Origin of the sequence: Sporosarcina sp. P7, from assembly GCF_002743425.1 — a bacterium.
Classification (GTDB): Bacteria; Bacillota; Bacilli; order Bacillales_A; family Planococcaceae; genus Sporosarcina.
On the sequence record NZ_PDZF01000018.1, the window covers coordinates 1 to 49,914 of the forward strand.

Consider the following 49,914-nt stretch of genomic DNA (forward strand, 5'->3'; position numbering starts at 1 on the left):
AGCGCTCTATGGCCCGCGCTATCCGCTCAATCCAAGTCCGCAAGCGCTCTATGGCCCGCGCTATCCGCTCAATCCAAGTCCGCAAGCGCTCTATGGCCCGCGCTATCCGCTCAATCCAAGTCCGCAAGCGCTCTATGGCCCGCGCTATCCGCTCAATCCATATCCGCAAGCGCTCTATGGCCCACGCCACCCGCTCAATCCACCCCAACACCCGCCCTATCTAACCCAATATTCGCTCAATAAACCACGCCCGAAGCCAAAATTACTTCCCTATTGACACTAAAAAACTCCGTCTGTTATCATTATGTGTAACCGGTACCACATAGAACAGAATGTAGGTGGAATAGTTGGCAAATATACGGGATGTAGCTAAAGCCGCTGGGGTTTCGGTAGCGACTGTTTCACGCTATTTAAATAATAAAGGATACATAAGTGAAGAGGCGAAACGCGTGATTGCTCAGGCGGTTGAAGAGTTGAACTATCAGCCGAGTATGATTGCGCGTTCGCTGAGTACAAAACAATCTACGTTTATTGGCTTGATTGTTCCGGATATCGTCAATCCGTTTTTCCCGGAATTGGCGCGTGCGATTGAAGATGTTGCGTTGGCGTACGGATACACGGTGATTTTGTGTAACTCGGATGAAGATTTGGAGAAGGAAATAAATTATGTCAAGACGTTGCAACAGAAATATGTGGCGGGTTTCATTGTCGCGACGAGTCATGCGGAAGCGGAACACTATATGGGGCTGGATATCCCCATTGTCGCAATTGACCGGAGAATTCATTCATCGATACCGTATATTGCGACGGATAACCGCGAAGGTGCTCGGATAGGAACGGCGCATTTATTGGATAGCGGCTGTACAAACATTCTTTGTATGCGAGGACCTTTAGGATTAGGCCCTGCAGATGATCGATTTGCTGGGTTCAATGATGCCGTGAAGGGGAAGAATATACATACACATATTATTGAATGTCCATTTCAATTTGACGTAGCGGAAACCATGGTGAAAAAGGTATTGGCAGAAGTATCGATTGACGGAATTTTTGCGAGCAGTGATGTGACGGCAGCAGGCGCAATGAAAGCTGCGTATTCAGCAGGTATTCATGTACCAAGTCAGCTTCAAATCGTTGGATATGACGGAACGATGCTTGCGAGCCAATTAACACCTGGCTTGACGACGGTAGCGCAGGACTTATATAGAATTGGTGCGATGGCAGCGAGGATGTTGATTAAATTAATTGAAGGGCAAGAGTTGACGGAGCGTGAAGTACTGATTCCGGCAGAGTTGCTCATTCGCCAAACAACGAGGAGTGAAGCATGATGATCACGGTAATTGGTAGTGCCAATATGGATTTGGTAGTGGGTACGCAGAATTTCCCGGACCAGGGCGAGACGGTTCTTGGAAATGTGTTCGATACAGTGCCGGGCGGGAAAGGTGCGAATCAGGCAATTGCTGCGGCGCGACTTGGCAGTGAAATGCATATGGTAGCTTGCGTGGGAAATGATGTATTTGGAACGAGCATTGTGAATAATCTTCAGGAGAATAAAGTCGGCGTCACCGGTGTAGGTACTGTAGACGGCGCTTCGGGCATTGCGAATATATTGCTGTCGGAAGGAGATAATCGGATTATCGTCGTACCGGGCGCCAATTCTTTGTTGATGCCAACTCATATTGACGAGGTAGAAGATCTTATCAAACGCAGTAAATTGGTCATACTTCAACTTGAAATTCCGATACCTACTGTCATTTATACATTAGCGAAGTGCCAAGCGATAGGAGTTCCAGTTATATTAAATCCTGCACCGGCAGGCGGGTTCGAACTTGACATGATGCCTTCCATTACCTATTTGACGCCGAATGAAACAGAATGTGAACAGATCTTCGGTATAGATATGGTCAGTGCATTAGAAAAGTATCCGAACCGTTTAATTATCACGCTGGGTAGTGACGGCGCACGATTCTTCGATGGAGAAGAGCACGTCATCGTAGAAAGCTTTAAGACCCATGCCGTGGATACGACAGGCGCTGGCGATACGTTTAACGGAGCTCTTGCACATGGCATTGTAGCTGGAATGAATTTGGAACGAGCAGTTCGTTTCGCGAATGCGGCAGCTTCACTTTCCGTAGAGAAGTTCGGCGCACAAGGTGGCATGCCTTCATTTGAAGAAGTAGAAGCGCGTTTGGAGGAGAGTCGATGAAAAAGCACGGCATGATCAATCGCGATATTGCGGCAATGCTTGCTAAAATGGGTCACACCGATCAATTGACGATTGCAGATTGCGGTCTGCCGATTCCTGAAGGTGTGCCGTGCATCGATCTTTCCTACGCATTAGGAAAACCAGGATTCACAGAGGTTTTATTGGAACTCATGAAAGATTTTCAAGCGGAAAAAGTATATATTGCAAGTGAAATAAAAGTGGAGAACCCTGCAGTGTTTAGTGAAATAAAACGACTAGAATGCCCGATAGATGAGCTAACACATGATCAATTAAAAGAACAATCAAGACAATCGAAAGTTATTATTCGTACAGGAGAGGCGACACCTTATGCCAATATTATCGTACAGTCAGGCGTCATATTCTGAAAGTGGGTGTGCAGAGATGATTGCGATGAGCGGGATATCGAAAAGTTTCAATGGAAATAAAGTACTCGACAATGTGGAGTTTAATGTAGTCAAAGGAGAAATCCATGCGCTCATGGGAGAGAACGGTGCAGGGAAATCGACGATGATGAAGATTTTGACTGGAATTTATACGCGTGACTCAGGAGAAATCACGGTCAAAGGGAAAAAAGTAGAGTTCAAGAACGCCAAGGAAGCTGAAGCAGAGGGGATTGCGGTCATTCACCAAGAGCTTAATATTTTACCGGACTTGACAGTTGCTGAAAACTTTTATTTAGGTAAAGAAAAGACGTTCGGCAAAAGTGGGATTTTGAAGACGAAAGAAATGAATCGTCAAGCGGAAGAAATTTTATCGAAGCTAGGTCTGGATGTCGATGCGCGCACGATCACCCGTGAATTATCCGTTGGGAAACAGCAGATTATTGAGATTGCGAAGGCGGTTTCTTCTAATGCTGAATTGATTATTATGGATGAGCCGACTGCAGCATTGACGGACCGTGAAATTGAAACGTTATTTAAAACCGTTCGAGCATTGCAAGCTGAAGGTGTTTCATTCGTTTATATTTCACACCGAATGGAAGAGATTTTCGCAATGTGCGACCGCATTACGATTTTACGAGACGGTCAATACGTCGGTGTGCGGAATATAAAAGACACGACGTTTGAAGAAATCGTACAGATGATGGTCGGACGTGAGCTGGGTGAACGATTCCCAGCTCGTGCATGTGAAATCGGTGATGTGAAGCTGAAAGTAGAAGGTCTCGCGCGTGGTGACCATTTTGAAGACATATCGTTTGAAGTGCGAAAAGGTGAAATTGTCGGTATTGCTGGATTGATGGGTGCCGGTCGTACGGAAGTGATTCAATCGATTTTCGGCTTTAAGAAACCGACTGCGGGTAAGATTTTCATTGATGGCAAGCAAGTGGTTATTTCGAATCCGTTGCAAGCGAAAAAGCTTGGTATCGGATATGTCACGGAGGATCGGAAATCGGAAGGGTTGATTCTTGACTTTTCGGTTCGGGAAAATATGTGCTTGACCAACTTCAATCGGATTTCGAATTCAGGAGTCATTCAACGAACGAAAGAAACCCAGTTGTATGACACGATGTCTAAACGTCTAGGCGTTCGTACATCTGGACCTGAACAAATTGTCAAGTCGTTGAGTGGCGGTAACCAACAAAAAGTAGTCATCGCAAAATGGCTTGGTATTGAGCCCGATATTCTATTTTTGGATGAACCTACAAGAGGTGTCGACGTTGGGGCGAAGAAAGAAATTTACAGCATCATCAATGAATTGGCTGAGCGTGGAGTCGCAATTGTGATGATTTCGTCCGAATTACCGGAAGTAATCGGTATGGCAGACCGCGTGCTCGTCATGCACGAAGGCCGGTTGATGGCAGATATACCGAAAGAAGAAATGACACAAGAACGAATTATGCATTTTGCAACAGGAGGTGACAAAGTTGTCCAAGACTAATATGAAATCGTCATTACAGAAATTAGGACCGGTTATCGGCTTATTATTGATCGTGGTCATTATTTCCATCATGAGTCCGAGTTTTTTAACTATGAACAACTTGTTCAACGTATTGCGTCAAGTTTCCATTAACGCATTGATTGCGTTCGGGATGACGTTTGTTATTTTGACCGGTGGGATTGATTTATCAGTTGGATCGATTCTCGCGTTAACCGGTGCCGTGACAGCAGGTATGATGTCAGGCGGCATGGATCCAATTCTAGCCATGCTACTCGGCGTATTACTTGGTGTGCTACTCGGTGCAATCAACGGTTTAATTATTGCGAAAGGGAAGGTCGCACCATTTATCGCGACACTCGCAACGATGACAATTTTCCGCGGATTGACTTTAGTTTATACTGAAGGCCGTCCGATTTCCGGACTTGGCGATTCATTTACATTTCAAATGCTCGGAAAAGGATATATTTTCGGTATCCCAGTTCCGGTCATCACGATGGCAATCTCCTTTGCAGTGCTGTACTTTATATTGAAGAAAACGACATTCGGACGCCGTGTGTATGCGGTCGGTGGCAATGAAGAAGCGTCACGTCTTTCCGGAATTAATGTGGATCGAGTGAAGATTTATGTCTATTCATTGGCAGGTGGTCTGACGGCCATTGCGGCATTAATTTTGACGTCGCGCTTAAACTCCGCACAGCCTACAGCGGGTAATATGTTTGAACTCGATGCGATTGCGGCCGTTGTGCTTGGCGGGACAAGCTTGACTGGCGGTCGCGGATGGATTGTTGGTACATTAATTGGTGCTTTAATTATTGGTGTCTTGAATAATGGTTTAAATTTGATCGGCGTTTCCTCTTTCTTCCAACAGGTTGTAAAGGGTGCAGTAATATTAATCGCAGTGCTCTTAGATCGTAAAAAAACAGCATAAGGAGATGTGAATTTTTATGAAAAATATCAAATGGTTACTACTTATGGCAGTCGTGCTCGTATTGGCTGCTTGTTCATTGGATCAACCCGGCTCGAAATCTTCATCAGATGAAAAAGGCAAGGCTGGAAAAGAAAGCGACAAGGCATATAAAATCGGTCTTTCCATATCGACACTAAACAATCCATTCTTCGTGACATTGAGTGAAGGTGTGAAGGAACAGGCGAAGGAATCTGGATCAGAAGTAATCGTTGTCGATGCACAAGATGATGCGTCTAAACAAGCAAGTGACGTAGAAGATTTAATTCAACAAGGTGTAGATTTGCTCATTATCAATCCAACAGATTCTGAAGCAGTGGTCTCTGCAGTGCAATCGGCAAACAGTTCCAACGTTCCGGTTATCACGGTAGACCGTCGAGCAGAAGGTGGCGAAGTAGTTTCCCACATCGCTTCAGATAATAAAGCAGGCGGTGTGTTAGCTGGGGAATACATGATGGAGTTACTAGGCGAGGATCACCCGAAAGTGGCAGAGCTTGAAGGGATCTCAGGTTCATCCGCGGCACGTGATCGTGGAGCGGGCTTTAACGAAGCGGTGGACGGCAAGGTAAATATCGTGACGAAACAAACAGCAAACTTTAACCGTGCTGAAGGTTTGACGGTAATGGAAAATATTTTACAATCGAATCCAGACATCCAAGGCGTATTTGCGCATAACGATGAGATGGCGTTGGGTGCATTAGAAGCTATTCAGGCAGCTGGTAAAGACATCGCAATCATTGGATTCGACGCAACAGACGACGCAGTCAAATCTGTCAAAGATGGTAAATTGTCCGCCACGGTTGCACAGAAGCCCGAGGAAATTGGGACAAAGGCAATGGATGCAGCGGTAGCCGTACTAAACGGTGAAGAGGTAGATGCGGATATTCCAGTTGATTTGGAATTAATTAAAGAGTAAGTGTGTGTGTTGTTTGAGGGAAGCTCTCTGGCCAAGTTTTTTGGCTGGGGAGTTTTTTTTGTTTTTTGGCGGGGGATAGAGCGTTTGCCTCCTCATATAGAGCGGATGTCCCGTTTGATAGAGCGTTCGCGTCCCCGTATAGAGCGGATATCCTGTTTGATAGAGCGCTCGCGGTTATGTAATGAGCGGGTAGCGTGGGCAATAGAGCGAATCCCCCTTGATATAGAGTCACGACTCGCTATTGAGCGGATGGCGCGGGCATTAGAGCGCTTCTGTCCCCGTATAGAGCGCCCACGTGCCCGTATAGAGCAGATATCCCGTTTGATAGAGCGTTTACGGGCTGCAATAGAGCGCTTAAGTAGATTAGTGAGCGTTTAAGAAAAAAATATCATTACAAGAAACACTTTTCACGCATATCCTCGCGTTAAAAGCGTCAACTAATCCGTCACTCCACGCAACTTGAAACTATGCGACTACTTTTCCAATTTTCATTTAAAATCTAGCAATAACCTGTATAATTGACACTAAAAGGAGGTTGCTAGATTTGAAATTCGTGACGAAATGTATCACAACTACTCTGTTCACCGTTCTGCTAATCCTCGCAATGACGCTGTCAACCGAAGCGGCTACTTGGCCGGACCATTCACCTGATCAAAATCCTGACAAGCAGTGGACTATCACGTTCAATAAACCAGTAAAAAAGTCTACAGTCGAAAATTCGATTTATATCACGGATTCTACAGGAGGAAAGCAGAACAATGCAATAACATACTCAGACTCCGACAAGAAAGTACATATCGCGCCGCCAGCAGGAAACTATCGTAGTGGCGAAACTTACACATTACATATCACGCAAGCTGTGCATAATACAGATAACCAACCATTAAAAGCACCGGTTACTAAAACGTTTTCCATTAAAACGGGAATTACATATGACTTGGCGAATGTACAAGCCAATGGCACGACTACCATAGTGGAAAGGTTTCCAAGTTTTGAAGCAGCGGCCAGCCGTATGAATAGCAATCAAGTCGTGCTGTTCCAAAACCACATCATCCACATGCCGAAAGGGCTTATTTCAACCGTGGCATACGGCGGTAGCTCATTGACAATTTTGTATGCTGATCAAGGCTTGAAAACTCAAGAAACATATGTGCCAGCAGACACGGAACTTGTGTATGTTGACTCGACAGCCACTTCTGTAAAAGTCGAGCTGGCGGGAAGAAACTTTTACATCAAGCCACAAAATGCAATGATGCTACCGAGTCAGACCGTAACGGATCGCACCTACTATAAAGTATCGAATCGTTCACTCTATCATTCGATTTACTCACATAGGACAAAGACGTTCGCTTCGTATGAAATGGGTGCTGCTCCAAACTTCATGCAAGAAGGGGTAAAGTATTACAGCACAGACGGCAGTCATTTTCATAATGAAGCAGGAGCTTTGGTTGGCACGGCTCATCAATACTTCCAGTACGTGCCGATGCGTAGCATGACACGCTATACAGCTGAAGAGTTGGATGCGTATATTATGAAGCAGTTAAGGAGCCTGGAGCAGTCTTATCCGAACTCTTCCATTTATAAAAATGCGGCAACGAGAAGTAAATTAATCGGGTTGGGCTCGGAATTGAAGCGAATTGAAAGAGAGAGTCATGTCAATGCGATGCATATACTGGCGCTCGCACAGCATGAAAGCCAGTATGGACTCAGTAAGCACGCGCAGGAATCCAATAATTTATTCGGAATGTACGTAACAGATGATAATCCGTTGAATAAAAACTTTGATTCAGTAAGCGCAAATATTCAAGAACTGGTCGATGCCTTTTTGAATAGAAATTACTTACCGCCTCAAGCCAAATATGCGAATGGAACGAATTTCGGTAATAAAGCAATTGGCATGAATGTTAAATATGCATCCGATCCATACTGGGGTTCTAAAATTGCAGGGCATTTGTACCGAATGGACCGTTCTATGGGCGGGAAGGAAATGGCTAACCAGCTGAAGATTGGATTGACGAATCCGTCCAGTTTGAATGTACGTCCTATACCTTCATCAGCTCCAGGCACGCCGATCATATATAAATATCAAAAGATGGGCATGCCACTCATTATTTTGGATGATCAAATACCTGAAGCGCCATGGATTAAAATCCGTTCAGATAAGGCTCCATATGACACAGTATACGTGCATGGAGATTTAGTAGATCCGTTAGAATGGCAATGAATACTGAAACAACCCCTTACCTCAATTGTAGGTAAGGGGTTGTTCTCAGTCTATTCAATTGAACAATTCATTCGTTAAGTCACCATTGATCCCTATAGCTGCAGCGCTCCCGGTCCCCGCTGCGACTAGTAGCTGCGAAGGGACGATATGTGAAACATCACCCGCTGCATAGACATTCCAAACTGTTGTCCGTCCGTATTCATCGGTTAAAATCCCGCCGTATTTATTGCGCTCACACCCTAAGTCTTGAGCGAAATGATTGGGATGACTCCAGCGAGGAGTGGCAAATCCGCCTGCGCGATCTATCAATGTACCGTCCTCAAGCCGCACACTGTGCAGTTGCCCGTCTACTCCTTCAAGACCTGAAATGATATCATCGACAATCTGTATTCCTTTTGCACTCAACTTCATTTGTTCTTCCGTCGTCAGCTGACCTTCTCCACCGGTGAAAACAATCAGATCCCGACTCCATGTATACACTTCAGTTGCTAATTTAAACACATTTTTATCCGCAAATACAGCCAAAGAACGATCGCGCATTTCCCAGCCGTCGCAATAGGGACAACTGAAGATGGATGTGCCATAAAAGCGCTCAATACCAGGCACATTAGGCAATTCATCACGCAAACCGACAGCAAGAAGTACTTTCTGTGTGCGGAACGGCCTGCCGTCTGCTGTCATCAACTCATAATGTGATTCATCCAAACGTTCGACTGCCACAATTTTTTGATGATGAAATGTCACAGACGGATACTGCGTCAGTTCCTCCCGCCCAATCTTCCGTAATTCTGAAGGTGGCATACCGTCACGTGTTAAAAATCCATGTGATGCACGGGAGACACGGTTCCTTGCATGATCATCATCAAAAACTATTACATGCCGCCTTGCCCGTCCGAGCACTAAAGCCGCACTTAATCCAGCAGGACCGCCACCAATAATTGCACATTCATAGATCATTGCTATTTTCATCCCTTTTCATTCCATTTTAGTTATAGGACTTCCCATGAAACGTCTGAAGTAAACTGTAGTGTGTGCAGTTTAACTTAATTAGCACAGAAAGTGTTGATCAACATTTTATTCGGACAGTATCACAGTTAAGTTAGTTCCGTGATACGATAGAAGGAAAACATCTTAGGAGGTCGAGTACATGAAGAATCGACAAGAAAAACACGTCCTAATATACGGAGACATTTTCGTAGACTACATCGCAACAGATGAAACGAACACCAAATTCTCTACATTCCTCGGCGGAGCAACAATCAATGTAGCGGCAGGTGTCTCCCGCCTAGGTGCAAAATCTTCATTAATCACCGTAATCGGAGAAGACGAGGACTCGGTATTTGCGGAAAATCAGCTACGTCAAGAAGGGGTCGATATAACGTTTGCTGTTCGTTCACCAGAGAAGAAAGTCAATCGTGTCTATGTACATTTGACTCCAGAATGCGATCGAGTATTTGTAAAGTACATAGACGACACGCCTGACCTTCAAGTCCAACCGAGTGATTTACAAGAACGAGCTTTCCAAAACGCTTCAATTTTACATATATGCTCCGGTACGATGTTCCAGCCAACAGCTTTGGCAACAACGAAGAGAGCTGTCGAATTAGCTAAAGAACACAATGTATATCTCTCGGTAGATCCTAATATTCGTCCGTTACGATGGGAAAGCGAGGAGAAATGTCGAGATACGATTCTTTCATTTTTAGACCAAACAGACTTACTCAAACTTACCGAAGAAGAACTCACATTTCTCATGCAAGAATCGAGTATAGAAAAAGCACTAGAACGACTGTCCGCCTATAATATTCCTGTCATCATGCTGACTATGGGCGAGGCGGGAACTCTTGCCGTTATTGAAGGAGCCCAACATCATGTAGCGGTTGAGCCTATCGATCCCGTAGATACAACAGGAGCAGGAGATGCATTCTTAGCGGGCGTACTTCGCGGTCTTCATCTAAATGGCAAGCCAGAATCACTCGAAGAAATGCTTGCACATATCGAATTTGGCAATCAAATGGGAGCGCTATGCGCAATGAAAGTCGGTGCGCTTTCCGCGATGCCGCACGCAGATGAACTGGAGTGATGTAGCGACTTGGATTTTGATTTAGTGCTCAATCATGGCTTCCGAGCGCTCTATGTGTCTGCTTATTCGCTCAATCACGGCCGCCGAGTGCTCTATGTGTCCGCTTATTCGCTCAATCACGGCCGCCGAGCGCTCTATGTGCCCGCTTATTCGCTCAATCACGACCACCAAGCGCTCTAAAACCCCATCCATCCGCTCTATCACATCCCCCGGGCGCTCTAAAAAGCTATATACAGAAAATAATAAACACACTAAAAAAGCATCGGACAAGAAACTCAGCCAAATAGAATAAAAAAATGTACACAGTACGCTGTGTACATTTTTTTATTCTTTTAGGAGCCATATCTAATAGTACAAATATCGTCTACATCAATCATCTGGACTTCTGAATCACCAAATGGCTGAAAGTGGACGGTACGAATTTTTCTGTCGAATTGTAAGTAGTATCCGTTATGTTGTACATCCTTTGAATCCTTCAGTGTAATTTCAACGGGTGCGCCCATTGTCAAATCAACAAGTATATGAATAATTTTCTTTTCATCATAACATCGTGCTTTTCTTCTCGGAATATACGGCACGTCATAATCATGGTGTGGTCTGAACCTTTTAGATGACATGTTTTTATACACCTCCTTCTCTCTTTAGCGTATGTAGAAATTGGTGAGAGAACTGTGCCGCTTCATTGGATATATGCAATAAGAATAGATTGGTGTATATATATTGAAAGAAAAATTACTGGAGGTCTAATTTGCAGTGTCGGTAGGGTTAGTTGAGCTAGTGTAAAATGAATTGAAGTATGTCTTTTGTATTAGTCCATATGATATAATTAAGAGAGAAAAGTCATTCGAATCCATTGGGGAATGGAAGAGGGGGAACCGTATGTACTGTCCGAAATGTGGTCATAAAAATACAGATGATGCGAACTTTTGTGGAGGTTGTGGCAAGGCCATGCAAGGGTCGCGCAATATGAAACCTATTTTCGCAATAATCTTAGCATTATGGATCGGTGGGATTAGCTATGGCTATGCGACAGATTGGAGTTTTCGCTGGCCGACAGAAACGGTAGCTTCCGTTAAAACAAAACTTGTTAGTAAAGATGAAGCCGAATTGAAGATTAAAAAGGCGCCTACCGTTGTCAATGAAACGAAGAAGCAAGTGAAAGATAAAACAGAACTCATTAAAGAATCGTTGCCGAGTGTTTTTACCATTAGTACGGGAGACGGTTCAGGTTCAGGTTTCCTGTATAAGGCTGGTGGCTATATCGTGACGAATGCACACGTAGTGGCAGGCTATACCGACGTGACGGTGAAGAATTCCGTGGGTGAAGATTTTAACGGTACTGTCATTGGAATTTCTGATCGCTATGATATCGCGCTGATCAAATCAGAAGCGAATAAACATGTGAAACCATTTGTGACCGAGATGAAAGAGACTCCTATCGGTACGGAAGTTATTGCGTTAGGGAGCCCAAAAGGTCTTGAGAACACCGCGTCTATTGGGTATTTGACGGGTTTGAATCGTGACATGGAAATGGATTTCATTTATGAAAAGATCTATCAGATTGATGCACAGATTGATCACGGTAGTAGTGGCGGTCCGTTGCTAGATGCCACTACGGGTAAAGTGATTGGCATTAATTCCTTACTCTATAAAGACAATACCGTATTTGGATTTTCTATTCCGATGCATAGTATGCGGAAACAGGTTGACGACTGGATTGACAAGCCAATGAGCAATAAAGCGGTGGCTGCGTTATTCAACGTCTATGATGATTACGTGCCGGAGTCGTATCAAGATTCGGAAGATACTTCGTTTGATTATGAGGACTACGGTGGCCATGACGACACAGAAGATGACTCTGTTTACGAAGAAGTGCCAGAAACAGGGGAGTATGGGGATGATACGGAAGTAGCGGATGAAGAGGTAGAGTATTTCATTCATGATTTCAGGAGCCAATATGAAGCAGCTATCGACCATAACGATTATGAGTATATTGCGCCTTATATTGCAACTGGAAGTTCGGCGGAGAGTGAGCTGCTAGAATTCCTACATGAGCTATCCGTGAAAAATGAGTTTTATGAATTTATTGATACGTCCGTGACTGATGTGATCTATACTAATCAATCGATTGAAGTGTATACGTATGAAACCTTGAATTTCACGAAGGAAGACGGAACGGTACAGTTTTTGGAAAAGAAGAAGTTGTATACAGTGGTGAATGATGAGTTTGGTGACTATCAAATTCAACAGATTTCCAATCAATAAAAAGATGTTGCAGTGTCCGAGATCTGGTACTGCAACGGCTTTTTTGTATCATAAGAAGTAAGATATTTCAGGAATTCTAAGGCTTGAATGGTAGTGAAATATGCTATAATTTTCCTAGAGCAGGAGGCGATCAGTCGTGGAGTATAAAAATTCAGAGCGTTTTCTCATTGCATTTAATCGAATCGATAAATCGTTGATGAAGATTACAGATTTGCCGAACCATTTTTCATTCTCAAAGAAAATTGATAGAGCAAAAACACAACATGCTTTGGTTGCTCATTATGAAGAGGATCTACGGGAGTTTGGCAGTTTACGTAATGCGATTGTGCATAATCGGACGGGGTTTGATTATGTTATAGCAGAACCCCATGATGAAATTGTAAAACTGATTGAGAGTATAGATGAAAAACTAGCCAATCCGTTAACGGTCAAAGATTTGTTTTCTGGCAAAGTACATATTGTGCAAGCGGATGAATCACTCGCCACCGGTCTGCGTTTAGTGAGAGAATGGAAGATTAATCAATTGCCTATTTACAAAAAGGGTCGATTTATCGGATTAATTACCGCAGATGGCATTATGAATTGGCTGGCGGATCAGGAAACGGATTGCATTTCCCGGGAAATACCGACATTATTAGACGTATATAATCACGAGAAAAGAAGAAAAACCTATCGTTTCGTCAAAAGTTCGATGTCGGTTTATGAAGCAGAAGGGTTTTTTAGAAAATCCATTATATCAGGGAAACGTCTCGAAGCATTGCTCATCACCGAACAAGGTGGTAAAGATGAGAAACTACTTGGCATCATTACGCCATTGGATTTACTCAAAATAGATGAATGAAGAGTTTAGAAAAGGTGAAATGAATGGATAGTGAACAAAATAAGTCATTGTATGAGCCTGCGATTCATTTTCACAATGTGTCGTTTGAAGTAGGGGACACGAAGATTCTCGATGCGATAACCGGATCATTCCCTACAAATCAAATCACCGTATTAGTCGGTCCTTCGGGTGCTGGGAAAACGACGTTATTGAAAATGTGTAACGGTCTGCTGAGTCCTACTACTGGAGAAATTACAGTACAAGGGCAGGCAATTCATGAAATGTCACCAATCAATCTACGTCGAAAAGCGGGTATGGTGTTACAAAATTCGCCAATGATCGCAGGAAGTGTCTATGAAAATTTGGCACTGCCTCTACGTTTACAAGGCAAGACGTTGAGTAAAGAAAAAGCGTTAGATATTTTAGATCAAGTCGGTCTTGAAGGGGAGTATCTCCAACGTGACAGCCAGTACTTGTCGGGGGGTCAGCAGCAGAAAGTATCGATTGCCAGAACATTATTGAATCAGTCGAAGATTTTATTGATGGATGAAATTACATCTGCGCTAGACCCGTCTTCATTGAATGAAGTGGAAGATTTGATTCGTAAACTACATGATGAACATGCCATCACGGTCATCTGGATCACGCATAATTTGGAACAGGCGAGGAGAATGGGGCAATATGCATGGATTATGGTGGATGGAAAGTTAGTGGATGCCAGCGAAATATCTGTACTTGATGATTCAGATATTCCATCGGTCAATCGCTTTTTGAAGGGGGACTTTTCATGAGTACCACTGCCTTATTCCTAACACTGATATTTGTGTTGATACCGTTAGTGCTATCCAAAACACTTGGATTGCAGTTGGAGAAAGATACTATTATCGCAACGATTCGTTCAACTGTGCAATTAGTGGCGGTCGGCTTCGTACTGAAGTTTGTCTTTGATTCGGAAAGTTATTTGTTCATTTTCTTGATGGTAGTCTTGATGATTGGAGCAGCCGTACAAAATGCACGGAAAAAAGGAGAAGGTATTAAAGGAATCACATGGAAGCTGATTGTGACTTTTGTGTTGCTGGAAGTGTTGACGCAAAGTATTTTACTAGGGTTCAAGATTGTTCCAGCTACTGCGCAATACATTATTTCATTAACCGGTATGGTGATCGGAAACTCGATGGTACTTGCGATTTTATTCCTCAATCGTTTCGTGGCGGAAGTTGAAGCGCATCGACCAGAAAGTGAACTAATCTTGTCACTTGGCGGCACACCAAAACAAGCGATACATAAGCAATTGATCCGCTCTATTCAGGCAAGTATGATTCCGACAATTGAAAGCCAAAAGACGATCGGACTGGTGCAATTGCCCGGTATGATGAGTGGTCAAATCATCGCAGGGGCCGATCCTTTAGAGGCTGTTCAATTTCAAATCTTAGTCATATTTTTATTATTAACAACTGCTGCATTAACGAGTGTTTGTTTAGGTTTACTCTCCTATCCAACATTGTTCAATGACCGCATGCAAATGCTACAACGACAAGAGCACTCGAAGTAACTACTTTTCGAGTGCTCTTGAAAGTAGATATAAGCCAAAAATTTGTACGACTAGTAACAATAATACTATGAAGAATCCACGGAACTAACTAAGGTATAAGACAAGCTTTGCTATTCGAAAATCGACATCGTTGCACGAAAGCCTATCCGACAAGGAGCGAGGCTTTTTTGCCGTTCAAAAAATTTAGAGGTTTCGATGGTGAGTGACTCATTATACGCAGAAGTAACCCTCATCTGTTTTAAATATCCTGCCACTAGTACAAAGTATTCATTCTCGTAAATCTATTTGACAATGATTCTCATTATCGGTTATGATAATACTTAATGAGAGACATTCTCATTGGATACAAGAAAAATGAAGCGGGATAAAAAAGTTAGCATGCGAGAAACATCATCTTCCTCGTAACGAGTGGCAGTTTACCCATAGTTGCAGCTGTCTTAAGCCTGATGATTGGCCCGGTGTCGTCCTACATACAGGAAATTTGAGATGGGATCTTCGCTTTCCACGTGTGTTGGTAGGAGTTAGTCTTGTAATCACTGGTGTGTTAGTACGAGGTAATTCATCACGGTGGCAGCACAAACTTGTCGCTGGCATTCCGATTGTGATCTATGCAGTGGAATAGGTCTCCACTGTATAGATGGCTTTCGGTAACACGTTAGCACGCACAGTATATCGCGTAAATACTTGAAAGCACACTGTACACGTCTATTTATTGGAAATTAGCGTACAAAAGCCCACCATTGCTTTGCCACGTTAATTCCCAAACGCAACCCTCCCTTTACTTGCGGACATTCACGACATTCCAGCAGGGTTGCTTTCAAGTTGTTTCATTTGGCTGCTTTCTTTATGAGGGCAGTTTTTTTGTGTTGAAATGTAATGGAGATGGACTGTGTTGTTGGGGTAGTGCTCAATCGCTCGAGTGCTCCGCTCAATGTCAGTCGGGAAGCGCTCTATCACTCGAGTGCTCCGCTCAATGCCAGTCGGGAAGTGCTCTATCATTCGAGTGATCCGCTCAATGTCAGTCGGGAAGTGCTCAATCAGTCGAGTAATCCGCTCAATGCCGGCCATAAATCGCTCAGTCCATCATGCAATCCACACTCTCCCAAACAAAAACCCGCCACTTCACGAAGAAGTAACGGGTTCTCACTCTACTTAAAATAACAAATGCGCAATACCTGCAATGATCGGCAAGGCAATGAGTGTACGCAACAGGAAAATGATCAGTAAGTCAAAAATATTCAGCGGAATCTTCGTACCTAAGATCAAGCCACCGACTTCGGACATGTAAATTAGCTGGATTACGGAAACTGCCGCAATCGTAAATAGTGTAATAGGCGATGTAATGACGCCTTCCGCTAAAATAACAGGCAAGAACATGTCCGCGAATCCGACGACCATCGTCTGTGCGGCTTCTGCAGCCTCGGGAATTTGCAAGAAATTCAAGATGTATTCGAAGGGCTTGCCTAGAATACGGAATATACTCGTATACTCAGCCATTACTAAAGCAACCGTCCCGAAAGCCATAACGACTGGCGCGACACCGAACCACATGTCGAGCACGTTCTGCATTCCTGCGCGAACTGTCTTCACAACAGAACGTTGTTTTGAAGCTGTATCCAGTGCGCTAGTGAGTCCTAGTTTGAAGACACTTGTTCCAGCTGGCAGTTTTTCGTTCTCTTCGGAATATTCACGATCGTCAATATACGTATTCTTAATAGAACGTAATGGATAAATTCTTGGCATAATTAAGGCAAGAATCACCCCTGTGAACAGAACCGTCGCATAAAATGGTAAGAAGTAGTTTCCAAGTCCAACTTTATCAATAATGACGAGAGTAAATGTAATCGACACGACAGAGAATGTAGTCGAAATAATCGCTGCTTCACGCTGTGTATAGTGGCCATCCTCGTATTGTTTACTTGTAAGTAAGACGCCAATTGTTCCGTCTCCAATCCAGGAAGCCAGTGCATCAATGGAAGAACGTCCAGGTAATTTAAATAAAGGTCGCATCACCTTTACCATTAACGTACCGAAGAATTCGAGCAATCCGAAGTTCAGTAATAAAGGAAGCAGTAGACCTGCGAAGAAGAAGATACTGAACAAGAAGGAAACGAGTCCATCACCTGCAAGTAGCAATCCGCCTGTGTTCTCGCTCCAAATCGCTTCAGGACCTAATTTATAGACGACCATGATGGCGAAGATGGCCCCTACAATGCGGGTAATCGTCCAAAATGGTGTAACTTTGAATAAGTTTGTAAAGAATGAAGGTCTGTTTGGATCTTTTTTAACAAATAGATAGAGTATGGATCCGAGTGCAGACACAATGATCAAACACATCATAAGTTGTGGAATAATCGGTTCCAATGAGCCTGACAATAAATCCGCCAATTTGGCAATCGGTACTTTCCAACCCGCTTTAAAAGGTAGTGGAATCATGAATAATATAACGCCGAGTATAGACGGGATTAAGAATATTAGCCAAGTGCTAGCTGTATATTTTTTCAAGGTATTTCTCTCCTTGCACATAATCTAGTTGATGTATATTTATTCATTATACTGTTTAACGAGTCGATGTAAATACTTTAGCACAAAGTGTAACTTTTCAGTCAGCAAGCAGTCTATATTGGAATGGGATATTTAACAGCATATGGTCGACAAAATAATATGTAGGATTACAGTAATCGGCAGCATAAATGTGGATTTGGTTGCACTCGCGGACAAGTTTCCTTTACAAGGCGGGCGGTTAGAGGAAAGAACTTCCAGACGGGACCTAGTGGCAAGGGGATGAATACAGCTATAGCCTGTGCAAGACTTGGCCATAAAGTTCAGCTGATCGGTACGACAGGCACAGGAGAAACATTTAACGGAGCGCTCGTCGGCCGACTGCTTAAAAATTAGTAAAAGAGGTAGAAAATCTTGCAGATAGAAATGAGTAGAAATCCTTTTATATCAAGCCTGATTGGCACTCATCTGTCACCATTGACAGGCATTACTAAAAATCTAACCGTTCTCCCTTTAAATTTCTGAACAAAAGGCGTATGCTATGGCAATAGAATGGATTACGAGGAAAAATGGAGGTAGATGTTGATGGTTTTTGGAGAGAATATAAAGGTCCGTAAACGCATCTTGCAGTTGATTGATGGCTTAACAGATGAGGAATTTAACGGAACACCATCGCATGGCGGCTGGTCACCCAAGCAGATTGTAGAACATTTAGCCTTAATGGAATGTCGAGTTGCTACAAACATCGCCCAAGAATTAAAAAATCCTGAGAGTTTACGTGTCTTCAAAAAACCGATTAGTGTATCGGCTAGTCCTTTAGTAAAGGCATATTTCATGGAATATACACAACCAACAGATATGCATCTTTCTATTCCAGAGGTTAAAGAGAAGTTGCATGCATCCAGAAATTATTTGCTGGATATCTATGAATCTGCCACTATTACAGAACTTCGCTGTAAATCACTTAAGCATCCGATTTTTGGAAATGTGCCGTTAATTCAATGGTTCCGATTCGTAGGATTCCACGAAAAACGTCATCTACGACAGTTGAAACGTACAGTAGAGCAAGTGAAGTCGGCTCGCGTGCCTCTAGTTTCAACGTCTAAATCATAAATAGAACTTGTTGCCTCCTAGGGCACAAGTTCTTTTCTTATTTTGCTTTAAATCAGCTATACTTTACTTAACCGTGAAGGAGGAGATGGAATGAATCGATACCGTTTTGGTACCCCCGAAAAGCTGCGTGCATTGCTTTGTGAACTAGTAAGTTGGGATAGTCGTACGTTAACGGAAGGAGAGCGTTTCTTTTCCTGGAAGCTACAAAATAAGTTGAGCGAACTTGAATATTTCACTGAGAATGCTGACAATATTACACTTCATGATGCGGGTCTCGGGCGGCAAGTTGTGCATGCTCTTTATGAACATCCTGATGCAACAGATACGATTGTGTTAATCAGTCATTTTGATACTGTACAAACGGATGAATACGGAGCACTTGAACCCCTTGCATTTCATCCGGAAGAGCTAACGAAGAAGTTGCTAGAAAATAAAGAGATGTTACCTGAAGCTGCGCGGCTTGACTTAGAATCAGGAAACTATCTATTCGGCCGAGGTACGATGGATATGAAGATGGGGTTGGCTTTACATATACAGTTGATCGAACGGGCAAGTATGGAGAAGTGGCCTATTAATTTATTATTGTGTACAGTACCGGACGAAGAAGTAAACTCAGCGGGGATGCGTGCTGCTGTAAAGGAACTTGTACGTTTGCAAGAGCAAGAAGGGCATCGCTTTAAATTATTCTTGAACGGAGAGCCTTCATTTTCACAAGGACCTGCGGATACGAAAGAATATATTTACTCCGGGACAATTGGAAAGATTATGCCTTCTGCTTTATTCTACGGGAAAGAAACGCATGTCGGCGAACCTTTAAAAGGGATGACTGCAGATTATATGGCATCGTTTTTGACACAAAAGATGGAATGGAATCCTTTATTCCGTGAAATAGAGCAGAACGAATCAACACCTCTTCCCGTTACATTGCACCAAAAAGATTTGAAAATCCAGTACTCTACACAAACGCCACAGCGGGCAGCTGCGTTATATAATGTCTTTCTATTCAAGCGGACAGCTGCCGAGATCATGAGTTTATTTGAACAAGTGGCGAATGAAGCGATGGCACAGTGTACTGAACATTATAAAGCAGTGTGTGAACGTGAATCGGCAGTGCCATTAGGAGATATTCGTGTGCTGCGTTTTGAAGAGTTATTAAAATACGCTGAAGATCAGTTAGGAAAAAATGAAGTGAACAGATTAAAACAGGAAGTGCTGTTGCAGGAAGAATGGGATGACCGTGAACAATGCATACGTATTGTCGATACGCTCATGATGGCGTGTCAGGAACTAGGTCCAGCGACCGTCTTATTCTATGCGCCCCCTTATTATCCGGCTGTTAACACGTCTGACGATCCCCTTGTAAAGGAATCGATTGAGTTTGTGCAAGAGCGTGCGCAAGTCTTTGATCTAACAATTGAACAAGTACATTATTTCAATGGAATTTGCGATTTGAGTTATGTGCATTATAAGGATGAAGAGGATCATTGGAAGGCGTTTGCAGAGAATACGCCAGTCTATGGTGCGACGTATTCGATTCCGTTTGAGGATATGCGCAAGCTAACTGCACCGGTGCTGAATGTGGGTCCTTTTGGTAAGGATGCGCATCAAAAGACCGAGCGGCTGCATATCGATAGTGCGTTCAAGGAGATGCCGGTGTTGTTGGAGCAGTTGGTGAAGAAACTCGCGGGCATGAATCAAACGAAGTCTAGATGAGGTTTCTAACAATTTGGGTCTAATGGGTAGAAGTGTTGGAACAGCGCTTGAACCTACCTGAAAGAAAATCAACGAATTGAAAGTACTGATAACGAATTTTAGGCAAAGCAATGGGCATAGACAGGCTAACATCCTGTCTGTAGCTTCTTGCGAAAGTCATCTACCTGACCCAAAGTGGGGCCAATGGATTCTTCACTTACAATGGCTCGCAAAACACCTCTCCATGTTACACTCCACTCACTTTCAGTAACCATCAACCACCACCATACATAGTACGCAAACGCGCATGTTTTCAACTTGCCTGTATTTCAGCTATACTAACATTAGAAGCCATTTAAGAATAGGATGTGCCAGGATGAGTCATTTAGTGGTAGAAAAATTAACTAAAACAGTTGGAGAAAAAACACTTTTTAAAGATGTAGCATTTAATTTAAAAAGTGGAGATAAGATTGGCTTGATCGGGATTAACGGCACGGGAAAATCTACGTTACTTTCCATAATTTCAGGGCAGGGAAGTGCGGATACGGTGACAATGGATCATCCAAATAAGTTCCGTGTGGCATACTTGCCTCAAGAACCGATTGTCAATCCGGACTTAACCGTGATGGAAGCGGTATTCGAAAGTGATGCACCTGTTATTCGTACAAATCTACATTACGAGCATGCATTGCAACTACTAACCGAAGATCCTTTAAATGAGGAATATCAGGAACGTTATTCATTTTATCAAAATGAAATGGATTCAACGGGCGGCTGGGATTTGAATGCCTTAGCACGTACTATATTAATGAAGCTAGGTATCGAGACATTCGATAAGAAGATGGGCGAACTATCAGGCGGTCAACTGAAGCGTGTGGCTCTCGCTAAAGTATTAATCGAACCAGCGGATTTATTGTTGTTGGACGAGCCGACGAACCATCTAGATGTCGCATCGATTCAGTGGTTGCAAGACTTCCTACAAAATGTTCAAGGAGCCATATTATTTGTTACACATGATCGGTACTTCTTGGATCAAGTCGCTACACATATTTACGAGTTAGCGGATAAAACACTTTATTCGCATACCGGAAATTACGCAGATTATTTGGAGTCAAAAGCACTACGTGAAGAGATGTCAGCTGCTTCGGATCAAAAAGACCGTAATCGTTACCGCAGTGAATTGAAATGGATTCGCCGCGGTGCTAAAGCACGTTCGACGAAACAGAAAGCGCGTATTGACCGTTTTGATGAACTTCAAGCGAAAGTGAAGCGGACTGATGAGTCATTGGACTTTGAAATGGATTTGCAAACGACACGTCTTGGGAAAAAAGTGTTGGAAATCAACAATATTACGAAAAGATTTGACGATAAGGTGATATTGAACGGTTTTTCTGCTATTCTACAGGCGAAAGAACGTATCGCGATTATCGGACCGAATGGTGTAGGGAAGACGACACTTCTTCAAATGTTGGATGGGACGACTATGCCGGACACTGGTGAAGTCGATATAGGCTCTACCGTAAAGATTGCTCATTTCCATCAACATTTGCCACCAATGAATGAAAACCAGCGGATCATTGAGTATATTCGTGAGACATCCAATGACATTGAATCAGGAGATGGTGAGCGATTGTCCGCGACACAAATGTTGGAGAGATTCTTATTTCCTTCCTCCGCACACGGTACGCCAATCGGAAAATTATCAGGTGGGGAACGTAAACGTCTATATCTATTGAAATTATTAATGGAACAGCCGAACGTTTTGCTGCTGGATGAGCCGACGAATGACTTGGATCTTGAAACGTTATCCGTTTTGGAGTCGTTCATTGATACGTTCGCTGGAGTAGTCGTGACGATTTCCCACGACCGTTTCTTCTTGGATCGAATCTCACGTAAGCTATGGATACTAGATGGTTCGGGCGAAATCGATGTACGTCTTGGTCTGTATTCAGATTATCTTGAAGAAAAGAATACAAAAGACGAGAAGCCACAAGCTAAAGTTGCGGTTGTTGCTCCGGCACCGGCTCCAGAAGTTAAAGAAGCTAAAAAGAAAATGACATACGCGGAAAAACGTCAGTGGGAAACTATTGAAACGGATATAGAAGGAATAGAAGAAAAAATAGCCGCGGTACAACAAAAAATGACGACTACGGGCTCAGACTATGATCAGCTCCGCCAACTAGATGAAGAACTCGTAACGCTGAATCAACAATACGAAGAACTGGTCGAGCGCTGGTCTTATTTACAGGAATTAGCCGATTAATTATATTGGAGGAGAGTTTTCTTGAAAATCAAATCGATTGAACCGACACCGAGTCCAAATTCTATGAAAATTATTTTAGATACCCCTTTGCCTGATGGAATAAGTCATAACTATAAGAAAAAAGACGAAGCACATGCACCTGAGCCGATTCGTTCCCTTTTGGCTATACAAGGAATTAAAGGAATCTATCACGTATTAGATTTTATGGCAGTAGAGAGAATTGGGAATGTTGCGTGGGAATCCATCCTTGCTGAAGTACGATCGGTTTTAAATGAAGACAGCGAGTCACTTGAGCAAACTGAAGAGCAGAAGATAGACGAGCATTTCGGTGAAGTCTACGTTCATGTACAGACCTATAAAGAGATTCCATTGCAAGTGAAAGTGTTCAACAGTGACGAGGAATCTCGGTTTGGCTTAAGTGAACGTTTCATCCAAGCAATGGAAACTGTTCACCATTCTGAAGTGGAAAATTACATTTTACTGCGGAAATGGGTAGATTACGGAATTCGTTATGGAGAATTGCAGGAAGTGGGCGAGCAAGTTGTACAAGAACTTGAAGCCGCGTATCCTGAAACACGCTTGCATGAACTTGTGGAAAAAGCGGAAAAGGCTGACGGAGATGCAAAAGTTCGTGGAAAGAAAGTGACATTGGCGGAATTTACTGTTCCAGAATGGGAAACACGCTTCCGCTTATTGGATCAAATGCCGGATCCAGACGTTTCGGATTATCCAGTACTTACGCTAGCACTTGAAGATGAGAAGATGTCCATCCGAAGATTGGCTACAGTGTACCTTGGAATGATCGAGGATGAAACCGTCATCCCGTTTATCGAAAAAGCACTTGAAGATAAAAGTTGGGCGGTTCGTCGTACAGCTGCAGACTGTATGAGTGACCTTGGCTATGTTGGTTTCGAATCAGCTGCTATCGCTTTACTCCAAGATAAAAACAAGTTGGTTCGTTGGCGTGCTGCTATGTTCCTCTATGAATCCGGAACAGAACGAGCATTACCCGCACTGCACGAAGCAGAAGACGATAATGAATTTGAAGTGAAACTGCAAGTCCGTATGGCGATCGCTAGAATTGAAGAAGGCGAAGAGGCAAAAGGCTCCATTTGGCGTCAAATGACCGAAAGAACTAACTAATTTATTAACGCCTATCGAAAGACGTTAACTATCTCGAATCCTAAACCTTGTCTACTCGACAAGGTTTTTTTCTATGACTTTCAGATGAAAATGTATACTTTTGATAAGGACTAAAGGTATAATGAAGATCTGATCAAAATTTACTAGGAGGGCATATGAAGTGAAGAAGTCTGCAAGTATTGCGATGAAACTCTCAAGACTAATTATCGTATTATTTTTATCACTATTTTTGGTATACTCAGTTGTTACTAGTTTCATGTTACATAAGCAAAGCATTAAAGATGCTGAGGAATTTGCGTTGGAAAGTGCAAATAAAAATTCACTTGTTCTTAGTGCGAAATTCAATGAAACGAATGAAATGTTACGCACAACAAGTCACATATTGGAAACATTACAAGCGACAGGTGATATGAAACCGGAGGAAATTATTCGGATCATTAAAAACAATTTGAAGAAAAATGAGGATGCTACTGGGATGGCAGCAGTCATCAATCAGTCCGCATTCGCGGAAGGAGAAGTCCTACCAAAGAACTTGCTAGATGAAAATCAACAATTTATTCCTTATGTCTTTAAGCAAGACAATACTACTGATGTAGAACCATTAAGTGGTATGGATGATTCTACAGCAAATAGTTGGTATACCGTTCCGAAAAATGAAGCACGTGCGATTTTAACAGAACCTTACTCCTACGAAACAAATGGCAAAATCATTCTCATGACTACTATTTCCGTTCCGATGGTAGATGCATCAGGAAATTATTTTGGTTTGTTAACTACAGATATATCCATAGATTTCTTGACTGATATGGTGAAGACGATTCAACCAAAAGGCGGCTATGCTTCTATTATTACAGACGCTGGATATATTACGGCGAACAGTCTAAAGCCTGAACTAAACAATAGCAATATGGCAGATGCAATCGATTGGAATGCTGCTAAAGTACATATTGATCAAGGTGAATTGGCAAGTATGTATGTAGATTCTCAGAGTCTAGGTGAACAAGCATTTAATGCCTTCTCTCCAATCAACTTAAAAGGAATCGATGAGAAATGGTCAGTACAAACTGTTACACCGAAATCTGAGATTTTGGAAACATTCACCGCTATTTTGTGGATTACAATTATATCGGCAATCGTAATTATGTTGCTGATGTCAAGCGCATCCACGATCTTCATTTATCGACTGTTGAGGCCGTTGAAAACCCTACAGCAATCCATGCAAACCGCTGCTGCAGGTGACTTGACGATGATGGTAGATGAACAGAAAATCCGTCACGATGAGATAGGATTAGTAACACTTGCTTACAACGATATGTTGCGTCAGACGAATGCGGCGTTACAAACCGTGCAACTGTCTTCGAGTCAGTTGAGTGCGTCATCCTCGCAAGTTACGCATGCTTTCGAAGAGCTAGTTGCCGCGAATCAAGAAGTGTCAGTAGCGACAGATGAAATTGCACAAGGCGCTTCTAAACAATCCGAAGATACGGAAGTAACGAGCCAACGAATTTCTGATTTAGCAGACCGTATGGATCATATCCACACAATGTTCATGACAATGAATCAGTTGTCTACAGACGCTTCTAAGTCTGCTGAGAATGGCATGTCGGAAGTGAAAAGTCTTCGTGTTCATAACACGACAGCAAATGAAATGAATAAAAAAGTACAGCTTCAAATCCAAACATTGACTACTAAAATATCATCTATTAATCAAGTCATTGAAACATTGCATGGTATTACTGCAAGCACGAATCTTCTAGCGCTTAATGCAAGCATTGAAGCGGCTCGAGCGGGTGATAGTGGTAAAGGATTTGCAGTTGTTGCGAATGAAGTACGTCAGCTAGCGGAACAGTCCCGCAGAGAAACTGAAGTAATTCAAGAAACCGTGAAAGAAATCTTGTCAGAATCACAGCAGACAGTTGACGTCATTGAATTAAACATGAAATCCATGGACGGTCAAAATCAGTCCGTTACAGATACGGAAGAATCATTCGTACAGAACGCGGACATCATTGACCAAATTCGCCAATCCATCACAGAGTTATCCGAGAAACTTGCCGAAATGATGGAATATAAAGATGAAGCCATTCTTGCCATCCAAAACGTCTCTGCCATTTCGGAGCAGACGGCTGCATCTTCTGAAGAAGTGAGTGCGTCAGCTGCCGCACAACAGAGTGAATTGGAACAAGTAGCAGAATCTACAAATCAAGTGAATGAGATCGCTGGGGAATTGAGAAGTGTAGTCGATCGATTCAAATTATCGTAATTTACTTGTGTAATCAGCAGAAGTGGCATAGTCCACTTCTGCTTTTTTGAATTGAAAGCTTTATTCTCTTTTTGGGACTGTTTTACGCAGTACAGTTTCTGATATGTAAGTGTCTGCATTTCTTTTTGCTATAAAAATGCGAGAGCAAATGCAGTGACTTACGTAAACCATCCACCAACCCCTCACTCAGAAAGGATATCACGATGTGGTCCTGATATTCAAAACCGTCAACTCTTCACTATTCTTTAACAACTCAATAAACACTTGCAACGCCTTCGTTTGAAACGGAGAGTTCGTCACGATAGAGAAATGCCGCTTGAATGGCGTTCCTTTCACCGATAGCGTCTTCAAATTACCATAGCGCAATTCCTTTTGTATCGCCCACTGTGATAGCAAGCTTACGCCAAGTCCCGCTTCGACGGATTCTTTAATCGGTTGCGTGCTACTGAATTGCATAATGCGTTTTGGATAAAATCCTGACTGGGAAAAGAATAATTCTGCCGCCTCCCGTGTACCTGAACCTTCTTCGCGTAATAGCCAGATTTCATCTTCTAGTGCAGTGATCGACTGTCGTCCTTTTTTCTGAGTTAGTGGATGATTGCTAGGCGTGACGATGTACATTTCGTCTTCTGCAAAATCTTCATTTTGAAGCGGTGCGGCTTCCTTGAAATGTCCTTCGATCAAGCCGATGTCGAGTTGGTGAGTAATGACTAACTCCGCGATGTCTGCTGTATTTCCAATTGTGACTTGTGGTTCAATCGCCGGGTAGTCTGTGACAAGTTTAGACAGAATATGAGGCAAGACGTATTCGCCGAAAGTATAACTGGCCCCAATAGTGAGAGGACCGCTAGCTTTATTGCCCAAGTCATCTACTAAGTTTTGCATTTTTGAATACAAGCCCGCGATTTCTTTTGCGTGATGATAGACAATTTCTCCAGCTTGGTTGAGTCGTACGTATTTATTCGTTCGCTCGAGCAATCGTACACCAATGGATTCTTCGAAAGAACGAATATACTGACTGACAGCAGGTTGTGTCATATGCAGTTCTTCTGCTGCTCTAGAGAAGTTCTTTTGCTCGGCTACCTCAATGAATACTTGCAGTTGTTGATCGATGACGAGGCAACTCCTTTCCATGTATATGGATTTACTTATCATAGCTATTATAAATAGTTATTTCTCTTATAGCCAGCTGTTTTCTATACTAGTACTAGGGGGTGTCATCATGATTTGTTCGAATATGACTCCAGAACAGCATGCACTACAACATCCATCTAAATGGAAAACATGGACCGGTGGAATAGCTTTTACATTTTTTATTGCATTTATAGGGTATGTATTAGCAAAAGTACCAGGTTTCGATCATATTGGACAAATGGCATGCGCAATCATAATCGCGGTGGCATACCGTCATTTTTTTGGCTATCCTGAAATGATTCGAAGTGGAATTGCTTTCTCGTCCAAGCATTTACTTCGCACTGCGATTATTTTATACGGTTTGAAATTAAATATAGATACCGTCTTAAGCGACGGGCTCGGCTTACTTGCTCGAGATGTAGGTGTCATCATTTTCGCGATATTCATGACCATTTGGCTCGCCAAAATATTTAAAGCAGATAAAAACATCTCGTTGCTTTTAGGTGTCGGGACAGGAGTCTGCGGTGCAGCAGCCATTGCAGCAGTGGCACCGATTATTAAAGCAAAAGATGAGGACACGGCAATAGGTGTAGGAATCATTGCCTTAATGGGTACAGTGTTTGCGATTGGTTACACGATTTTACGAACCATTCTTCCACTCGATTCAATCGAGTACGGAATGTGGGCAGGAATCAGTCTACATGAAGTTGCGCATGTAGCTTTAGCGGGTGCACCGGCAGGAGAAGATGGCTTAGCGATTGCCTTATTGGCTAAACTTGGTCGAGTATTCCTCTTGGTGCCACTATGCTTCATCTTCATTGCTATCATGAAACGTAAGCATACAGATGAAACGGGTACTAAAATTGAATTTCCATGGTTCCTCGTCGGCTTTATCATTCTAAGTATTTTAGGAAGCTATGTGTTTGGTCACTCCATTCCTGTCTCAGATCACGTAATGGAAGGCGTCTTTACACTGACCACATGGTTACTAACAGCAGCCATGGTTGGACTTGGCCTAAACGTTAGTCTACGAGATGTAAAAGACCGCGCGATGCGTCCACTTGCCGCTATGACAGTCACATCCATCCTCTTATCCGTCATCGCCTATTTCATTATTTAATACACTATACTGATAAAAAGTCAGTCTACGAGTAACTATCTCGTAGGCTGACTTTTTCGTAGTGAATTCTTTCCATAACTAGCAATCAATAAAAATTACATAAAAGACGTCTAAACTAGTTGACTTTATTTAGTCCACCCCCTAAACTATTCATTATTGGTTTAGGGGGTGGACTACTTTGAAAAATCAGCTTCAAGAAGCAGTAGAACTATTTGAAGAAGTCATGATCTACGGTACAGAACATGTCGTGAAAAACTTGGACGTTCCAATATGGAAAGATTACTCACCAGAACAAATTCACGTACTGAAAATACTATCTGCTTACGGTCAGCTATCCAGTGGACAACTGGCGGAGATTCAAGGCGTACATAAAAGTGCTATTTCGAGTCGTCTCAAAAAACTAGTCGAAAAAGATCTTGTACAGTCTGAAAAAGACGTGAACGATCAGCGGATGAATCGAATATCACTAACCGAAAAAGGTCATGAAGTACTGTCGCTTTCAAATGCTGCAATAAATGAAAGCGTCGAAAACTTGTTGAAAGATCAAATCGATGAACAGGAGCTTGAACAATTCATCAAGACATTCCGTAAGCTGAAATCAATTTTAGTCACAAAGGAGAGATAAGGCGTGAAAACGATTTTAAAATTCAAATGGCCTATTGCGATCGGTATCGTGATACTGACTGCTGTTTTATTTATACTAGCACCTGACTTGGCAAAGCAGGCGGAAAAAGCAGGCTCTTTCCAATTGCTAGATTCAGCAGATTCTCAGAAGGCTGCAAAAATGCTTGAAGATGCGGGACAAGCGGATGAAACCATTTCGCTCGTCTATGATCTTGAAAAACCGGCAGACAAAGTAAAAAAACAGGAAATTTCCGCAACTGCCAAAGAAATTCGGGATGCCAGTAACATTGTAACGGATGTTCTAGATCCGTTTGAAAGTGAAGAAATGAAAGATCAGCTCGTTTCTAAAGATCAAAAAACTGTATTGCTCCCCATAGTGGTAGACGGTACAGATGATGAAATTATTCAATTGGCTAAAAAAATAAAAAAAGATATCGTATCTACAGAAGACAAAGTGTATATGACAGGCGAAGTAATTATCAATAATGACGTAAATGAAAGTGCGCAAGAAGGATTAAAAAAGACAGAGATTATTACGGTGGTGTTGATTTTTGCTTTATTACTCATTGTGTTTCGCTCGATTATCACACCATTCGTTCCGTTAGTCGCAGTAGGAATCGCTTACTTATTAAGTCAGTCATTTGTAGCGTTCTTCATCGACTGGTTTGGGTTCCCGGTTTCGAACTATACCCAAATATTTCTAGTCGCGATTTTATTCGGTCTTGGAACAGATTATTGTATTCTGTTATTAAGTCGGTATAAAGAAGAATTACTAGCTGGACATGAAGTGGAAGAAGCAATTATCAACACGTATAGAACAGCTGGACGCACACTATTCATCAGTGCACTTGCGGTGTTTATCGGTTTCGCGGCAATCGGATTTGCGGACTTCCCGATATTTAAATCCGCAGTCGCAGTAGCGGTAGGGATTGCGGTATTGATGTTCGTTCTATTCACTGTCGTGCCGCTGTTGATGTCCATTTTGAAAGATAAATTATTCTGGCCTGCAAAAGGCGCGGCTTCGCATAAGGATAGTAAATTGTGGATTGCATTCAGTAAATTATCCGTTATGCGCCCACTACTATCCATGGTCATCGTAGCCATCATCACTATTCCGCTATTATTGACGTATGACAATGATCTATCATTCAATACAGTAGATGAAATTGATGGTAGTAAAGAGTCTGTCAAGGGATTACATCTTATTTCGGGTGCTTTTGGTGAAGGGGATTCACTGCCTGTACAAGTATTGTTAAAGAACGATTCTCCAATCGTGAAAGAAGGGGAAATCACCTATTTAGAAGCGATTGCCCGAGACTTAGAGAAAGTGGAAGGTGTCAAAAGTGTTCGTACCGTTACACGACCGACTGGTGAATTATTGGAAGACTTATATGTAGACCATCAAATCGGTTTGATGGCAGACGGTTTAAAACAAGCGAATGATGGCATACAGGAAATTCGTTTAGGTTTGGCGACAGTGCAGTATAATTTACGCGACGCAGCTAATCAATTGCCTTCTGGCGGAACGGGCAGCGGCTTAATCCAAGCTGCAAATGGTATTGAGCAGATCAATGGTCAGCTAGCGCAAATTTCTGGCGGCCTCCAACAAGGTCTTCCTGCCGCACAAGCAGCTGGAGGGTTGGATGCACTAGGTAAAGAATTAGAAAAAGTCAGTAAAGGCATTGCAGGAGCCGGTTCTCAGATCAACCAAAGTGGTTCGCAAATTGGCCAATTAAAAAGTGGTTTGAAGCAGCTAGGTAGCGGTGTCAAAGCTTCCAAAGACGGTTTGGCTGAAGTGACGACAGGTCTTCAAGACATTGCGGATATGCTTGGCGATATGGCGGATACGAAAAGTGTGCGCGACACGGGTTTATTTATTCCTAAAGGGACGCTTGATAGTGAGGAGTTTGCACCGGTCATTGACCGCTACACATTCGATGACGAAAAAGGAATTTTGATGGAAGTGATCTTGAAGGAAAATCCTTATTCACGTGAAGCCATTTCAACGGTGAAAGATATTAAAGATACTGTGAAGCGCTCGGTCATCGGTACACCATTTGAAGATGCAGATTTAGCCTTCAGCGGGATTTCAAGCATGAACTCGGACTTGAATGATATTTCATCGGCTGACTTTACACGTACAGTAACCGTTATGTTAATCGGGTTATTCATCATTCTCTTCGTCTTATTCCGTTCAGCTATTATGCCATTGTATATGATCGGTTCATTATTGCTGACATATTACACGGCGATATCTATTACGGAATTGATCTTCGTCAATGGTCTTGGTTATGACGGAATCAGTTGGGCTGTTCCATTCTTCGGATTTATCATGTTGATTGCGCTTGGCGTGGATTACTCCATCTTCTTACTCGATCGTTTCCGCGAAGAGAGTATTGGCGGTATGAAGGTCAGGGAAGCATTGATGTATTCTATGGCGAAGATGGGTACTGTTATTATTACGGCAGCAGTCATTTTGGCAGGAACATTTGGTGCTATGATGCCTTCAGGCGTATTGAGCCTCATGCAGATCGCAACGATCGTTATTTCGGGATTACTGCTCTATGGTTTAATTATTTTGCCATTGTTAATTCCAGCCATTACGATTTCGTTCGGACGTGGTGTTTGGTGGCCGTTTAGAGGATAAAGGAAAGGTGCTCAGCTACTAATTGAGCACCTTTTTTGTCTATGTTTATAGGAGCAGTCTTACAGGGTAAATAAAATATAAAAGGGGATTGCTACTCATGAAGTTACATACGGGGTCATTATATTGGGAGTCGACTTTTACAAGAGAAGGATTTGCAGAAGTGAAACGTCAAGATTTATATGATGTAGCAATAGTAGGCGGCGGAATGTCGGGTGCGCTGACTTCATATGTATTAGCGAATGAAGGGTATTCGATCGCGTTGATTGAACAAGAAGAAGTAGGTGGGGGGAGTACTGCTGCAAATACTGGTTTACTGCAGTTCTCCAATGATATTATGCTGCATGAATTAATGGAGCAAATTGGCGAAGAGAAAGCTGTGGAATTTTATCGAGCGTGTAAAGAAGCAATGATCCATTTGCAAGACGTTGCGGAACATGCACCATTTGATGTCCAGTTCCACACACGCGAAAGTTTGTATTATGCCAGCACGGAAGAAGATGTAGTGAGATTGCGTAAAGAGTTTGCTGTGTTGCAAAAATATGATTTTCCGGTCGAGTTTTGGGAGTCTGAAGATATTAAAACGCACTTTCCGTTTTCACAACCTGCCGCTATCGTGACGGCAGGGGATGCAGAAGTGAATCCTTTGCGTTTGTGTATGGGCGCAATACAGTATGCATATGAAAAGGGCATGGATATATTTGAACATACCGAAGTACTCGGGGTTCAAAATACAGAAGAACGTGTATTCATTAAAACGACGAACGGAGAATTCCAGGCAAAATCCGTTGTGGTCACTACTGGTTATGCACCGACTCTAGGTATGAAGATTCCCCAAAAAGACGTAAAAGTTACATATGCAATCGCAACACAGCCACTAGAAGATTTATCATTCTGGCACAATCGAATGATGATTTGGGAAACCAAACGTCCTTATTTATATATGCGATTGACGGATGATCATCGCATTGTGGCGGGTGGCTTGGATCAAAATATGGATACGTTACCGAGCTCACAAGAAGAAATCGATACGAAATTTAAGCAATTACAACAGCAATTGCAAGAGCTGTTTCCTAATCAAGAGTTCAATTTCGAGTATGAGTGGACAGCGTTGTTTGGAGAGTCGACGGATGAGTTACCAGTTATAGGCCGTCATCCATTTGAACAGAATATTTATTATTTGATTGGTCTTGGCGGGAATGGAACGGTCTACAGTATGTTGGGGGCGTACTTAATACGTGATGAATTGGCAGGTACGTCGAACCCCAATGAACATATATTAGAAATAGAACGTTAAACAACAGGTACAAAAGGTTTTTAGTTGCTTATAGTATGTATGAATAGGAATAGGCTGCCGAGGAGATCATTTACATGACGTTCCGCGACAGCCTATTTTTTTATTCATGATGTGCTACTATCGTTATGGAAAGAATAGAGATTTTAAAACGTAATAACGCCCATTGCCATTGTAATAAGGAATAAGACGATACTGAATCCCCACATAATAACGAATGAGTAGCGGATATGCTTACCCATTTCTAATCCCGCAAGTCCCAATGCTAGCCAAAGTGCAGGCGAGAAGGGGCTAACGAATGTTCCGATAATGTTTCCAACGATTAGTGCATAGGCGATGGAAACGGATGGAACACCGAAACCGGAAACGACTTGCTCTACAATCGGTAGTAATGCGAAGTAATACGCGTCCGTACTTAACAATAGATCGAACGGAACACCGAATAGGCCGATGATGATGTGCAAATACGGTACGATGATTGCCGGCAATACTTTCACTAGATCGGTCGCTATTGAATCTAACATATTGGTCCCATTCAAAATACCGAGGAACGAACCGGCTGCTAGGATGATCGCCGCCATGAGTAGAGCATTCGGTGCGTGCGCTTTAATACGGTCCATCTGTTCATTCACAGAGCGATAATTTAATGGAAGTGCGATACTGAATCCGACCATGAAGATAAAGCCTGCAGGTACTTTTCCCCAAACGAGTAAGCCGATGACAGTTACGGCAATAATCACGTTAATCCATAACATGTTTGGACGGAGGAGGGAAGTGCCTTCTGATTCTACATTTTGCTCTTCCACTTCTCCTAGTTCATCCAATTTGTCATCAAAATCCCCACTAGCTACTTTCTTAGCAATAACTCGCTTTTCACGTAATCCGAGAATGAACGCAACGGCAATTAATAGTAGGAGACCGATGACTTGAATTTTAATAAGTGGTCGCCATAATTCCGTAACATCGACACCGAGTACAGCTGCTGCCCGTCCAAGCGGGCCGCCCCATGGAACCATGTTGACGATACTTGCTGAGGTACCGACAAGTAGTAGCAGTAAATAAGGATTCATTTTCAACCTTTTGTAAAGCGGTAAAAGCGCAGGGATCGTAATTAGGAATGTAGAGGCGCCAGAGCCGTCTAACTGTGCGACAGCAGCGATTACCACCGTCGCCATAGCAACAGCAATTACATTTCCTCGTGAAATTTTAATCATCGTATTAATTAGCGGGTTGAATACGCCGGCATCTTGCATAACACCAAAGAATAAAATCGCAAAGATGAACATAATCACAACGCTAATAACAGACTCAATTCCGCTGTTGAAAAATTCTCCGACTTCCTTGAAGTTGAATCCGGCGAAAAATGCACCGAAGATCGGAACAATGACCAACCCAACAATCGGTGTGATCCGGCCACTAATTAATAATGCGACGATAATAAAGATCGTCAGTATTCCAATAATACTTAACATAGCGATTTCCCTCCAATGGATAAAATGATGTAAGAGTCTGTAAGCGGATACAAATAGAAGTGTCTGAATAATTCCACTTAAGCTGTCCATAATGTACCATGTCGAAAAGCCGCTAAAAAGCTTGTTTACATAAGAACGATATAATTCATATTATGTGTTTTGTTCATTTTGTTCACGGTTGCGTATTTAGATTTTTTTATAAGTCCGTTCAGGTCTGCCGACATCTCCATAATGCAGCTGTGCTCCTACTACTTCAATCAATACAAGGTATTCTAGATATCGACGTGCAGTAGAACGGCTAACACCGGCTGCTTTACCTACTTGAACAGCAGTTATTCCTTCCGCAGGACTTTGCAGCAAAACATTTTCTATCACTTCAAGCGTCAGGCGATCGATACCTTTTGGCAATGCGTCAGAAGTAGAATCCCGCTGCATCTCAGAGCCAAATAATACACGGTCGAGATCTTCTTGGGAAAGTTCACTTTTAGATGACAGCAATATTTTCCTTGAACGGTACCGTCTAAATGCTTCCGCAAACCGCACTGGCTCGACAGGTTTGATTAAATAATCTAACACGCCTCCATGGAGTGCTTCCTCTATTATATTAGTCTCTTTAGCAGCTGTTAGCAGCATAATATCGATTGTGGGGAATTCTCTTCGTAGATGCCAAAATAAATCGAGTCCCGGACTGTCGGGTATGTACACATCCAATAAAACCAGATTGGGTAGCGCCTTTGCCTGTTGCAAAAAATCGATAGTCTCAGCGGCAGTTCGCGTTTCTGTCACGACTTCATAGCCGGTGATCTGTTCGATTAGTTGGCGATTAATCTTTGCGACTCGGAAATCATCTTCTACAATTAGTACTTGTATAGTACTGATCACGGGGATCCCTCCTTTAGTAATCTTTTGGTAATGAAACGACAAAATATGTACCGCCCAGTTCACTCGGTTCAATGGACAGCTGGCCATTCGCTGTGGCAATGGCATTCTTTGTTAAAGCCAAGCCAAAACCTCTTCCAGCTCCATCTTTTGTCGAGAAACCATGGGATAAGACTTTATCAAGCGAAGCTTCATCAATTCCTGGACCTGCATCATCGATTTCAAACAGCAGATTTTGTCCGATATCAGTAAAAGAAATCGATATGTCCCGGGAAATGGCGCGTTCATCATATACAGCATCAAATGCATTATCAAGCAAATTTCCAATAGCCGTCAGCAATGCTTGGCGGTTTACATCGGAAAGTGTGGAATGTAATTGACTGTCAGGCTGGACGGATACATTAATTTGCAACTCACTCGCTTGATTCAGCTTTCCGACAAGCAATCCGCTAATATAGGGATCATCTATAGTATCAAGTAGTGCGTCTGTCCAGTGTTGCTGGATACTTGTTTCTTCTTGGATAAAGTCGAGCACTTCATCTTTTTTATTCAGTTGAGTTAGTCCCATAATTGTATACAGTTTATTTGCGAATTCATGTGTTTGTGAACGTAAGGCATTGGCATATTGTTGGATATGTGCTAATTTTTTAGTCGAATTCTCAATCTCGGTTTTATTCCGGAAAGTAGCGACTGCACCGAGCAATTCATGTTCGTAGAAAATCGGCACACTGTTTACATAGACGATATGGTTACTAAGAAGTCTTTCCTGATCAAAAACTGATTCGCCATGCTCTAGCACATACGGTAAGTCTGAATTCGGGAAGCATTCATGTATAGGTGTACCAATCCAATCGTCTGCTTGCTGCTCGCCACCTGTCAATAATTTCAATGCAGCAGAGTTGACCATCGTAATATGGCCATCTGTATTGATAGCGATAATGCCTTCATGGATAGAATGCAAAATCGTTTCTTTTTGAAACAGTAAATGCGAGATTTCTTCCGGTTCTAATCCGAATAAGACGTTCTTGATATAGTTCGCAATGAATACAGCTCCGATGATAGCAGCTGTGCAAATGCCTAGAAGGACGAGCCAAATTTCTAGGCTATACTCCCAGATGATTGAATCAATAGAATCTACCAAGAAACCGACCGAAACGACACCGACAATTTCACCGTTTAAATAGACTGGAGCCTTTGCACGCAGTGAGCTTCCTAATGAACCGGTTGATATAGAAGTATAGGATTCTCCATTATGCAACGCACGTTCATTATCTTCGCCAATCATTTTTTTACCAATCCGATCAGGACTCGGGTGTGCATAACGGATTTCTTGTTGATTGCCTACAACGATAAACTCTGCATCGGTCTGAGCTTGGATTTTCTGCACGATCGGCTGAATGATGGCAGAAGGATTATTCGATTCGAAAGCCTGGGAAATTTCAGGTATCACAGCTACACTTTTTGCTACACTGAGAGCCCTTTCTCCAATTTGGGCTTCTAATGTATCCGTGACGAAGTAACTCATAAATCCACCAATGAACAGAATAATCGTGACAGAGAGCGCGCCAATTAAGCCAATCATTTTCAAGTGGAGATTGACAAAGGGTTTGTTTTTCTTTCGATGGATGGATAAATCTTCTCTACGGATACGAATCATGATAAACCCCCGATACAGATGTTTGTAACTATAGAATACCATGTGGTGCGCAAAATTAAATAGTAATGGTTATGTAAATAGTAGGGGAGGGCTATAGGGGAAGGAAAAGGCTTCTTCAATCAAAGCTAGTAGAATACCTAACGACAAGAGTGTTTAATGCACTACTGGGCAAGACAAATCAGAATAAATGATAGGTTATCTATATGAAACTTAGGGAATAATAGCTATAAAGGGAGTGAGTATATTGGAAATCTACACTGTTGGACATTCCACACATACAAAAGAAGAGTTTTTGACATTATTGGATGATGCAAGTATCGAGAAATTGGTCGATGTACGTGCATTTCCTGGGAGTCGTAAATTTCCGCATTTTCATGAAGATCGAATGACTGAATGGTTACCGGCACATGGTATTGCTTATAGACATTGTGGAAAATTAGGTGGACGTAGAAGGAAATCTAAAACTATCGACAATGAAGTCAACGAAGGATGGAATAATCAGTCCTTCCACAACTATGCGGATTACACATTAACACCTGAATTCGAAAAAGGTATAGAGGAATTGATGAAGGAAGCCTCAGGCCAACGCATTGCGATATGCTGTTCCGAACGTCACCCAGCAAGATGCCATCGCTTGTTGATTAGTAATTGGCTCGCCACACATGGCATTAACGTAAAACATATTATAGATGGACCTAAGGAAAAAACATTGATTGAAGATCATGAAGTAGGCAAGTGGGGAGCTGAACCCGTTGTGTCAGCCAATGGAGAAGTGACGTATCCTCCTAAACAGAATGAAGATGAATAAAATCAGTGCCTTTTAAGAAAAGGCACTGATTTTATTCGTATAACGTTTTATCGTGTGATCCGTCAGCATGAAAGACCTTTAAAATACCTTCATGTTCGTTCACATATTTTTTTGCTTTTTCAAGTAATACGGACTTGGTATCTTCCTTAAACAGTACATGATCACTTCCGGTCTTACTAAAAATCCATTCATTCTCGCGTGGTTTCACTTCATAGTGAGGACGACCTTCACTTTTGCCTTGTACATACTCGTGTGCTTGAGCAGTTGCAATAGAAATCGCGCGCTCGTCGGAATAGTTTTCACGTAGTAAAGCGTTCGCTATTTCGATTGCTTTATTACGTACTGTCGGATCCAGATTCTTCAGAGAAGCAGGATAATCATTTTTACTCCATGGCATACGACATCACCTCCTACTTCACAAATTCCCTTTTTTACCGAATATAAACGGTCTTTCACATAATTTCAGAACATCCTATATGGTGAATCGAATAAAGTCGAATATTGTGTAATTATCGTTCTATTTAAAATTATTTGATTATTATCTAGATGACTGGTAATCTAGAGACGTTCATATGAACTTAGCGACCGAGTTGTATAGGAAAAGTAGCCTTTTTTTCGTTTTGATCTCACTAGGGGAACCCTATGAAGATAAATACAAACTGAAGGAGTGAATGCATTGTCTTTGTCGGTGCAGCAACTATTGGAAAGCAAAGGGATTCAAGCTAAGCCAGAACATTTGGAAATCCTAGAAAGTCGCTGGAATGGGATGAAAAAGTTAAGAGGTACGCTAGAGAGTGTAAAAATCGAGGACGCGGATATCGGGCTTCGAAATATTCCCGGAGGTGATCATATTGGCTAAAGATTTGATTCAGAAATCAGTCGAGGAATTGGCACCGCTTTTAGAAAGTGGATCACTTTCACCAGTTGAGCTAACGAAAGCAGTGCTTGATCATGCGGAAGAAACGCAGGATACAATTAATGCCTATATGACAATCTACCGGGAAGAAGCAGAACACGCGGCGCGTGAAGCAGAGAAAGAGATCAAAAATGGAAACTATCGAGGCATGTATCACGGAATTCCGATGGCCTTGAAAGATAATTTATATTTTAAAGGTAAAGTGACGACCATGTCTTCTAAAATTCATAAGGATTTCATTCCGGAAGACGATGCGACTGTAGTCAGTAAGTTACGAGACGCGGGTGTGATCTTTACCGGTAAACTAAGCATGCACGAATATGCTTGGGGAATTACGAACAATAATCCTCATTACGGACCAGTCAGAAATCCTTGGGATACCGATAAAATTCCTGGCGGTTCGAGTGGTGGTTCGGGAGCTGCTGTTGCGGTCGGTTCCAGTGTCGCGTCATTAGGTACCGATACGGCTGGCTCTATCCGAATTCCGTCATCAATTTGCGGCATCGTCGGATTGAAGCCGACACATGGGCGAGTCAGTAAATACGGATGCTATCCATTGGCATGGTCGCTCGATCATATCGGACCGATGACTAAGACGATTAAAGACGCAGCGGGAATGATGGATATTATTTCAGGATACGATGCAAAAGATCCAACTTCAGTCGATACTCCTGTAGGCCAACATTTGGAGAGAATAAAGGGCGATGTCAATGGTTTGGTTATTGGCGTTAATGAGGAATACTTCTTCAATGAAGTAGACAACGATGTAGATCAAGTGGTGCGTGGAACGATTAAAGCGCTGACCGATCAAGGTGCGAGAGTAGAAGTGGTTAAGATTCCAACACTTAAATATGCAGAGTGGGCAGAGCTGGTCACGTCACTTTCAGAAGCGTCAACTATTCATCACGAAGATATGCTGAAGCGACCGCAAGATTTCGGTGATGATATCCGCATGCTATTCGAGCTAGGAGAACTGCCATCGGCTGTCGATTATCTTCAAGCACAGCAAGTACGTCGTCAGTTGAAGCAAGAATTCCATGAAGTATTCCAGAAGGTCGATGTATTGATTGCACCTACACTGCCTGTAGTGGCCAGTAAAATCGGTGAAGATACAGTGGACTTAAATGGCAAGCAAGTGGACTTAATTGACAATATTATACGCTTTACGGGACCTAGTAACTTAACAGGTAATCCTGCATTGTCAGTGCCGGGTGGCTTCAAGGGAGACCTTCCTGTAGGTGTACAAATTATTGGACCTGCCTTTTCGGAAGACTTATTGCTGGATGTCGGTTATGCAATCGAACAGACAAATCCTATGAAAAACAGAAAACCCGCTTTACTAACAAGAGCATAAAATGAAAAAAACTCCGCGGTCAACCCATGGCCGCGGAGTTTTTCGTTATGTACTCGCTCTTCGACGAAGCGGTACAGACAATTCGACTTTACTTCTTCACTATCACAAACCCAGCTGCACCAAACTTCAACCCAAATCCGTTTGTGCAATTGCTGTTACTAGTAGTATAACCTAACAAAAGCTCAATAAACGCAAATCATCAAACTGTGAAGAATGTCATATTTCTGTAGTGTTTGGCATCAAATTGAGATAAATTACATCAACCTTACACTAACCTTTCAATACACTATAGTATGCTGAATATTTAGATTTTATACATATAAATCAGAATATTCAATCACATTAATTTTGAAATGAACATGGTAGCTATTCCGAAATAAATCAGTAACGACAGAATGTCATTGATCGTCGTAATTAAAGGGCCAGAAGCTACTGCTGGATCCACTTTAAATTTGTTAAGAATTAAAGGAATAATTGTTCCCGCAATTGTACCGATGATCAGTGTAGCGACCAAAGACGAACCTACAACTAATCCAAGTGTAAAACTGCCTTGCCATACATAAGCAATCACTGCGATAGCGGCACCACAAACGACACCTAGTATAACGCCGACAATTAATTCACGAAAGACTAAATGCAAGGACTTTTTCATATCTAAGTCTTCAGATACTAGTCCACGCACAACGACGGCCAAAGATTGAGTTCCTGTATTACCGGTCATGCCGGCAATCATCGGCATGAAGAAAGCGAGGGCGACAACGGCTTCCAACGTTGCTTCAAATTTGGAAATGATACTGCCTGAAACGAGCCCGATAAATAGTAAAAGAATTAGCCAAGGAAGTCTACGATAGGCTGCTACGAGAGGTTTAGTATTGAAGTCAATAGACTTACCGGAAGCAAATAGCATTTCAATATCTTTATTTGCCTCTCTAACAACTAAATCGAGTACTTCATCAGTGCGAATAATTCCTACTAAGACATTCTCTTCGTTGACAACGGGTAGCGAGACGAAATCAAATCGTCCAATCATTTTGGCTACATCGCCTTGATCCGTTGTATCGAATACTTTGGCGAGACCAGTTTCCATGATTTCCGTTACATTACTATCTGCCTGCGCGAGTAATAAATCGCGGTAAGAAAGTACACCGATTAATTGCTTTTCATCATTAATGATATAGACGTAATTTAAGTAATGAGCAAATGATTCATAATGCTTGAGCTTTTCAATCGTTTTCTCCACGGAGTATGACTGATGAATCCATACATAACGCGTCGTCATAATACGTCCGGCAGAATCTTTTGGATACTTTCGTCGTTGTCGAATATTTCTTTTTTCTTCGTGTCGCAAATCTGCTATGAGTTTCTCCACTTGTTTATCTGAAAGGTCGGTCAAAAGATAAGATAGGTCTTCACCTTTCATTTCTTCTAGTAGTTCGGTGGAACGGACTGGTCCTACTAAATCTAATGCTCGTAATTGTTCATTTTTCGAAAGAAATCCTAGCATGTGTACTAATGTTTCTTTATCTAATACTTCCAAAAATGTAGTATGTCGTTTTAGCGGCAATCGTTTATATTGATTTGCGACTTCAGCAGGTTCTAGTTCTCCAATTGCTTTTTTTAAGGATTCCAGATTACCATCTTTAATCAATTGTATAATTGCACGTGAAACATCGTCTTGATTCCGTGTCACTGGCATGTAACGCACCTCTCTTGTTTATAAATAGTTACGGTCATTCAATCATTCCCTCATATAGGGGGAAAGAAACCATAAGACATAATTTAAAGTCATTTTGGCCAATAAAAAAGCCTCCGTAGTGACTTCTTTCGATTTACAACAGAAAGTCTTTGCCAGTTGGCTCTTAATTTATGAATATACTTTGTTCTAGTCTTATAGAAAATGTTTTAGGCTGTTTTATTACTACCCTGTTTTATCCAATTAACACTTGAAAATGTATGGAGCTACCCAAATGCAATGTAATTTGTGGGACTTAAGACTTAATTTGTCATACAAATCTGACTAGAAACCTGCCATTTGTAATATAAGACGTACCGATGTCACGGCATTGTTTCACGATTGTAATCTTTTTGTAATATAGTCTTGGTAAGCTAAAGCTATTAAATCGTTAGGGGTGGCATATTGAAGAAATTAGTATTTGCATTGACAGTAGCCATGTTCATCACACTATTCACAAGCGGAATGAACGAAACGTCTGCTGCAGCATCAGTTCATACAGTTAAAAAAGGTGACACACTATATAAAATCTCACAACAACATAAAGTGTCTGTCTCAAATATTAAACAATGGAATAACTTAAAATCGACAGTTATTTATCCAAAACAAAAATTACGTTTAGTAAAGTCTTCTAAAGTGGCGGCTAGTACTCCGAAGAAACAAAACACGCCTTCACGTTCAAATGGAGCGAATGTCTCTAAAGAACTTATGGTAAGTGCAACAGCGTATACAGCACATTGTAATGGTTGTTCAGGTATTACAAGAACAGGTTTGAACTTACGTAAAAATCCTGACTTGAAAGTCATTGCAGTAGATCCACGAGTTATAGAATTAGGAACTAAAGTCCACGTTGAAGGGTACGGATATGCTATCGCTGGAGATACTGGCGGGGCAATCAAAGGGAATAAAATCGACGTATTCATTCCGAATAAATCACGTGCCTACGAATGGGGACGTAAGAATGTAAAAGTAAAAGTACTAAACTAAGAAATTGAAAGCTCACACAGCATAACTGCTGCGTGAGCTTTTTTGAATAGTGCGTACGATCATTTATACTTTCTCGTTAACAAAAAAACATGAAACCCAATTTACAGGTATCATGTGTAGGTTATATGAAAGAGACGACTTGGTTTTTGCCATTCTTTTTTGCTTTGTATAGAGCGAGATCCGCTAAATGAAACAATTCATTGAAAGATTGCTTGCTACACATTTTATTGTCACTAAGCCCTATGCTAATAGTAAGTGGAATGGGTATCACATTAGAAGAAGTAGACAAAGACTCAATTTTTCTAGCGAGTAAAGAAGCTTTCTTTATTGCGTCTGCTAATGAAATGTCTTGCATTACTAAAACGAATTCATCACCACCGAATCGAGCAAGTACATCTTCTTTTCTAATTTCATTCATAGAAGTATGCGCTACGAATTTAATCGCTTCATCGCCAATTAGATGGCCATATGTGTCATTAATCGCTTTTAAATTGTCGATGTCATAGACCAAGCACACAACGGATTTTTTAGTTACTACTGCTTCGGCCAACCATAAATTAGTCGTTTTTTCCAAAAATTTTCGGTTATAGATACCTGTTAAATAATCCAAGTTTTCGCTAGTTTTAGTAGAAGAGCTTTGCAAACGAATTTGCAATTCGAGCGCTACTTTTACCCAGCAACTGTCTTCAATTTCATGCAGTAAATTGATGTATTCTTTCTGGATTATGGCTAATTCATCAAAGCTACACAGTTTTTCAGCTAACACAATGCGTTTTTGCTGAATTTCTTTTAGGAGGGTGTAATCTCTCCATTTTTCTTCTCGTTTTTTGGCGTTGGTATAAAAATGGAAGGCTTTTTTAGAATCACCTATGAACTCATAAAATCTGCCTTTCAAAATTTCAAGAACTGCTAATTCACGGGGATGATGGTCTATAGTAGGTAATTGACTTAAATAATGTAGGCTAGTCATCGCGCAATTAGGGCTTTGTAGATTGATAGCGGATTCAATTGCGTATAAATGCGCACGAATCATTAAAATTTCTCTGTCCACACCTTTCTTCTTTGCGAAAGAAATGGCCGACTGCGCAAACTCCAAAGCTTTCTCGTATTGTTCTATTTTATTGTACAGATGACTTAGTTGACTGTATGCCATGCTAATATACGAATAGTCTTCAATTTCTAGCGCGATGGATAGCATATCTTCTAGTAATTTTTGTCCTCTTGTATAATCCAATGCGAATGAGCTGACAAAGTATTGCAAATAATAAGAGCGCATCCAATCGGACTTCTCGCCATGCGAAATACACTGTGTGTGATGTTCTTCTATGTGGAAAAGAACCTTTTCATAATTTCCAACGTAGTAATAGGATATAGCGCAAATGTAATGAGCGGATAAAATAGCTTCTTTATTAGAAAACAAAATGCCTTTACTTAATAAATCTTCTGCATGTCTAATGACTAAATCATGGCGTCCATCATTTTTTACTTCGTTAATTTTACGCCACACAGCGTTTATCTCATTTTCCCCCGTCATAGTTTCTCTCCTCCGATATAGGAAGTATCATTCTTTTCACTAGTTCATTCATCACTTTTTACATTTGGAATACATTTACATTATACCATTTTGAGAATAAATAGATATAATCAAATAGGCCATTTTAATGAATGTTTTAATTTGTTTCTGTTGTTATTTAGTTGTTTATACCCTGGGAGACAAAAGTATAAACGTCCTACTTCAAAATATGAAGTAAGACGTTGAATTATACACTATTTGACTCTTATTTTGATTGGATTTGTTTGAATAGAGAAATGAAGTGTTCTGGCTCCTCTTCAATTTCAAATGTAAAAACTCCTTCATTTGTGTGCAAGTAAAATAATCCCGATTGTCCGGAGAACGGGCGGTAGGATAAATCAAAAACATGTTGTAAAGGGAAAGTTCTCTGGGACGTCGTAATCCGATCTCGGAATAAACAAATCGTGTGGTAAGACTTTTGATAGGTTTGTTCTAAGCGATCCACGACTCGGTTTATGGAAATATAGCTAAGCGAATGAATCAACTGATCACTTGAGTTATTCATTAATTACCCTCCTGTTTCGCTACTATCATAACATAGAGTATTATGCTCATAAAAACGTTAGGAATACTAAAAACCTAAATATTGCTATGGACCTAATTCTTACGTAAGCGTTTAATTACACGAACGATAGCTACTAGTAAAAGAAACGTTACAGCGCCGGCCGTGTCTAAATACACGTCTTGCATGGTTGCTGTGCGGCCTCCTGTAAAATATTGATGCAATTCATCAGCGCACGCTAGCAGAAAGGTAAATAAAGCGGCCAATAATAAGCGACCTGTCCGTTTAGGTAATAGCCAATAAATTACCAAAGCTAAAAAACCAAATGTAAAGAAGTGTGCAGCTTTTCGGATCAGGAATTCTACAAAGTGATAATATCCACGTTCTTCAATAGAGATCGTTCTATTCCAATAGTTGAATTCCCAAGTGGATAGGATAGCTTTCCCGGGTTCCCCCGGTAGCAACTCTTGTAATGTAGAGACAAGCGATTGCTGTTCATATGTCTGACTGGATGAGATGGACAGCCCGACTAACATGCTAATGAGTAAGAGAAGAGCTAGTAATTTTTTCATATGGGGATTGTATCATGAAAAGTAACTTCTGATGCAAGCAAGTTATACTTTTATTTGACATTACAAAGTTACAAGCTTGTCACCTGAATGTAATATGCAAGTTGTATAGTACATTCAGGTTGCTGGTTCCATAATTTGCACTAGCTATCCATCATTTGCCATTACCAATCGTGGAAAAGTATGCTAATATAAAGTGGAGTAGCTAGTAATCACTTTTTTATTTCATATTCTTTATTTATTTAATAGTCTGCCGGATTATTTAATGGAAAAGAGGGTATGAGAGTAAGAGAGTGGTTTTTCTGCTGCTCTACAACCAACCAGCAATCACGCTTATAAACGAACTAAAGGAGGAAATTATTTAATGAAATCACAATCAAAAAAGAAGTACAGCAAGTATCTAACAGGTGTAGCATCAGCGGCATTAGTTGCATCAGCGGTGGCACCAGTAGTCAGCGCAGCAGATTTTAATGACGTTGCCGACACTAACTCACATAAGGAAGCAATTGATGCACTAGCAGCAGAAGGTGTTATCAGTGGTTATCCGGACGGTTCATTCAAGCCTAATAAAACTTTAACGCGTTCTGACGTAGTAAAGTTAATGGGAAAATGGCTTGTATCAAAAGGTTATACAATTCCGACAGACTATAAAACAAATCCACGCTTCACAGATTTAACATCGAAGTCAAATGACGAATTGTTGCAATCAGCGGCAATCGTAAAGGATAACAATTTATTTAGAGGATATGAAGATGGATCATTAGGCGCGGCTGGTTCTATTACCCGTGAAAATATGGCGGTTGTATTAGTTCGTGCATATGATTCAGTTAACAAAACGGACTTATTATCTTACGTTCAAGGACAAGAATTTGATAAAGATGTAGTAGATTTGAATAAGGCGAAAGCTGAAGCACGTACTGCAATCGACGTATTAGACTACTTCGACATTACGAACCCAGCTGCACCAAACTTCAGACCGAAAGAAACAACAACTCGTGCACAATTTGCTTCATTCCTTTATAAAACGATTCAAGTAGAAGTATCTGAAACTCCAGAAGCTCCGGAAGTAGCGGAAATAACTTCTGTAACAGCGACTGGTGAAAAGGAACTTGAATTAGTTGGTAAGAACTTACACACATTGAAAGCAGAACAATTAAAGATTGAAGGAAATGAACTGGCTTCATTTAAAGCGAATGAAGACGGTACAAAAGCGACAATCGAGTTAAAAAACGAACTAACGTCGGGTAAAGAAACGACTCTTAACTTGACGACTAAAGCAGAAGCTGAAGGCGAAGAAGACGTAGTTACTTCTTATAAGTTTACGTATGAGTTTAAAGTAGAAAAAGTTACAGCTACTACTACTCAAGTGAAAGCTGGCGAGGCTGGTCAGAAGTTAGCGTTCAACGTTGATGGTAAGTCGGTTGATATGAAGAAATTAACGGATGCTGGTTATACGGTTGCGTTCCAGTCTACTAAACCGGATTTGTTCTCAGAGCCGGCAACTGGTACATTGAAGGAACTCGCTACTACTGATGCATTCTCATATAAAGTCATCGTTACGGATAAAGACGGAAAGGCTATAGAATCGGAATTAGTAGACGTTAAAGTAGTAGATTTCGATGCTACGTATGCTGACATTACTGAAGTTGAAGTTACACAAGCCGGCACAGTGGTAAACAGTGGAAAAATTTCACTTGAAGATGGTGAGGCCAATGTTAAAGTAACAAAAGCTGTAACACTGAATGGTGTACCGGAGACAAATCCAGCTGCAACATACACATCTTCTAATCCAAGCGTAGCAACAGTCACTACGGATGGTACAGTGACACCAATCAGTACTGGAGAAGTTACGATTGTAGCTAAAGTCGGCGATGTAACTAAAAACATTAAGCTAACGGTTGGTGTGGGCAAACGTATGGCAACAAGCGCTACACTTTCATCGACTGAATCTAAGTTAATCAAAAACGCTACACAAGAGATAACTGTAACAGTTAAAGATCAATACAACGATCTTTTCAATGGTGATCTAACTGTAGAATCTAAAGATGCTGATGTTGCAACTGCTACTGTAGGAAAGTCTGAAAAAGGCATTGCAACAGTAACAGTGAGAGCTTTAAAAGCTGGATCTACTACTGTTCAGGTTAAATCTGGTGACACAGTCCTAGGTACTATTGCCGTATCTGGTTCTGAAGACGACGAAGTGGCTACTAGAAAGTTAGAAACAATTACTGCAACTGACGATTTAACGATCGACGCTATTGAAGGTTCACAAGATGGAACAGTCAAGCTAGCATGGAATAAATACAATAGCCAAGGTTTCCTTATAGAGAAAGATTTAATTCCTGTGAACCAATACACTGTAACATCTTCCGATAACTCTATCGCAACAGTTGCTAAGGATGATAAAGGTGTTATAACGGTTCAAGCAGTAAAAGCAGGTACTACTGAAGTTCAAATTAAAGAAGGACATATTTTAAGAGCGAAGGCTACTATTACAGTAAAGGATTCGACTCCAACTATTTCATCAGTAGTGTTTGAAGATACTAAGACTATAACTACTACAGCTGTCGATATGCAAGTGCTTAAAAAAGAAGGTATTAAATTAACATCAACGGAATTCACTCCAGGTATTGATAATAAGGGTAAGATTTTCATTACAAACAATGACAAAAAAATTGAGTTAGGTACAGTTGCAGCAATTTATTCCGGAGATTCTACTGCTGTTACTGATTTGATAGTAGACGGCGGTAAGCTTTCCGGTAAAGCTAATGCAGGTGCGCAAGGTACAATCGTAGTTAGCGTGAAAAAAGCTGGACAAACTGGCGCGATTGCAACTAAGCAAATCGAAGTAAACGTTCCAGCAAGCAAATAATCTAATTTCAGTTACACATTAACAATCTAGCAAGATCCAGCCCTAATCCTTGAGAGTCATTCAAGGATTAGGGCTTTTTTACGTTTAGTCAGCTACTTTTCAAGGGTACAGGTACAGTACAGACAATTAAAAAGGAGTGGGGTTATGAATTGGTTGGAAGGAATTAATTTCACGACTTCATTGGTAGTGCTAATCATATTGGCGATCCCGATCAGTATTGGAATTTTTCTATACTTTTTTGATCGCAGTCAGAAGCAGCATGCAATCTTGCGAAACTATCCCATTTTAGGAAGAGTCCGCTATATGTTTGAGAAGGCAGGGCCAGAGGTTAGGCAGTATTTATTCAACGATGACAACAGCGGCAAGCCATTCAGCCGTGAAGAATATTTACATATGGTGATGCCGGGGAAGTATTTAAACAGTATCATCGGTTTTGGATCTAAACGTGACTTTCAGGAGCCTGGTCACTACATTCGTAATGCCATGTTCACGAAGCAAAATGAAGAAATGCGGGTGGATAATGATAATCTAGTAAACACAATGCGTTATGAAGTGGATACTGACAATTTATTCTCGCGTAAAGAACACCGCGAAGAATTGACAACATTGCCTTGGTTGTTACCTGAGGAAGATGCGATTGTATTAGGTCCGAATTGTGAGCATCCATTTGTCGTGCGCAGTTTGTTGGGGCAATCGGGGATGAGTTATGGAGCACTCGGAGATCATGCAATCACTGCGCTATCCAAAGGGATTGGTATGGCCCAAGGTGCTTGGATGAACACAGGGGAGGGTGGTGTATCAGACCACCACTTGGTAGGTGGAGCCGATATCATTGCGCAGATCGGGTCAGGTTTATTCGGATTCCGAACAGAAGATGGGCAGTTCGATATGAACAAAATAAAAGAGAAAGCACAAATACCACAAATAAAGGCATTTGAAATCAAGTTAGCCCAAGGAGCAAAAATGCGTGGAGGGCACGTAGAGGGAGAGAAAGTCACAGAAGAGATTGCGGCTATACGAAATGTGAAAGCTTATACTTCTATCAACAGTCCGAACCGTTTTAAACAGTTCCACGATTATCCAACATTGTTTTCATTCATTGAAGATATCCGTCACGCGGGTGGTAAACCAGTAGGGATTAAAATAGTCATTGGAGGAAAACAAGATGCTGAAGAACTGGCATCATATATGGCCGAAACAGGTATGGGTCCTGATTTTATCTCGCTAGACGGTGCGGAAGGAGGATCTGGGGCTACTTATCAAGACTTGGCGGATAGTGTAGGCTTACCACTTCGTTCTTCTCTTATTCTATTAGATGATGCGCTGCGTAAGTTTGAAGTGCGGGACCGAATAAAAGTTATTGCATCAGGGAAAATCATCACACCTGATAAAGCAGCAATTGCATTGGCTTTAGGTGCCGATCTAATACAAGTTGCACGTGGCTTCATGATTTCGGTAGGTTGTATCATGGCAGAGCGGTGCCATACGAATACTTGCCCAGCCGGTGTTGCCACGACGGATAAGAGTTTACAGCGGGCGCTTGTTGTAGAAGAAAAGAAATTCCGTGTAACCAACTATATTTTGACGATGAGGGAAGGATTATTCCGTGTGGCCGCGGCTGCGGCTTGGATTCTCCAACAAAGTTTGAGCGACATCATGTAGTCTATAAAGACGAGCGTGGAAAAATTCATACAATTGAGTAAAAAAACGACCTGATGAATGTTCATCGGGTCGTTTTTTGGATGTGCGCCCAGCATGGGTGTAGTCTATAGGGTGCAAGTCCCGAACTGTGAAGGCAGAAGTAACAGTTAGCTCAACGCAAGGGTGTCCATGGTGACGTGGAATCTGAAGGAAGCGAGCGGCAAACCTCCGGTC

The 49,914-nt window shown here is 41.7% G+C and carries 40 protein-coding genes and 3 pseudogenes; 31 read left to right on the top strand and 12 right to left on the bottom strand.

The window, feature by feature from the left end; all coding sequences use genetic code 11:
* From CSV60_RS15895 to CSV60_RS14110, 8 genes and pseudogenes are all read left to right on the top strand, one after another.
* A pseudogene (locus CSV60_RS15895) lies at positions 1 to 277 on the top strand (hypothetical protein); the annotation flags it as partial.
* Between the two features lie 70 nt (positions 278 to 347).
* The gene (locus tag CSV60_RS14075) at positions 348 to 1,325 is read left to right on the top strand and encodes a LacI family DNA-binding transcriptional regulator (protein WP_099637418.1); all 978 of its coding nucleotides are present in this window, start codon (positions 348 to 350) and stop codon (positions 1,323 to 1,325) included.
* Positions 1,325 to 2,203, top strand: coding sequence for a ribokinase (gene rbsK / locus CSV60_RS14080; protein ID WP_099637419.1), 879 nt, complete (start codon positions 1,325 to 1,327; stop codon positions 2,201 to 2,203). Before CSV60_RS14075 ends, rbsK begins: the two co-directional genes overlap by 1 nt.
* Positions 2,200 to 2,589 carry a D-ribose pyranase gene (gene rbsD / locus CSV60_RS14085; protein WP_099637420.1) on the top strand — a complete coding sequence of 130 codons (390 nt, stop codon included), beginning with the start codon at positions 2,200 to 2,202 and terminating at the stop codon, positions 2,587 to 2,589. Before rbsK ends, rbsD begins: the two co-directional genes overlap by 4 nt.
* Before the next feature lie 16 nt (positions 2,590 to 2,605).
* Positions 2,606 to 4,102, top strand: coding sequence for a sugar ABC transporter ATP-binding protein (locus CSV60_RS14090; RefSeq protein WP_099637421.1), 1,497 nt, complete (start codon positions 2,606 to 2,608; stop codon positions 4,100 to 4,102).
* Entirely contained in the window at positions 4,089 to 5,030 is a 942-nt protein-coding gene (rbsC, locus tag CSV60_RS14095; protein WP_099632244.1) for a ribose ABC transporter permease, read from the top strand. Before CSV60_RS14090 ends, rbsC begins: the two co-directional genes overlap by 14 nt.
* Positions 5,031 to 5,046: 16 nt before the next feature.
* Positions 5,047 to 5,982 (top strand): ribose ABC transporter substrate-binding protein RbsB, encoded by a 936-nt coding sequence (gene rbsB / locus CSV60_RS14100; protein ID WP_099637422.1) that lies wholly within the window; start codon positions 5,047 to 5,049, stop codon positions 5,980 to 5,982.
* A gap of 553 nt (positions 5,983 to 6,535) precedes the next feature.
* Positions 6,536 to 8,206 (top strand): glucosaminidase domain-containing protein, encoded by a 1,671-nt coding sequence (locus CSV60_RS14110; RefSeq protein ID WP_233189641.1) that lies wholly within the window; start codon positions 6,536 to 6,538, stop codon positions 8,204 to 8,206.
* A gap of 54 nt (positions 8,207 to 8,260) precedes the next feature.
* Here CSV60_RS14110 and CSV60_RS14115 read toward each other — a convergent pair whose 3' ends face one another.
* Positions 8,261 to 9,163 carry an NAD(P)/FAD-dependent oxidoreductase gene (locus CSV60_RS14115; protein WP_233189639.1) on the bottom strand — a complete coding sequence of 301 codons (903 nt, stop codon included), beginning with the start codon at positions 9,161 to 9,163 and terminating at the stop codon, positions 8,261 to 8,263.
* 190 nt (positions 9,164 to 9,353) lie between these two features.
* On the opposite strand from CSV60_RS14115, the gene CSV60_RS14120 reads away from it, so the two are divergent.
* Both CSV60_RS14120 and CSV60_RS15900 read left to right on the top strand, forming a co-directional pair.
* Entirely contained in the window at positions 9,354 to 10,289 is a 936-nt protein-coding gene (locus CSV60_RS14120; RefSeq protein WP_099637426.1) for a carbohydrate kinase family protein, read from the top strand.
* Positions 10,290 to 10,298: 9 nt separating this feature from the next.
* The gene (locus tag CSV60_RS15900; protein WP_158233187.1) at positions 10,299 to 10,469 is read left to right on the top strand and encodes a hypothetical protein; all 171 of its coding nucleotides are present in this window, start codon (positions 10,299 to 10,301) and stop codon (positions 10,467 to 10,469) included.
* A 152-nt stretch (positions 10,470 to 10,621) separates the two neighbouring features.
* On the opposite strand, the gene CSV60_RS14125 is transcribed toward CSV60_RS15900, so the two are convergent.
* Positions 10,622 to 10,906, bottom strand: coding sequence for a hypothetical protein (locus CSV60_RS14125; protein WP_099637427.1), 285 nt, complete (start codon positions 10,904 to 10,906; stop codon positions 10,622 to 10,624).
* A 262-nt stretch (positions 10,907 to 11,168) separates the two neighbouring features.
* Between CSV60_RS14125 and CSV60_RS14130 the strand changes: the two genes are divergently transcribed.
* The 4 genes from CSV60_RS14130 (at position 11,169) to CSV60_RS14145 (ending at position 14,926) form a co-directional block, all read left to right on the top strand.
* Positions 11,169 to 12,554, top strand: a complete 1,386-nt coding sequence (locus tag CSV60_RS14130) for a trypsin-like peptidase domain-containing protein (protein ID WP_099637428.1) — start codon at positions 11,169 to 11,171, stop codon at positions 12,552 to 12,554.
* Between the two features lie 136 nt (positions 12,555 to 12,690).
* Positions 12,691 to 13,395 carry a CBS domain-containing protein gene (locus CSV60_RS14135; protein ID WP_099637429.1) on the top strand — a complete coding sequence of 235 codons (705 nt, stop codon included), beginning with the start codon at positions 12,691 to 12,693 and terminating at the stop codon, positions 13,393 to 13,395.
* A gap of 23 nt (positions 13,396 to 13,418) precedes the next feature.
* Positions 13,419 to 14,165, top strand: coding sequence for an ABC transporter ATP-binding protein (locus tag CSV60_RS14140; RefSeq protein WP_099637430.1), 747 nt, complete (start codon positions 13,419 to 13,421; stop codon positions 14,163 to 14,165).
* A complete protein-coding gene (locus tag CSV60_RS14145) occupies positions 14,162 to 14,926 on the top strand; it encodes an ABC transporter permease (protein ID WP_099637431.1) in 765 nt (254 codons plus the stop codon). The genes CSV60_RS14140 and CSV60_RS14145 overlap by 4 nt, the downstream gene beginning before the upstream one ends.
* A 1,152-nt stretch (positions 14,927 to 16,078) precedes the next feature.
* Here the strand turns inward: CSV60_RS14145 and CSV60_RS14150 are convergent.
* Positions 16,079 to 17,431 (bottom strand): YjiH family protein, encoded by a 1,353-nt coding sequence (locus tag CSV60_RS14150; RefSeq protein WP_099637432.1) that lies wholly within the window; start codon positions 17,429 to 17,431, stop codon positions 16,079 to 16,081.
* A gap of 240 nt (positions 17,432 to 17,671) precedes the next feature.
* On the opposite strand from CSV60_RS14150, the pseudogene CSV60_RS15795 reads away from it, so the two are divergent.
* The 6 genes and pseudogenes from CSV60_RS15795 to CSV60_RS14175 all read left to right on the top strand — a co-directional run.
* Positions 17,672 to 17,824, top strand: a pseudogene (locus CSV60_RS15795) (ribokinase); the annotation flags it as partial.
* A gap of 189 nt (positions 17,825 to 18,013) precedes the next feature.
* Positions 18,014 to 18,541: a DinB family protein gene (locus CSV60_RS14155; RefSeq protein WP_099637433.1), complete on the top strand. Its 528-nt coding sequence runs from the start codon at positions 18,014 to 18,016 to the stop codon at positions 18,539 to 18,541.
* Between the two features lie 90 nt (positions 18,542 to 18,631).
* The gene (locus tag CSV60_RS14160) at positions 18,632 to 20,254 is read left to right on the top strand and encodes a M20/M25/M40 family metallo-hydrolase (RefSeq protein ID WP_099637434.1); all 1,623 of its coding nucleotides are present in this window, start codon (positions 18,632 to 18,634) and stop codon (positions 20,252 to 20,254) included.
* A gap of 355 nt (positions 20,255 to 20,609) precedes the next feature.
* Entirely contained in the window at positions 20,610 to 22,496 is a 1,887-nt protein-coding gene (locus CSV60_RS14165; protein ID WP_099637435.1) for an ABC-F family ATP-binding cassette domain-containing protein, read from the top strand.
* 21 nt (positions 22,497 to 22,517) lie between these two features.
* Positions 22,518 to 23,639, top strand: a complete 1,122-nt coding sequence (locus CSV60_RS14170; RefSeq protein ID WP_099637436.1) for a virulence factor — start codon at positions 22,518 to 22,520, stop codon at positions 23,637 to 23,639.
* Positions 23,640 to 23,799: 160 nt separating this feature from the next.
* On the top strand, positions 23,800 to 25,902 hold the full coding sequence (locus tag CSV60_RS14175) for a methyl-accepting chemotaxis protein (RefSeq protein WP_099637437.1): 2,103 nt from the start codon (positions 23,800 to 23,802) through the stop codon (positions 25,900 to 25,902).
* A 198-nt stretch (positions 25,903 to 26,100) separates the two neighbouring features.
* On the opposite strand, the gene CSV60_RS14180 is transcribed toward CSV60_RS14175, so the two are convergent.
* On the bottom strand, positions 26,101 to 27,015 hold the full coding sequence (locus CSV60_RS14180; protein ID WP_099637445.1) for a LysR family transcriptional regulator: 915 nt from the start codon (positions 27,013 to 27,015) through the stop codon (positions 26,101 to 26,103).
* A 109-nt stretch (positions 27,016 to 27,124) separates the two neighbouring features.
* Between CSV60_RS14180 and CSV60_RS14185 the strand changes: the two genes are divergently transcribed.
* The 4 genes from CSV60_RS14185 to CSV60_RS14200 all read left to right on the top strand — a co-directional run bounded on the left by CSV60_RS14185 (position 27,125) and on the right by CSV60_RS14200 (position 32,721).
* Positions 27,125 to 28,156: a YeiH family protein gene (locus CSV60_RS14185; RefSeq protein WP_369823652.1), complete on the top strand. Its 1,032-nt coding sequence runs from the start codon at positions 27,125 to 27,127 to the stop codon at positions 28,154 to 28,156.
* A gap of 178 nt (positions 28,157 to 28,334) precedes the next feature.
* Entirely contained in the window at positions 28,335 to 28,781 is a 447-nt protein-coding gene (locus tag CSV60_RS14190; protein ID WP_099637438.1) for a MarR family winged helix-turn-helix transcriptional regulator, read from the top strand.
* A 3-nt stretch (positions 28,782 to 28,784) separates the two neighbouring features.
* Positions 28,785 to 31,427, top strand: coding sequence for an MMPL family transporter (locus tag CSV60_RS14195; protein WP_099637439.1), 2,643 nt, complete (start codon positions 28,785 to 28,787; stop codon positions 31,425 to 31,427).
* A gap of 97 nt (positions 31,428 to 31,524) precedes the next feature.
* The gene (locus tag CSV60_RS14200; RefSeq protein ID WP_099637440.1) at positions 31,525 to 32,721 is read left to right on the top strand and encodes an NAD(P)/FAD-dependent oxidoreductase; all 1,197 of its coding nucleotides are present in this window, start codon (positions 31,525 to 31,527) and stop codon (positions 32,719 to 32,721) included.
* Between the two features lie 143 nt (positions 32,722 to 32,864).
* On the opposite strand, the gene CSV60_RS14205 is transcribed toward CSV60_RS14200, so the two are convergent.
* From CSV60_RS14205 to CSV60_RS14215, 3 genes are all read right to left on the bottom strand, one after another.
* Positions 32,865 to 34,190 (bottom strand): CitMHS family transporter, encoded by a 1,326-nt coding sequence (locus CSV60_RS14205; RefSeq protein ID WP_099637441.1) that lies wholly within the window; start codon positions 34,188 to 34,190, stop codon positions 32,865 to 32,867.
* 186 nt (positions 34,191 to 34,376) lie between these two features.
* Positions 34,377 to 35,072: a response regulator gene (locus CSV60_RS14210; protein ID WP_099637442.1), complete on the bottom strand. Its 696-nt coding sequence runs from the start codon at positions 35,070 to 35,072 to the stop codon at positions 34,377 to 34,379.
* Between the two features lie 13 nt (positions 35,073 to 35,085).
* Positions 35,086 to 36,726 carry an ATP-binding protein gene (locus tag CSV60_RS14215; RefSeq protein WP_099637443.1) on the bottom strand — a complete coding sequence of 547 codons (1,641 nt, stop codon included), beginning with the start codon at positions 36,724 to 36,726 and terminating at the stop codon, positions 35,086 to 35,088.
* 235 nt (positions 36,727 to 36,961) lie between these two features.
* On the opposite strand from CSV60_RS14215, the gene CSV60_RS14220 reads away from it, so the two are divergent.
* Complete coding sequence (locus CSV60_RS14220; protein WP_369803186.1) at positions 36,962 to 37,534, top strand: DUF488 domain-containing protein; 573 nt, start codon at positions 36,962 to 36,964, stop codon at positions 37,532 to 37,534.
* A gap of 31 nt (positions 37,535 to 37,565) precedes the next feature.
* Here the strand turns inward: CSV60_RS14220 and CSV60_RS14225 are convergent, their stop codons facing one another.
* On the bottom strand, positions 37,566 to 37,931 hold the full coding sequence (locus CSV60_RS14225; RefSeq protein ID WP_099632205.1) for a DUF2188 domain-containing protein: 366 nt from the start codon (positions 37,929 to 37,931) through the stop codon (positions 37,566 to 37,568).
* Positions 37,932 to 38,201: 270 nt separating this feature from the next.
* On the opposite strand from CSV60_RS14225, the gene CSV60_RS14230 reads away from it, so the two are divergent.
* The 3 genes from CSV60_RS14230 to CSV60_RS16175 are packed head-to-tail and all read left to right on the top strand — an operon-like array spanning position 38,202 to position 39,974.
* Positions 38,202 to 38,393: a hypothetical protein gene (locus CSV60_RS14230; protein ID WP_233189640.1), complete on the top strand. Its 192-nt coding sequence runs from the start codon at positions 38,202 to 38,204 to the stop codon at positions 38,391 to 38,393.
* Positions 38,386 to 39,804, top strand: a complete 1,419-nt coding sequence (locus CSV60_RS14235) for an amidase (protein ID WP_099632203.1) — start codon at positions 38,386 to 38,388, stop codon at positions 39,802 to 39,804. Before CSV60_RS14230 ends, CSV60_RS14235 begins: the two co-directional genes overlap by 8 nt.
* Before the next feature lie 47 nt (positions 39,805 to 39,851).
* Positions 39,852 to 39,974, top strand: coding sequence for a hypothetical protein (locus tag CSV60_RS16175; protein WP_255397340.1), 123 nt, complete (start codon positions 39,852 to 39,854; stop codon positions 39,972 to 39,974).
* A gap of 167 nt (positions 39,975 to 40,141) precedes the next feature.
* Here the strand turns inward: CSV60_RS16175 and mgtE are convergent, their stop codons facing one another.
* The gene (gene mgtE, locus CSV60_RS14240; RefSeq protein WP_099632202.1) at positions 40,142 to 41,500 is read right to left on the bottom strand and encodes a magnesium transporter; all 1,359 of its coding nucleotides are present in this window, start codon (positions 41,498 to 41,500) and stop codon (positions 40,142 to 40,144) included.
* A gap of 441 nt (positions 41,501 to 41,941) precedes the next feature.
* Between mgtE and CSV60_RS14245 the strand changes: the two genes are divergently transcribed.
* A complete protein-coding gene (locus tag CSV60_RS14245) occupies positions 41,942 to 42,523 on the top strand; it encodes a LysM peptidoglycan-binding and 3D domain-containing protein (protein WP_099632201.1) in 582 nt (193 codons plus the stop codon).
* A gap of 121 nt (positions 42,524 to 42,644) precedes the next feature.
* Here the strand turns inward: CSV60_RS14245 and CSV60_RS14250 are convergent, their stop codons facing one another.
* The 3 genes from CSV60_RS14250 to CSV60_RS14260 all read right to left on the bottom strand — a co-directional run bounded on the left by CSV60_RS14250 (position 42,645) and on the right by CSV60_RS14260 (position 45,170).
* On the bottom strand, positions 42,645 to 44,057 hold the full coding sequence (locus CSV60_RS14250; protein WP_099632200.1) for a GGDEF domain-containing protein: 1,413 nt from the start codon (positions 44,055 to 44,057) through the stop codon (positions 42,645 to 42,647).
* 244 nt (positions 44,058 to 44,301) lie between these two features.
* The gene (locus CSV60_RS14255; protein ID WP_099632199.1) at positions 44,302 to 44,601 is read right to left on the bottom strand and encodes a hypothetical protein; all 300 of its coding nucleotides are present in this window, start codon (positions 44,599 to 44,601) and stop codon (positions 44,302 to 44,304) included.
* 92 nt (positions 44,602 to 44,693) lie between these two features.
* Positions 44,694 to 45,170 (bottom strand): VanZ family protein, encoded by a 477-nt coding sequence (locus CSV60_RS14260; protein WP_099632198.1) that lies wholly within the window; start codon positions 45,168 to 45,170, stop codon positions 44,694 to 44,696.
* A gap of 361 nt (positions 45,171 to 45,531) precedes the next feature.
* Here CSV60_RS14260 and CSV60_RS14265 point away from each other — a divergent pair, with 361 nt between their 5' ends.
* Both CSV60_RS14265 and CSV60_RS14270 read left to right on the top strand, forming a co-directional pair.
* Complete coding sequence (locus CSV60_RS14265) at positions 45,532 to 48,039, top strand: S-layer homology domain-containing protein (protein ID WP_099637444.1); 2,508 nt, start codon at positions 45,532 to 45,534, stop codon at positions 48,037 to 48,039.
* Between the two features lie 144 nt (positions 48,040 to 48,183).
* Positions 48,184 to 49,742 (top strand): annotated as a pseudogene (locus CSV60_RS14270) (FMN-binding glutamate synthase family protein).
* Positions 49,743 to 49,914 lie beyond the last annotated feature (172 nt).

What these genes read in the sequence shown, in the direction of transcription:
- CSV60_RS14205 (WP_099637441.1), bottom strand. Translation starts at nt 34,190, where the DNA reads ATGTTAAGTATTATTGGAATACTGACGATCTTTATTATCGTCGCATTA.
- CSV60_RS14140 (WP_099637430.1), top strand. Translation starts at nt 13,419, where the DNA reads ATGGATAGTGAACAAAATAAGTCATTGTATGAGCCTGCGATTCATTTT.
- CSV60_RS14115 (WP_233189639.1), bottom strand. Translation starts at nt 9,163, where the DNA reads ATGATCTATGAATGTGCAATTATTGGTGGCGGTCCTGCTGGATTAAGT.
- CSV60_RS14165 (WP_099637435.1), top strand. Translation starts at nt 20,610, where the DNA reads ATGAGTCATTTAGTGGTAGAAAAATTAACTAAAACAGTTGGAGAAAAA.
- CSV60_RS14250 (WP_099632200.1), bottom strand. Translation starts at nt 44,057, where the DNA reads ATGACGGGGGAAAATGAGATAAACGCTGTGTGGCGTAAAATTAACGAA.
- rbsB (WP_099637422.1), top strand. Translation starts at nt 5,047, where the DNA reads ATGAAAAATATCAAATGGTTACTACTTATGGCAGTCGTGCTCGTATTG.
- CSV60_RS14260 (WP_099632198.1), bottom strand. Translation starts at nt 45,170, where the DNA reads ATGAAAAAATTACTAGCTCTTCTCTTACTCATTAGCATGTTAGTCGGG.
- CSV60_RS14265 (WP_099637444.1), top strand. Translation starts at nt 45,532, where the DNA reads ATGAAATCACAATCAAAAAAGAAGTACAGCAAGTATCTAACAGGTGTA.
- mgtE (WP_099632202.1), bottom strand. Translation starts at nt 41,500, where the DNA reads ATGCCAGTGACACGGAATCAAGACGATGTTTCACGTGCAATTATACAA.
- CSV60_RS14200 (WP_099637440.1), top strand. Translation starts at nt 31,525, where the DNA reads ATGAAGTTACATACGGGGTCATTATATTGGGAGTCGACTTTTACAAGA.
- CSV60_RS14155 (WP_099637433.1), top strand. Translation starts at nt 18,014, where the DNA reads ATGGTTTTTGGAGAGAATATAAAGGTCCGTAAACGCATCTTGCAGTTG.
- CSV60_RS14130 (WP_099637428.1), top strand. Translation starts at nt 11,169, where the DNA reads ATGTACTGTCCGAAATGTGGTCATAAAAATACAGATGATGCGAACTTT.
- CSV60_RS14090 (WP_099637421.1), top strand. Translation starts at nt 2,606, where the DNA reads ATGATTGCGATGAGCGGGATATCGAAAAGTTTCAATGGAAATAAAGTA.
- CSV60_RS14125 (WP_099637427.1), bottom strand. Translation starts at nt 10,906, where the DNA reads ATGTCATCTAAAAGGTTCAGACCACACCATGATTATGACGTGCCGTAT.
- CSV60_RS14145 (WP_099637431.1), top strand. Translation starts at nt 14,162, where the DNA reads ATGAGTACCACTGCCTTATTCCTAACACTGATATTTGTGTTGATACCG.
- CSV60_RS14225 (WP_099632205.1), bottom strand. Translation starts at nt 37,931, where the DNA reads ATGCCATGGAGTAAAAATGATTATCCTGCTTCTCTGAAGAATCTGGAT.
- rbsK (WP_099637419.1), top strand. Translation starts at nt 1,325, where the DNA reads ATGATCACGGTAATTGGTAGTGCCAATATGGATTTGGTAGTGGGTACG.
- CSV60_RS14185 (WP_369823652.1), top strand. Translation starts at nt 27,125, where the DNA reads ATGATTTGTTCGAATATGACTCCAGAACAGCATGCACTACAACATCCA.
- CSV60_RS14215 (WP_099637443.1), bottom strand. Translation starts at nt 36,726, where the DNA reads ATGATTCGTATCCGTAGAGAAGATTTATCCATCCATCGAAAGAAAAAC.
- rbsD (WP_099637420.1), top strand. Translation starts at nt 2,200, where the DNA reads ATGAAAAAGCACGGCATGATCAATCGCGATATTGCGGCAATGCTTGCT.
- CSV60_RS14255 (WP_099632199.1), bottom strand. Translation starts at nt 44,601, where the DNA reads ATGAATAACTCAAGTGATCAGTTGATTCATTCGCTTAGCTATATTTCC.
- CSV60_RS16175 (WP_255397340.1), top strand. Translation starts at nt 39,852, where the DNA reads ATGTACTCGCTCTTCGACGAAGCGGTACAGACAATTCGACTTTACTTC.
- CSV60_RS14160 (WP_099637434.1), top strand. Translation starts at nt 18,632, where the DNA reads ATGAATCGATACCGTTTTGGTACCCCCGAAAAGCTGCGTGCATTGCTT.
- CSV60_RS14120 (WP_099637426.1), top strand. Translation starts at nt 9,354, where the DNA reads ATGAAGAATCGACAAGAAAAACACGTCCTAATATACGGAGACATTTTC.